We start from the raw sequence: 57671 nt of genomic DNA, 5'->3' as shown, positions 1-57671 counted from the left end.
AGCATTCTGGAAGGTGTCACCCGCAATTCAGTCATCCAGCTGCTGAAACATTGGAACGTTCCGATTGAAGAGCGGAAAATATCCATGGATGAAGTCTATCAAGCGCATAAGGAAGGGACGCTGGAAGAAGCATTCGGTGCTGGAACAGCCGCCGTCATTTCCCCAATCGGTGAACTGGTGTCGCACCATGAGCATTTGGAAATCAACAGCGGTCAAACCGGTGCCACGGCCAAACGGCTTTACGATACTCTGACAGGTATCCAATACGGCAAGATCCAGGATCCGTTTGACTGGGTTGAAAAAGTGGAAGACATCAGACAGGGTACACTGCGGGCTTCCGGTTAAAAAGCACTGGCTTTACGTGTGAAAGCTCTAAAATCCCCCGACACACCTCACGTGCCGGGGGATTTTAGCATGCCTTATATCTATCTCGCAAATTTCACCAGTAAATAGACGACTGGTGTGTCAATCAGTGCAATCATCAGTTTGACCAGATATTGAGAGACAAGCATTCCCAGTAGCACACTGAATGGGACAGTCCCCCAAAAGGCGACCGTAATAAAAATGGCTGTATCCGCAAGCTGGCTGGTCATGGTGGACAGGTTGTTGCGGAGCCATAGTTTTTCTCCCCCGTGCCTTGCTTTCAAACGATGAAAGATGCTCACATCAAGGTTTTGACTGACCGCGTATGAAATCAGGCTGGCAACCATTACCCGGAAACTTCCACCCATAATCGCCGCAAACTCTGCCTGCAGGCCAAAATCCGGTGCTGCCGGCAATTTTATGACGATAAAAATAAAAACAAGGGCAATCACCTGTGTCAGAAAGCCTGCCTGGACCGTTTTCCGGGCAGCATCTTTCCCGTAGACTTCACCGATCACATCCGTAATCACATACGTGACAACATACACAACCAGCGTTGCAGGCAGCACGATTTCCCCGATGCTGAACAACTTGACACCCAAAACATTTGATAACAATAATAACCCGACAAATAACGCATTTAAATAAACAAACACCCAAATCCTCTCCCTATCATTTAAAAAGCCTGGTCACCAGTAAAACAATTCATTACCGGCGAATTGATAGATTAAGGAAAGGATTCATAGCCAGCCCTCTTTTAGCGGTTATCTATTTTTTCCGGATACAGATCATGATTCATTAGACGATGCGCCGCCATTTGCTCAAACCGGGTATCCGGCTTTCCATAGTTGCAGTATGGATCAATGGATATACCTCCGCGTGGCGTGAATTTACCCCACACTTCAATGTAGCGCGGATCAAGCAAATCGATCAAATCGTTCATGATAATATTGATACAATCCTCATGAAAATCGCCATGGTTTCGGAAACTGAACAAATACAGTTTCAACGATTTGCTTTCAACGATTTTTCGATCCGCTATATAGCTAATGTAGACCGTTGCGAAATCCGGCTGCCCGGTTTGCGGACAAAGCGTCGTAAATTCAGGACAATTGAATTTGATAAAATAATCCCTGTCAGGATGTAAGTTGTCAATTGCTTCAAGCACGTCAGGCGTGTAATCAAATTGATAATTTGTTCCCTGGTTCCCTAGCTGTGACAAGTCCTGTAAACCGTCACGACGTCCTGCCATATCAAATCCCTCCTATTTTTTCCAATAAAAAAACCACGGCCTAAGGCACATGGTTTTAACGTCATCATCATCTGTCCTTAGTTTTTTATAGAGGGTGATAGCTAAGAACCTCTCCCGCAATCAGAACGGATATACAATTATCCAATCGACATTATTATATAGCGGAAATGGCATTGTGTCAATGTGCCGGACCCGGACAATGATGACAAGACTGTTAAGCAATTTTTGGCCTATCGCGCGAAATCATTGGTGCCCACGCGCGATTTGCATGCGTTACCGTGCGAAAATGATGGGATGTTGCGCGAAATGACAGAACTGCCGCGCGAATCGCGATTTATGGTATCTGCAGCACGAAACGTCGTTCCAAATCCACGACAGCAAACCACGGGTGTTACACCTCACGCGTACTTGTAACGTCAACACCTTTTAAAGCTTGCGACGCCAGCCGGTCTGCTTCCTGATTATGTTTTCGTGAAATAGCCACATATTCCGGGTCAATGCCTGCCTGATCAAGTTCATCTTCAATCCGGTCAGCCCACTGATTCAATACCTGTTCATAACACGGCCATTCACCTTTTAACTGGTTAATCACCACCTGAGAATCACCGGAAAAGGTAACCGCTTGATGATGGACTTCAAGCAGCAGTAACTCCTGGATGGCCAGATGCAGTGCCGCATATTCCGCTTCATTATTGGTCTCCAGCTCCTCGACCAGCGCGTTTTTGCGCAGGCGCCACGACTTACCGTTCTGTTCATAATATATGACACAGCCCAGTCCGGACCTTTTCGTTTCCCGATCAAAGCCGCCATCAAAATAAACCGTCACCTCATGAGGTTCAGTTTGAATGACTTCCATTTGTTTCTTCAGTTCTTTCATTGTCCAGTTGCTATCATATTTATCAATAAATCTCAGTTGCTTCGCACGGCCGGTTTTCTCCAGATCTTCGGCCAACAAAAGCGCTTTAGCAGCTGGCATCTCGTCCGACCAAAAAACGGTTTCTGTTCCTTTAGGTGTTGTGTAGGTTAATACAACTCTAACATCCATGGCAGACTTCACCTTTGTGGATATGGTATGGTTTGGTTTGTCTTAGACAGTGTTCCCGCAAATGGCAGGGACTATTTAGTAATCTCTCTCATTTTCACATTTATAGCCGCCATTTTAATGGCCAAAAACACCCTTATGGCAGGAATTTTCCTCAAATCAAGAAAATTCCTGCCTCATTAACACGTATTGATGCTTCATCTGAAAGCGTCCTTTGTTTCTATCCATTAACCAAAATCAGCTATTTTCACCCAAACACCGGCCAGCCCTGTTGCACAGCGATTTTCTTCATCCCATCATCCGGGTTAACGACAATCGGATGCTTGACGAATTGAAACAATGGCACATCACTCTCACTGTCGGCATATGCCCACGTTTCACCCGCTTCTTCTTCGGTCAGGTTGCCGAGCCGCATCTGCTGGTTGATCCAAGCCTGAACATGGTTTACTTTTTCATCACCGTTAATAATCGAGCCGATGTTACCGGTACATACCCCATTTTCGTCAAACGCCAATTCGGTGCTGATAATATGGACATCCAGCGCCAACTCTTGTGTAAAGGCTTTTAAAAATGGCTGCAGTGCACCGGACAGAACAATGATGTGATCGCCCTGCCGTTCATGATCGCGGATTTTATGTATCAAATCGTGATGGGCGTCCTGCTTGCCAATATCAACCAATCGGTGGAAAAATGTATCAAGTTCTGCTTCAGCCATGCCTTTAAATGACCGCGCAAATGCACTGAAAAACGCAAGTCTGAACGCATTTTTACCTTTGACCACACCGGCCGCCGCTGCCTTAACAACTCCGCTAGCGACAACAGTCCACTGCTTTAAGCCAAACGATTGATTGGCCGTCTGGAACATAACTTTAAACGAATTACCTTGATAGAGGGTTCCATCAAAATCTACGGTTACAACGCCCATGCAAATCACCTCAATATCCATTTTAAGCCAGTCCATAGCAAATGTAAATATTCAAAAAGTTTTCATGAACCAGTTACTACCCTTAAAAATATTTGACAGAAATGAATATCCGCTGTAAATTAATAATTATTATCCAATTTCATAAAAAAACGATATTCTTATCCAGAGAGGTGGAGGGACTGGCCCCACGAAACCTCGGCAACAGACTTATCACAGTACTGTGCCAATTCCAGTAAGCGTCAGGCTTAGAAGATAAGGAGATGATGGTTTATATGATGATACCCTCTTCTTATCTAGGAGAGGGTATTAATTTTGAAAACAATAAATCTTCCAGAGGAGCGATACATATGTCTCATCATCCATTCGAACAAGACACCACGTTTGCCCAAATCGGCAACCATAAAACGGAACCATTAAAAGCTGTCAGCACACCGATCTATTTATCGACTTCCTACCGGCATGAAAAGATCGGTCACGGGAATGGCTATGACTATACACGGACCGGTAATCCAACCCGGGATGTCCTTGAAGATGCCATGGCACGAAGCGAACATGGTGACCGGGCATTTGCTACCAGCTCTGGGATGAGTGCCATTCAACTTGTCTTTTCCCTGCTTGCTGCTGGGGATCATATCGTGACTTGCCGGGATGTATATGGCGGATCCTACCGCTATTTTGCCATGCTTGAGGAAAAACAGGGATTCCAATTTTCGTATTGGAACGGTCAGGATGCAGATAAGCTGGCTGACTATATCCAGGACAACACAAAAGCGATCTTTATCGAAACACCGACGAACCCGCTCATGACGAACATCGATATGGCGGCTGTTTCGCGCATTGCCAAGGAGCATAACTTGCTTTTCATCGTGGATAATACGGTTTACACCCCTTTTCTCCAGCAGCCGATCAACGAAGGTGCGGATATCGTCATCCACAGTGCCACCAAGTATTTAGCGGGACACAATGATGTACTGGCCGGTGCGGTCGTGGCTAAAGGCAATAAATTGTGTGAAGAACTGGCTTATATCCACAATTCAACAGGGTCAACGCTTGCCCCATTTGACTGCTGGCTTCTGATGCGCGGCATGAAAACACTGCCGCTCCGCATGCGCCAGCACGAATATAATGCCAAATGCGTCAAGGCATTTCTTGAATCCCAACCACTTGTGAACCAGGTGCTGTATCCGGGGAAAGGCGGCATGCTGAGTTTTTACTTGAACGATGAAACGTATGTCGAGCCGTTTCTCAAGGCTTTGAACCTGTTCACTTTTGCGGAAAGTCTTGGCGGTGTGGAAAGTCTAATCACCTATCCGGCCACCCAGACACATGCTGATATTCCGGAGGCGGTACGTCATTCCTATGGCCTCACCAATGAATTGATCAGACTGTCCGTCGGAATTGAGCATGCAGATGATTTAATTCTGGATCTTGAGCATGGGTTGGCGGCCGTGGCGAAATAAGGTAGATCAAAAAAGCGTTCCCGGCAACGCTTGGGCATTGGGAACGCTTTTTTGTTTCGTTATAGGATGTTTGACCCTGCCATGTTTCGTTTTCAGTCATTCGTTTTCTTATTACGATTTACTTTAAGACGCCAGAAAGCGAGCGCGGAAATGACAGCTGCGCCACTGACAACCGGGCCTTTTTTCAACTTGTTATCTTCAGTATAAAACACGTCTTTCACGATTAAATTCATGTTCTGCGGACGTTCGGCAAGCCGGCGCATGAAGTAGCCGAACCAGTCATCGCCGAACGGAATATACGTGCAGAAATGATATCCTTCATTTGCAAGTTTTTGCTGAAGGTCATTGCGGAAACCATAAAGCATCTGGAATTCAAACTGGTCGTTATCAAGATGATTTTCCGCCACAAACGCTTTCAATTCATCGATAATATGGTGATCATGGGTGGCAATCGACGTGAACGCACTGCCCAACAGCCGCTGTTTCGCCAGCGTCACAAAGTTACGGTCGATAGCCTGCTTATCCGGATAGGCCACCTCGGCACTTTCCTTGTATGCGCCTTTCACAAGCCGGATCCGCACATCCTGCAAATCCTGCAGATCATCTTCTGCCCGGAAGAGATATGACTGGATAACCGTTCCAACATTGTCATAATCCCGACGGAGCACGCTCAGAATGTCTAACGTCTGCTCATAATGGGCATAATCTTCCATATCAATGTTGACGAAAATACCATATTTGTTCGCAGCGTCAAGAACCTCCCTTATATTCACCATGCAATAATTCTGGTCGATATCCATTCCCAGCTGGGTTAATTTGACCGATAAGTGGCAATCGACATTTTCCTGGTGAATCGCTTCTAAAAGCGTGATAATTTTATCTTTGGCCTGACTGGCTTCTGTTTTATCGGAAACAAACTCGCCCAAATTATCAAGCGTGCAACTGATCCCACGGGCATTCAATTCCTTAACCGCTTTCATAACACTTTGAATAGTCGTACCGGCAACAAATTTATCTGCCCCGAGGAAAAAGCCCCATTTTTTCGCCCGGGTATTCAAAAATTGATTATTTGATAGTCCAATGAAAAAATCCCGTGCCACATTTGCCATGTTAAAAACTCCTTCAAGCTTAATATAGGAAAATCTTTAAATGTAAGTGCATTCATTTTGGGTGATTCTATTATACTACAAAACGTTTCCAAAAAGAAAACTGAAATTTCGCGTCTTTATCAAGCCGTTACACGGAACTGTATCAATGTTTTGTTACAGACCTGAATCATAGTCTTTATCCAGACGGTCCGGCTATGGGCGTTAACGATTCCTGCAACAAGTTCTCGGTCACACAAATGGCGCCTTCAATCCATCTTTATTTTCCGGCATAGGCATCGCCCATAATATGAACGGCATCTGCCACCGGACGGCGTACGAACGGTATGACGTCGGCAACCATCCCATGACGGCCACCGGATTTTCTGATAGGATAAAGTGACACGTCAGTCAACATGAACCGGTGGGGAGCGGCTTTCAACCGGAGCGGCACAGCTATCGACCGGAGCGAGGCGGCTTTCAACCGGTAAACGCGGAATATCAACCGGAGCGAGGCGGCTTTCAACCGGAGAACGCGAAGCATCAACCGGTGCGGCACAGCTTTCAACCGGTGAACGCGGAACATCAACCGGTGGGGAGCGGCTTTCAACCGGAAACGCGGAACATCGACCGGAGCGGGACAACTATCGACCGTGAACGCGGAACATCAACCGGTGCGGCACAGCTATCGACCGGAGACGCGAAACATCGACCGGAGCGGCACAGCTATCGACCGGAGACGCGAAACATCAACCGGAGCGGCACGGCTTTCAACCGGAAACGCGGAACATCGACCGGAGCGGGACAACTATCGACCGTGAACGCGAAACATCAACCGGAGCGAGGCAACTTTCAACCGGAGACGCGGCATATCAACCGGGATCCCTACTTATCCTTCCAGGTTTCGCCTCGTCTCGCTAACGTGAAGTGTGGGCTTACGACGCACAGGACTGCCAGGTCGACAATGCGATAAGACGCCCGGGTTTTTGCCGGCCCGCCTGCCCGTTACATGCAAGATAATCATGACAAAAAAACCATGAGGAGACGACACAATATGACCACGACGATAAAACTGCGCGCTTTGGAAAAAGATGATTTAACATTTTTACACAAGCTATTCAACAACGCCGATGTAATGCATTATTGGTTCAGTGAATCGTATATGTCGATGGAAAAACTGAAAGAAAGCTTTGACAAATGTTATGACAACGAACGGAACCGGGAATTCATTTTGACTGACGGTCATGAACCGCTTGGCTATGTCGGGCTGTTTGACATTGATCCAAGACACCGTCACGCGGAATTTGCCATTATAATAGATCCCAGTCACCAAGGAAACGGTTACGCTGGTTCTGCCACCAAACTGGCCATGGACTATGCCTTTTCCGTGCTTAATTTGCATAAACTGTATTTGCTTGTCGCCAAAACGAATGAAAAGGCGGGTCATATATACGAAAAGTTGGGTTTCCGGGTTGAAGGGGAATTAGCGCAGCATTTTTTCATTAACGGAGCCTATGAGGATGCCATCATGATGGGTATCTTTCAGCGGGACTACTGGGAAAGATAATCATGCATGCTGCCGGTCATCAGGCCGGCAGCTTTTGCATTCAAAACAATCCGGAATACGTCACTTGTCCTTACGATGCCGTTTGTTCCGCTTATTGTCCAGGTTTAGAAACTCCCTGTCCTTGGCAAATTCCACGTCAGGATCAGGCTTTTGCTTGTTAAACCGGTTATGATTGTTCTGCGTGTTCTTATCCTTGTTACGATTTTTATTTTCCTCTGACATTCGACCTTCCTCCTTTTTTGTCATCCTTAGGGTTTTCCAATCGCAGACGCATTATGATCATCACTATAACCGGATAGTTAAATTTTGAGCGGCGCTTTTTTATAATCGCTCATCAAATGTGGACACGTCCGTTTGAGGTCGTACACAGGGGTCGTGCCTTAAACTTTCATCCCTTCTCCACAAAGGTTACAATAACCATTGAAAGGAGTACACCTATGACACAGTATAACCATCTACCTGAATCAATCAGGCATTTAATCGAACATAACCGTAACACAAACGATGACCATGATTTCAGCAATCTCATTCGTGAAGGTGGTTATGTCCCGCCCGAAGAGGATTTGCTGATCGATGCTGTCACAGCTTTAAGTATGGGGAAAAATGTGCTACTGAAAGGGCCGACCGGTTCAGGCAAAACACGCTTTGCCGAGACGCTTTCCAGCTTATTTAACCAGCCGATGTTCAATGTAAACTGTTCGGTTGACCTCGATGCCGAAAGTCTGATGGGGTTCAAAACACTCGCCTATGAAGGTGACAAACAAGTCATCGAATTTGTTCCCGGACCTGTCACGAACGCAATGAAGCATGGAACATTTCTTTACATTGATGAAATCAATATGGCAAAACCTGAAACATTGCCGCTCATTAACGGCGTGCTGGACTACCGCCGGACAATCACCAACCCGTTTACCGAGGAAATTATGATGGCCGAGGAGGGCTTCGGTGTCGTTGCCGCGATTAATGAAGGGTATGTCGGAACGGTACCGCTCAACGAAGCATTGAAAAACCGTTTCGTCGTCATTGATATCCCCTATTTGCAGGGGGACCAATTGAAACAGTTGATTCAGGACACAAGCCGGCTGGAGGACGCGCGCACGATTGATTTGTTCGTCCGTCTTTCCGGTGATCTCATTCAGGCGGTCGCCCAAGGCAAACTCGCAGAAGATGCAGCATCCATCCGTGCGTTGCTGGATGCCTGTGATTTAACGGCGCTCATTCCACCAAAACGGGCGATTCGCCGGGCGATTGCCGACAAGCTGGATGAAGATCGGGAAAAAGAATTTGTGCTTACCATGGCCGAGACGCTTTTTGACTAACCAATACAGCTCAACATCATTTGAATAGGAGAATCGCCATGTTCCGATTTCGCGAAACCAATGTCGATACCCGGCTGTTTCAGCAGCTGCAGGATTTGGCCACTGTGCTGTCAGGCATTCCTGATTTAATGTTCGACTATGCCTATGGATCAGCCATTGATAACGACAATTTTAAAATAACGGCAAGTGCCAATTGGGGAATCGGCAACGCAACAGCCCGTGAAGCCGGGCTCAAGACGGACATTCTGCTTAGGACAATTGGGACACTAAATCATTCCGATATTCCGGCCATGAAAGAATTTCACGAAGCCATTTCTGAGTCGGCTCTGCCAAAGTTCGCCAGCCAATTATTCACCTTATTTGAAAATATCCGGCTGGAAGAAATCGTGAAACGAGAACGTCCCGGTACGACCAATTTATTCACCATTCGACGGGATTATTTAAGGCAATTTTTCACCCAGCAGCTGGAAGCAAATATGACACGCAGTCTTTCGCTTGATGAGCTGTATTGCCTAATCTATCTGCTGATTGAATCCGATACGCCGGACCCTTCCTTTCCACAGGCAAATGGACGTCAGACCGATCAGCTGGAAGCACTGAAACCATTATTGTTCCAGCTGTTTGAAGCTAACCAGACAATCGATGTGACCCGGCTTACAGAACAAATCGTCTTCCGGCTGGAAAATGATTACCGTGACATGACACATGCATATTTTATTTTTCCAATAACCAATCTGGCCGAATATACGAAAGATACTGCCTTTGATGAACTAACACGCACCGACCCACTCGCCAATGATAGTTTGGCAGAAGACGTCAGTGAGGAGACAAGCGACACGTTTAACCAGGATTTTTCCACCTGGCATAGCGAAAACGAAAACGCAGACCGCAACCAAAATTTCATGCAGTTTGAACTGGAACAGGGAACGCGGTCAAGCCTGATGGGAGAAGGCGCCCGTGAAACAGAGGAAGGCGATCAGGCGATGGCTTCTATACAAGGATCTTCCGGCGAAAGTGAACAAAGCGATTATTCAAATATGGAAGCGATGGCGAAACGGCAGCATCAGCAACAGGTGGAATCATCCGGCAGCGCTTATGGCCGGGAAAATCAAAACGTTGTCAAAGTGATGAAACAAGCGGAAAAACCAACCGAAGCCGACATGAATCAGTATGAGACATACGCCGACGATATTGCGCCGATTAAGCGCAGGCTTTCCCGGACGATTGAAAAGATGCTCGAACATAAACGGCAGACACCTAGACGACAGCTGACGGCCGGCCGCTTGTCTAAAAATTTGCTTCCGGTCGTAATCGATGAATTTCCGCGGTTGTTTTACAAGAAAAATGAGGAATCAAACGACATGGATGCCGCCTTCACCCTTTTGGTCGATTGCTCGGCATCGATGATGAACAAAATGGAGGAAACAAAGAAAGGAATTGTCCTGTTTCATGAAGTGTTGAAAAAATTGAACATCCCACATGCGATCATCGGGTTCTGGGAAGAAGCAACCGGCGTCAAACAAGCCTATCAGCCAAATTATTTCCATAACGTCCGCTCATTCAACGATTCGCTTTATCACCCTGACAGTGCGACAATCATGCAGCTGGAAGCGCAGGAAGACAATCGCGACGGCTACAGTATCCGTGTTGCCGCTGAAGAACTGGCAGCCAGAAGTGAGAAGAACCGATTCCTACTCGTTTTCTCAGATGGTGAACCAGCAGCAGCTAATTACACGGAAAACGGCATTATCGACACGAACCTAGCCGTTTCCGAAACACGCAAAAAAGGCATTGACGTCATCGGCATGTTTCTGGCGGAAGGGGAAATCAGCGAACAGGAAGACGACCTGATGCAAGATATCTACGGCAAAGAACGCATCATGATCCCAACCGTCGCCGATCTGCCCGAACACTTCGCCCCGCTCTTGAAAAAATTGCTGCTAAAATCTATGTGATCATCCTGGCCCGGAAGGCAATCAACCCGTTTCCTTCCAGGCCTCACCATTCCAATGCACCGTCACATGCAAGAGGGTTCCTTTTGCATAATAACGATAAAATCCGGAAAAATAACGGGTAACACGCATGAGGAATGGAGGCCCAACCATGAAAGACAACAAAGACTACAGGAAACATGTCAAAAACGTCCAGACGGAAACGGACAATTCCATTATTTTAAATGATGTTGCGGGCAGTGAATTTGAACGCGAACAGGACCATAATGAAAGGGAAAGTCAGCTTACGCCGGTTGAAGAAGTTGCTCGAAATAATGTCGACGGGAAAACGTGGCCGCATACAAATGAATAAATGGTGGTTACATTTTCCACCAGTTTTTGCCTTTCGGATTAATGTCAATGGACGTCGTTGAAAAAATTTAAAACAACCCCGGTTGCTGCAGGCTGTGCTTGCTAATGCTGCAGGCGGAACAGACATTTTCCCGCCTACTGGACTGCTACGGCAATCACACCAGCAACCATTGCACCAGCTGCGGCAATTCGGCGCGGGCCGAACCCTTCTGAAAGCATGTGACTCCCCATGATAGTACCAATCAGTATGCTCATTTCACGTACCGGCGCAACATGGCTGACAGGAGTAAATGTCATCGCCGTCAGGACAAGTATATAGGCAAGCTGATTTAAGACCCCGACACCAATGACTTCCTTCTTATGGTACCGCCATTCATGACGGACATCTTTCCAGCGCCGGAAGACAAATGGCGACAAAACCACTGTCTGGGCAATAATACTACCATAAATCAGCATGAGCGGTTGCATCATCACAACACTGACCGCACCTTTGTCCAAAAGGGTATACGAAGCGATCATAACGCCAATCAGCAGACCATACAAAAGCGGCACAAGCGTTCCGTTTCGTTTAATTGCCTCCATACCACCCGTTATGATAAATATACTGAAAGTAATCAGCACAATTCCGATAACACCGGTTGTTGTCAGCTTTTCATCGTAAATAAAAAAGGCGGCAATCGCTACAATTAAAGGCCCTGTTCCGCGACAGATGGGATATATAAGGGAAAGATCACCAACCTTGTATCCCTTTTGCAACAATAATGAATAAGCTAAATGAATGATGGCACTTCCTGCCATGAATCCCATTTCCAGCCAGCCAATCTGACTATCACGCCAAAGAAAAAGACCGATGGCAAAGGGCGCATAAACAACAATGCTTACCACCATATAAAGCCACACAAACGTGTACCCACCCTCTGACCGTTTAGCCAGATAATTCCAGGTGGCATGCATGAACGCTGATATGACAATAAGAGTGAGGGCCAGGAAAGACATATAATCCCCCCTTTCTGCCAAACAGTTTTCGATTTATAACGGCATCAGGCCTTAAAAAATGAAGCTTCCAACGTGCAGGCTCAAACAATTCTGGATCGGCGATGTACAGGACATACGACTCAACTTCCAGGTTTCCTCTCCCGCCGCTTCAATAGCATATATTCAAGTGCACCGGTACCCATAAACACGCCGCATAATATAAGGCCGAATCCGACCGCATGATTCACCGTAACCGTTTCATTTAAAAAGATCGCCGAGCCGATAACAGCAAACAGCGTATTCAAATTGAGAAAAATAGCTGTTTCAGCCGGCCCCACTTTTTTAATCGCGAAATTATACGTCATGTGGCCAAACGCTGTCGCCAATATCGCACTGAATAAAAAGGCCGATCCCAGCTGCCAATCAATCACATGGACCATTTCCCGGACGGCCGAACCAAGTACCTGACTCGTCAAGAAAATGGCAATCGACCCAATCACGAGCATATAACCCGTTGCCAGTCTTGGATCAAGTGTCGGCTGTAGTTTGCTGATCAATACAAAACTGAAACCTTGAACCACAACACCCAGAAATACAACAAAGTCACCAAGCGAAACACCCGCCAATTCGCCTGTCCCGGTCAATGTCGTCACAACGACGCCAACAAACCCCAGTATAAACCCGGCGATCCGCAGCCACGTCATCCGCTGGCGCAAAATCAGAAACGCCATCATCGCTGTGATGAGTGGATTCATCCCCAGAATAAGCGACCCGTTAATACCCGTTGTCAAATCAAGGCCAACCGCGACTAATGAATGGTGCAGCATCACATTAAAAATCGCTATGTAAAAAATGGTAAGCCACTCGTGTCGTTTCGGTAGCCGGAACAGCCCCATCACAGCACAAATCATTAAAACAGCAATCCCCGCTGTCATTACACGAAACCCCGTTAACAGCATTGGATCGATTGCATCCACCAGCACTTTAATCGCCGAGACGTTGAGCCCCCACATTAACATAACCAATAACAACAACGCATAAATCCTGAACATTTTGATTCACCCAGTTTCTAAAAACAATATATCTACCAATGATATCAGGAAAATCACAACTTTTCTTCCTCTCTGCTTAAAAACATACTGCTTAACATTAGCCATTATGATATAGTAAAAAAGTACAGTTTTTGAGGAGGTAACACATGGCAAAACGTCTATTTTTATTTTTACTGACAAACATTTTAGTCTTAACGACCATTGTCATCGTCTGGTCTGTCATTGTGAATTTCACAGGCATAAGCGGCTCATTTGAAAACGGTGCTGACGGGGCGGCCGGCATCAATTATGGCTCCTTATTGATCTTTAGTTTGCTTGTCGGTTTTATCGGCTCGTTCATGTCTTTGGCGCTGTCACGCATCATTGCCAAAAAAATGATGCGGGTCAAAGTGCTTGACCCGAATGGGCAGCTGTCCGGAAAGGAACGTGCTGTCGTGGAAAAGGTCCACCGCCTTTCCCGTACGGCTGGCCTGATGCATATGCCGGAAGTTGGCATTTATCAATCCCGGGAAGTTAACGCGTTTGCAACAGGGCCAACCAAAAAACGATCGCTCGTTGCTGTTTCCAGCGGCTTGCTGGATCAAATGGATGAAGACGCGGTTGAAGGCGTCATTGCTCACGAAATCGCCCACGTGGCCAACGGTGATATGGTAACCATGACACTGCTCCAGGGAATTGTTAATACATTTGTCGTCTTTTTATCAAGGATTGCGGCCATTCTCGTCTCACGGCTGGTACGGTCCGAGCTGCAAACCGTTGTCCGTTTTGCGGCAATTATCATTTTTCAGATACTTTTCTCAATACTCGGAAGCCTGGTCGTCAGTGCTTACTCCCGCCATCGTGAATACCGTGCCGATCACGGCGGAGCAGACTTGGCCGGACGCGACAAAATGGCCCATGCGCTCCGTTCACTGAAAAACCGTGTTGGACTGGCCCATGTGGACGACCGGACAGATGATTCAGCTGTCCAAACGATGAAAATCAATGGAAAAGGCAGGATGATATCACTTTTTTCATCCCACCCAGACATCGACGACCGAATTGCACGCTTGGAGCGACGTTAGCCACATGTTTTATATAAAGTGAAACTTCATTCAGCGGGGCGTTTTTTCCCGCTGAATGTTAGTTAGAATCGGGCATTTATGGTCAGTTAGCCGCCGTTTTTGGGCGGATTACTGACCATTATATGCGGGATAAAAATAACGCCACGCAGCCCTTTTGGCCACGTGGTGTTTTCTTTAGCAGCTTTTGGGGGGCAAAATAGGTACGAGATGGGGCTGCTCAACACACGCGAATTGAGCCTGTTCCCGCTCGAGTTGGTGTTGCTCTTGCTCGAGTTGAGCGCATTCCCGCTCGACTTGGGGCGGCTCTCGCTCGAGTTGGCGACGCGCTCGCCCGAGTTGACCGCATTCCCGCTCGACTGGGTGCGGCTCTCGATCGAGTTGAGCGCATTCCCGCTCGAATTGGCGACGCGCTCGCTCGAGTTGGCCGCAATCCCACTCGAGTTGGCGACGATCCCGCTCGAGTTGGCGGCACTCTCACTCGAGTTGAGCGCAATCCCGCTCGAGTTGGCGACGCACTCGCTCGAGTTGACCGCATTCCCGCTCGACTGGGTGTGGCTCCCGCTCGAGTTGACTGCGATCTCGCACGAGCTAAGACTCTCCCCCTTTATTTATTCTCTTCGGATTGCCGATTTTTCCGTTTGACTGCTTCAACATCTGTATCACTATAAATATTCGTGCCGTGTCCGCCAGTTGTCCGGGCGATGAATTCCTTTGCTTCGTTATAAGTCAGCCCGGAGCGACGGCTTTGTTCTTTGACGGATTCAATATCTGTTCCTGCAGAAGTCAAATTGTGATGATCATGATTTTCCTGCATGAAAAAACCTCCCTTACGTGTTTAGGCTTAGTTTGCGCAACGGAGGTTTTTTCATGAATTTATACAATACCTTAAGACACTGGCTCAGGCTCATTTAAAACACTGACAGGGTTGAACACTTCATAATGCCTATTTTCACCTGGGACACCCCAGTCTTTAAGTGACCGGTCAACAGCTTTCATGAACGGTGCTGGACCACAGCAATAAAAGTCCGCCCGATTGCCACATGACAGAATGGATTGAAGCCATGGCAGATCGACATAGCCTTCTTTGTCAAAATTTTGTTTAGCCCGATCTGCTTCATTCGGGCTGTCATAACAGACAAATGATGTCATGTTCGGGTGTTCGGCGGCAAGTTGTGCCACATGGTCCTTCATCGCATGGGTTGAACTGTTTTGCGTTGCGTGAATGAATGTGACCGGGCGATGGGGATCTTTTTCCGCAAGCGTATCAAGCATCCCGACGACAGGTGTCAGCCCGATGCCACCGCTCAACAGAACAATCGGCTCCTCGTCACTCGTGATGGTAAAATCGCCTGCAGGAGCGGAAAATGATAAGACATCGCCTTCTGTCACCTGATCATGCAAATAGTTGGAAACAACGCCATCAGGCACATCGCCATTACCTTTTTCCCGTTTAACACCTATTTTATAATAATCCTTGCCGGATGAACCGCAGAGGCTGTACTGCCGCATATGGGTATACGTTTCGCCTTCGATGTCTACTTTAAGGGTCAAATATTGCCCCGCCCTATACGACGCAAGCGACAGACCGTCCGTTGGCTTCACGACAAACGAAACGACATCATCGGTTTCCTGAATTTTTTCCTCAATAATAAACGACCGAAAGCCTTGCCAGCCGCCTTCCTGCTGTTCTGTTTCCAGGTATTTTTTCGTTTCTAATTCTATAAACAAATTGGCAATATAATCATAAGCGTCACACCAGGCATCGATGACCTCATCGGTTGCTTGATTACCGAGAACATCCTTGATTGCCTGAAGCAATGCTTCCCCAACAACAGGATATTGCTCAGGCTGTACACCCAGAGAAACATGTTTTTCAGCAATTCGGTCAACAAGTTGGTGAATTTGATCGAGACTGTCAATATTTTCACCTGCAGCGTAAACCGAATACACGAGCGCTTCCTGCTGCAACCCCCTCTTCTGATTTGTCTGATTGAATACGTGGCGAAGTTCGGGTACTTTTGCAAACAATAATTCATAAAAATGTTTACCGATGTCAATGCTGTGCTCTTTCAGAATTGGGGCACTCGCTTTCACAATGGCCAGTTTTTCAGCATCAAGATTCAATTCAATTCCCTCCAGCAAATGTGATGTTTCACTTGTGTTAACAGGGGTTAACCCTATATACATCATGTTAATCTTGTGATCTGCATCACACTGTGATCCAGATCACACTTAGCTGTGACAGTTATGTGAAAGTTGACACAAGAAATTGAGGACCCACCCGCTAACGCCATAGCGTCTTGAGATGGTGAAACCCGATCCTATACCACTCAAACATTGTCTGTCACAAATAAAACGTGCTACACTTAGATAACCTATCTTGATGTCGGGTGGTGCGCCATGAAAAAGCTATTTGCTGTCTTTACATTGCTGACTTTTATTGTTGCTTGTATCGTTAAAATTTATCGGGATACCCATTCTTTTAAACTGGAAACCATCACATATGACAGCCCCAAACTCCCAAAAAGGACAAGTCTTTCCATCCTGCAGATCAGTGACCTGCATAATCGCGTTTTTGGAACAGACAACGAACAGCTGGTCAACGCCGTAAAAAAGGCGAATGCCGACATGATTGTATTGACTGGCGACCTCATCGACCGGAAAACCACAACATTTGACCATGTGTTCTCCCTGATCGAACAATTGACCGCGATCAACAAGCGTGTCTTTTTTGTACCTGGAAATCATGAGTGGGGAAATGCCCGGACAAGCGAATTCTTGCATGGCCTGCACGAGCGGCATGTTACCATCCTGTCGAATCAAAACGTGCAAATGACGAAAGGAGATGTAACGGTTAATATCGCCGGTGTTGACGATCCTGCAACCGAACATGACAATTTAAGTGATGCATTTAGCCAGATAAACGATGATGATTATACCATTTTGCTGGCACATGCACCGGATATCGTCCATCTTTATGACACGATACCGGCTGACCTTATTTTGAGCGGCCATACGCACGGCGGCCAGATAAGGTTCCCTTTTATTGGTGCACTGGTGGCACCCGGACAGGGATTTTTCCCAAGGCTTGATAAGGGAACCTATCAACTTGGCCCGGATCAGTATCTGTATATTGACAGCGGCCTTGGGACAACCAGGATGCCTGTACGTTTTTTAAATCAAAGCCAGCTAAGTTTAATGACGATTGCAGCAAGACATGAGAAAGAATAGAACCCCATATCGAACTTACGATCTGACCTGCCAGGCAAACAAATGGGCACCCCACCCCAATAGACGTTATACTAAACGTAAGTCTCGTTTGAAAAGGAGGATAACATGAGCAACGGAATGGATGGTGCCGTAAATGGATGGCTGCAGCATCGAATGGTGCTGGATGATTTACTGGCGCTGGTGGATGATACGTATGTGGATTACAAACCGTGGGATGGTGCCATGTCGCTTGGAGAACTGGCCGTACATATCGTTACCTCAACACATATGTTTGTTAAAGGGATTAAGAAAGGCGAATTCGACGCTCCTCCTACGGAAAATCATTATAAAACGATTAACGATGTACGCAAAATTGTGCAGCAGTACACTGAAGAAACTAGGGAAGAGATCGCCACCATTTTCACCTATCAGATGAAGGGTTATATTCTATTCAACAACGTGCGTGCACCTGGTACATATTGGTTCTCCAACGCCATCGACCATGAAATTCACCACAAAGGTCAACTTTTTACATACGTGCGTATGATCGGTGTACAAGACGTACCACAGTTCACCCGTCAGCCGGATGAAATTTAAAGGGGCAAAGGTTAGACCTTGCCCCTTTCATTGTAAGATCAGAAAGTATAACATTTTCGGTGACGTCTTCGATCGTGAAATCAGTTGGTTCGCCGATTTCCTCAAGTCTGACTTCCGGCCTCAGACCTCTAGAAAGACGAGGCGGGAGCCGAGTTTTTCTTAATTGACATAAGCGAAACAACCGTTATGCCGCCTGTTTCTTCCAAAGACCAAGCACCATCGATGCGATGACCGATCCGATAACAAGTGCCACCAAGAAGAAAAGGGCGTTTTCGGCTAACGGGATGACAAATATGCCGCCATGGGGAGCCGGAATCGCGCTATGCCAAAGCTGTGTCAGCCCGCCGCCGATCACCGCACCGATCACCGATGAACCAATCACACGGACTGGGTCGGCTGCGGCAAATGGGATGGCGCCTTCCGTAATGAACGACAGCCCCATGACATAATTGGTCAGACCTGATTTGCGCTCTTCTTCCGTAAATTTCGTTTTAAAGAACGTCGTAGCCAGGGCAATCGCAATCGGCGGAATCATACCACCCACCAAGACAGCAGCCATCAGACTTCCATCACCTGTATCCGTAAAAATACCAATTGAAAACGTGTAGGCGGCTTTATTGAACGGCCCACCCATATCAATCGCCATCATACCGCCAAGCAATGCACCAAGAATAACCGCGTTGCCTGTTCCGAGATTCTCCAGAAAGCTGAGCATACCGGTATTAATCGTGGAAAAGATTGGGCCGATAAGAAAATACATGAACAGCCCGACCAACAGCAGTCCGGTTACTGGATAAAGCAGGACCGACTTCAAGCCATCTAGTGATTTCGGCAAACCCCGGAACCATCTTTTGACGAGCAGCACAAGATAACCGGCTAAGAAACCGGCCACCAGTCCGCCGAGAAAACCAGCATTGCTTTCAACGGCCATAAAACCACCGACAAGCCCAGGCATCAGACCCGGCCGATCGGCAATGCTCATAGCAATATAACCGGCAAGGATCGGAATTAAAAAATTGAACGCGTTACTGCCGACGGTATTGAAAAACGCAAACAATTCATGATCGTCGCCGGCAAAGCCTTCAATCAGAAATGAGATGGCGATCAAAATACCACCACCGACAACGAATGGCAACATGTGCGAAACCCCGTTCATCAAGTCTTTGTATATTTTACGCCAGACTGATGGGGACGTCTCTTCGGCATCTGCTTCAGCCGCCTGATCCGCATGAAAAATCGGCGCATCCTGACTGATGGCTTTTTCAATTAATTCTTCGGCGTTATTGATGCCGTCACTGGCCGGCCGTTCGAGTACAGGCTTCTGGTCAAACCGGTTCATCGCCACATTTTTATCGGCGGCAATGATGACACCGGCTGCTCGGTCAATTTCCGCCTGGGTCAGGGCATTGGACGCACCATCCGATCCGTTAGTTTCCACACGGATATTAACACCCATTTCAGCAGCTTGTTTTTTTAGCGCATCTTCCGCCATATACGTATGCGCGATACCAGTTGGACAGGCTGTCACCGCGACAACGAAGGGTCGTTCTGCTGCCTTCTCATCAACTGCTTCTGACTCAGCGGTTTCTTCCTCTTCTTCCATCGTGAAAAGTGCCTGTACCTCGTCCGGTGTGGCAGCCTGCTTTAACTGAGCCACAAAATCTTGGTCAATCAGCATCCGCGATAATGACGCTAGTGCCTGCAAATGCGTATCGTTCGCCCCATCCGGCACCGCAATCATGAAAAATAAATACGTCGGCTGGCCGTCGAGCGCTTCATAATCCAGGCCGTTCTCACTTTTGGCGAATAAAACGGTCGGCTCATTGACCGCATCCGTTTTGGCATGCGGCATCGCAATCCCGTCACCGAGCCCAGTCGATGTTTGCGCTTCCCGGTCTAAAATGGTTTTTCTGAATGTTTCGGCGTCATTGATAACGCCTTTATCGGCCAGTGACCGGATCATTTCATCAATCGCAGCCGTCTTGCTGTCAGCCTGCATATTCATGATCATAATATCCTTGCGCAGCAATTCATTAATGTTCATGTCTAGTCTCCCTCCCCAAGTTAAGCTAAACGCTTAATCGTGACTTTTTCCGTTAAGGTGTCAATATTCCCGGCTGTTGCCAAGTCATCCGAAAATGCTGTCGCACTCCCAGCCGCGAGACTGAGCAAAAAGGCATCTAGGACATCTCTTGTTTCGATAACCTTTCCGGTAAAACCAGCAATCATCGAATCACCGGCGCCAACTGAATTTTTAACCTGTCCTGCCGGGGTCGATCCATGATAAATACCATCTTGCGTAAACAACAGGGCCCCCTCACCAGCCATGGAGACGATCGCATGCCGGGCACCCAAATCGAGTAATTTCTGCCCGTAATGGATGACATCTTGCTGGTTGTTAAGCGTAACGTCAAACAATTCGGCTAACTCTTCTTGATTCGGCTTAACTAACATCGGCAGGTGCGATAAGGCCGCTGTAAGCCCTTCTCCAGTCGTATCACTGACAAATTGGGCGCCGGTTGCGGCAATGCGCTCAATTAATTGTTGCTGAAAATCATTTTGCAGTGACGGTGGTGTACTGCCCGATAAAATCACCGTATCCTGACGCGTAATGCTATCAAGTTGACGCAACAGAGCATCCACTTCTCCCGGGTGTATGTCCGGTCCCTGCCCATTAATTTCCGTTTCAGTTTCCGACTTCAATTTAATGTTAATTCGGGTGTCGTCTTGAATCGGTGTGAAAGCGGCCGGGATCCCCTGGTTGGTCAACGTGTCGACAATAAAATCACCGGTAAAACCGCCGAGAAATCCGAGCGCCGTCGTATCATAGCCTAGCTCATGCAGCACACGGGACACATTAATACCTTTACCGCCTGCAAACTTCATGTCATTGTCCATTTTGTTAAGGGCGCCGAGATTCAGCTGATTTACCTGCACGACATAATCAATGGATGGATTGAGGGTAACCGTATAAATCATTTCGCTGCCTCCATGATGGTTGTTTTGTCATAATAGTGTTTTAAATGATTATCTAATGTATCCGTAATGATGGTGAAGTCCTCCAGGTCACACACTTTGGCAAAATTCACTTTATCCCATTTGCTCTGGTCAGCTAAAAGGAGTGTGACCGCTGCCTGCTTGTGTGCCATTTGTTTGAGCGCTGCTTCTTCTGGGTCCGGTGTCGTGCAGCCGAATGCCAAATCAATCCCATTCATCCCCAAAAACGCTTTATCAAACCGATAGTTGCTAAGGTCGTGCAAACTTTGCGAGCCGATCATTGCCTTCGTAGCCTGTTTAATCTTACCGCCTGTCAGGAACGTCTCGATGCCCTGATCAGCAAGCAGCGAGGCATGCTGGATGCCATTGGTGACAACGGTGATTGATTGGTGCGTCAGATACGGCAGCATCGCATACGTTGTCGTCCCTGCATCGATATAAATCACATCGTCCTGATCGATGCATCCAGCAGCCTTTTGGCCGATCATGTCTTTGGCTTGAACGTTTTTGAATGATTTTTCTGAAGCCGTCTGTTCTGCATCAAGTTGGTAGGCCCGTTTGGCACCACCATGGATTCTGATCAGCTCCCCCGCCTCTTCCAGCTGGTCCAAATCCCTTCTTATCGTTGACTCGGAGCAGCCGATAACGTCAATCAAATGCTGTGATTTTACAATATGATCCTGCTTGAGCAAATCTAAAATAAGCTGATGCCGCTCCTCTGTTAACATCCCATCAAACCTCCTCTATCATTATAATACCACCACAAACACTCAAAAACAATCACAAATCATGCAAGAATCCTCCCCCCTGTACACCTATCCTCTTTACAAATCTTCAAATCAAAGCTATCATTGTTACAATTCACACGATTGGGAGGATTATATATGACACGGTCGTTTGACCAGTCAGACCTCTTAAAGCGATTACCTGAGCAATTTTTTGCCAAGCTTGTCGCAACCGCCCGTGACAAGAAGAAGCAAGGCCATGATGTGATCAATCTCGGGCAGGGGAATCCGGATTTGCCGACGCCCGGCTATATCGTCCGGGAGCTGCAGAACGCCGCGGAGGACCCCATCAACCATAGATATTCGCCATTTCAGGGCTTTTCCTATCTCAAACAGGCAGCAGCCGATTTTTATCGGCGGGAATATGGTGTCACACTCGATCCGGCTAAGGAAGTCGCCATTTTATTTGGTGCTAAAGCTGGTTTGATCGAATTAAGCCAATGCCTGCTGAACCCTGGTGACACAGCGTTGTTGCCGGACCCTGGCTATCCTGATTATATGTCGGGTATCGCAATGGCTGATGCAACCCCGCACTTCATGCCACTGCTCCAGGACAATCATTTTTTGCCGAACTACAGCACCATTCCTGAGACCGTACGCAATCGGGCGAAACTGATGTTTTTAAACTATCCGAACAACCCGACGGCCGCAACCGCTACAAAAGCGTTCTATGATGACACGGTGAAACTGGCCGAAAAGCATCACATCTGTGTCGTCCAAGATTTTGCGTATGGCGCGATTGGATTTGACGGCCATAAACCGCAAAGTTTTCTGCAGTCTGATGGCGCCAAAGATGTCGGGATTGAGGTCTACACATTGTCCAAAACATACAACATGGCCGGCTGGCGGGTCGCGTTCGTCGCGGGCAACCCATCCGTGATCGAAAGCATCAATTTAATCCAAGATCATCTTTATGTCAGCTTGTTCGGCGCTGTCCAAAGTGCTGCAGCAGAAGCATTAACCGGTAACCAGACAGCGGTCCGAGAACTTCGCGATACATATTCCGAACGGCGCAATCGATTCATTCAGGCCCTAAAAAAGATCGGCTGGAATGTTGAAGCACCGGCCGGGTCATTTTTTGCCTGGCTCCCTGTCCCGAATGACTATACGTCTGAGGAATTTGCAAATTTATTGTTGGACGAAGCGCATGTCGTCGTTGCACCCGGCAACGGATTTGGACGCTTTGGTGAGGGCTACGTGCGGGTCGGTCTGCTTGATTCAGCTGAACGCCTTGAAGAAGCAGCAGATAGAATTGGTAAGCTCGGCATCTTTTAAGAAAAACTCGGCTGTCGCCTCGTCTTTCTAGAGGTCAGAGGCCGGAAGTCAGACTTGAGGAAATCGGCGAGTTTGCCGATTTCGGTATTGAAAACATCGGCTAACATTTTATGCTATCTTATTTTCAAAAAATATTGATCAGGTGTACAAAGAACTTTGAAGGAGGCGGTAATGTGACCAACGTGATTGATCTGCAGGATGTTTCCTGGCGAAGAGCACAGGAAACCATTTTATCGGAAATCAATTGGCATGTTGAAAAAGGTGAACATTGGGCTATCCTGGGCTTAAACGGGTCGGGGAAAACATCACTGCTTAATATCGTGACCGGTTATGCCTGGCCAACATCGGGACATGTGCAAATATTGAATCAGCCATTCGGCCGGACAGATATCCGCGAGCTCCGCAAGTCGATCGGCTGGGTCAGCTCCTCACTTCAGGAGCGCATCAAAGGATCTGAGCTGGCTGAAAATATCGTCGTCAGCGGTCAATACGCATCCATCGGGCTGGCGTATGAATCACCAACGCAAGAAGACTTTGACAAAGCCTTCCAAATTATGGAGAAAATGCGGTGCCACCATTTAGCCGGCCGAACCTATCAGACATGCTCACAGGGTGAACGGCAAAAACTGCTGATTGCCAGAGGATTGATGGCGTCTCCTGACTTATTGCTGCTGGATGAATCGACAAGCGGGCTTGACTTCATCGCCCGGGAGGAACTTTTGTCCACGATCCAACAGCTGATGCGACAGGATGATGCCCCGACCATCATCTTTGTAACGCATCATATCGAAGAAGTACTACCGGAATTTTCCCGAACCCTGCTTTTAATTGATGGTACTGTTTTTGCCAGTGGTACGAGCCAGGACGTGCTCACAGCCGAAAGTTTATCCCGCTTTTTTGCTATACCAGTCCAGATTGACTGGCACCATGGGCGCCCCTGGCTGTCACGACAAGACTGAACAAGCATGAGGGATCGCGCCCCATGACGATTAGTGGCGGCGAAATTCACGATGCGGAACAAGGGGCCCTATTCCTTTATCCCCGCATGGTGATCTGTTACCAACATCCTTTCCCCTGAACCGTCAATCCCTTAAAATACGCATTAAGTCATAATTGCGATACTTTTTATTTCACCTTGTCTCTGAATCGGTGAACAGTAATTTTTTAGCTGCCAGTGATTTCAAAGCTTTACGTGCCGTATTTGGGGAAATCCCCATGCGCAACATTTTTAGCTGTTGTAAACGGATCCGAAAAGCTGTATAGCCAGACATTTCGTTCGGATTCAAGATGGCATTGTTTAAGCCCATGTTCGGCTAATTGATCCGCATTTTCTAATTTTTTATGAATGCGATCAGCCATTCGATCACATACATTTAAAAAGAACAGGAGCCAATCATTCCAATTAGGGTTATCTCCCCTGACACCATTCAACATGTCATAATAGCGTACACGCTCTTTTTCAAGCTCCTCACTAAACAAAAAAAATTGGCTGTGAGACATGTGACTGGATTAATGACAAAACCGGTATTAGCGCAAAATAAAATAAAAATTGAGTTTATAACATTAATCTATGCACGCCTTAATCAGTCAGCCGACAACAAGTGCAAAAAGAGTGTACCCCTACCGTTTAATAACCTCAGCGGCCACATTCCCGATTCAAAACAAAAAACAGCCTGCCACCTAATGTGACACGCTGCTTTCAAGGGCTGTCCTAAATTTAACCTTTGTTGATCATATCATGCACTTTTTGCACTTCTTCGTCTGGCACCATCAAATAATAGGTGCCATCAATTTTTGTTCCGCTTCCTTGCATCTGGTAGCTGGCGATATCTTTCCGCGTATTGCGATAACCATTAAACAAATCCTTCATGTCATCAAAATCCATATTGGTTGTCATATTGGTGCCAAGCACGTCGATATAGTCGTTAATTTTTGTGACTGAACCTACCGAAGCGCCTTGTTCGATGATACCCTGGATCACTTTGCGCTGGCGCTCGGTACGCCCAAAGTCACCCTCAGGATCCTGTTTTCGCATGCGGACATAAGCCATTGTTTTGTCCCCGTCCATCTCGACAGGACCAACGCCAAAGTCGTACTTCCCATCATCCCAGGCGATCTCGTTATCAACGGTGATTGTACCAAGTTTATCGACCAATTCTTCAAGACCTTCCATATTCAGACGTACAAAATAATCCAGCTCAACATCCAAAAAACTCTCCACCGTCTCAACAGCCATATCACTGCCGCCGAAAGCATAAGCATGGTTAATTTTGTCCTCAGTGCCCCTGCCGGCAATCATCGTGCGTGTATCACGCGGAATGCTGACAAGCTGCATCGAGTCGTCTTTTGGATCCAACGACATCACCATCAGGGCATCCGACCGCCCGCTGTCATCCTCGCGCTGATCGACACCGAGCAACAATACATTTAGCGGCTCGGTCGCTTCCACTTTTTCCTTCGTTTTATCGCGATCGATCGAATCAACCTGTTCATGCATCTGTTCATTGACCGTGTCCCGGGCGTTGCCATAAATCGACCAGACATAAAGCCCGATACCCAGCACCAGGACACCGATAACGGCCAGCGTTATTTTCAGCCAGCGCTTTTTTGACCGTTTCCGGCCTGTACGTTTTTCTTCCATCTTCGTTTCCCCCAATAATCGTCCGTTTGCCTGTTAGGTACATCAATCCGTCATTGTACCTATTATACTTCCTATTATTATCTCATAACAGCACGAAATTTGTAAGGGCTATTTTATAATCTTGGTAACGTTTGTTTTCCGACTGTTATCTTGCTTCTCTATGTTTCGTCACATTTCATCCGGGATATACACAAACCAGAACCATTCAACGGGGTGATCATATGGCAATTCATGAACAGAACGCACAAACAACAGGGAAAATAGAGATACCGGGAAAGTGAGTTCAACCAAGAGCAAACAACTGATGGACGATGTACCACTGGAAGAATTGAAAATAGATATGAAAGCGGAAAGGAAAAAGGGTACATCACAAAATGCCTCACAAAGCGAACGAAGTATCGGAGCGACCGGAATGAACAGGAATAGCACGTTTTCTTAGCGTACCCGACGGTTATACTACTACGACATCAAAAATAAACGAAGGAGGCTGTTTAACAAATGGATCCACGAAACATGCAAAACGGAAGCACCCCAAGACAAGTGCAGCTGAAGCAGCCGGGTATTGAATCCGAGATGAACCCGCGGCCAGCCCAGCCGACAGATTATCAGGGCACCGGAAAACTGCAGGGAAAAAGCGCGCTGATAACCGGCGGCGACAGTGGCATAGGCCGTGCTGTTTCAATTTTATATGCCAAGGAAGGCGCCGACGTAGCGATCGCTTATTGGGATGAGCATGACGATGCCGCTGAAACGAAACAATTGGTTGAAGCAGAAGGACGACAATGCTTGCTGCTGCCTGGCGATTTGCGAGATGAAACACATTGTGTCGATATCGTCGAAAAAACAGTAGAAGTATTTGGCAAACTGAATATATTGGTGAATAATGCCGCCATTCAATATGTCCGGGAAAATTTGGAAGATATTTCTTCTGAGCAATTTGAAGACGTGTTCCAGGTCAACTTCTTTTCCCATTTTTACACGACAAAAGCAGCGGTTCGCCACATGCAGGCCGGTGATGCCATCATTAGCACATCGTCCATCAATGCCTACCGCGGCAATCCCATCTTCATGGATTATTCCGCTACAAAAGGCGCTGTCACCGCGTTCATCCGCAGCATCGCCCAAAGCCTTGCCGGTAGAGGCATCCGGGCCAATACGGTCGCACCCGGACCGGTCTGGACACCGCTCATTCCATCTTCCTTTGATGAGGATGGCGTTGAAACGTTCGGTCAGGACAGCCTGATGAACCGGCCCGGCCAACCGTCCGAGCACGCCTGGCCGTATGTCATGCTGGCCTCGGACGAGTCTTCTTATATGACCGGACAGGCCATTCATATTAACGGCGGCTCATGGACATCGTCGTGATCGAAAACGCACTAAGTCAAGGGTCTCTTCCCTTTTGTGTTAGTTGGTACTATGGATTTAACCAGAGATTCAAGTCGACGGCCCCGTTCACACATTATTCAGGTCGGTTTTTTGCCAAATCCGGCCTGGTCGTCAAATTCCCCGGCCAATTCGAAAATTTGACCTTCTAGGACCATCCGGCTTCTTTCTCCACTAATTTGACCAATAACACCTCACACCACCGAGCAAAGTGACTGCCCACCGTTCAGCACTTTCATTACTTCCTTGGCAATCAACATGGCTGTCCGGGATTGCGACTCATCCGTCAAGCCGGCGATATGTGGGGACAGGCGAATCGCATCGACCTGTGCGAGTGGTGAATCTTTCGCGACCGGCTCCTTTTCAAGCACATCAAGGTAGGCACCGGCGATTTGTTTTGCTTGAACCGCTTCAACTAGGTCCTGCTCATGGATAATGCCCCCTCGTGCTGAGTTGATGACATAGGCATGCGGCTTCATCAATGGTAAGTTATCTTGGTTGATCATATGTTTGGTTGCTTTGGTTAGCGGTACATGGACCGAGACAAAATCCGATTTCGTCAGCAGGTCATCAAGCATTTCAACTGGACGGACACCTGTTTCGGCCAGCACATGGTCATAAGGCGTGACAAACGGATCATAGCCGATGACGTGTAACCCAAAAGCGTTCGCTCGTTTGGCAACTCGGTGTGCAATTTCACCGAGTCCTACAAGCCCAAGTGTCTTCCGGTTCAACTCATATCCAGTGAAAAATTTGCGGTCCCAATTCCCCTGCCGCACGTTAGCATCCGCTTCTCCCAGTGGACGATAAGCATCCAGCATCGCAGCCATTACATATTCCGCAACAGAGGTCGCATTCGCATGTTTGGCAGCAATGACCGGCATGTTGCGTGCTTTGGCCGCTTCCAGATCAATGTTATCCAGCCCAACGCCAAGGCGGCCGATGACTTTGACATTTTTCGCTGCATCAAGCAATGCCGGATCGACCCGTGTTTCATTTCGCACAATGAGCGCATCATAAGACGGCACCAATTCAAGCAGCTCACTTCTTTTTCGCGACAATTCCATATCATAATCCACCGAACACCCTTGCCGCCTGAGTTCTTCAATCCCATCTTCCCACATCAGCTCGGTTACAAGTACCTTCATGAACGTTCACTCCCTCTATTAGTGGTCAACACACCTACTTATCAATACCTTAATTCCCCGCTGAATAAACCGCACCACAATGGCATTAAGTCCTTTAGTGACTATATGCATGTTAACAGATCGTCATGTGGTTGGGACAGTGGGATAGGTGTCTGTTCCTGTATCTACAATCGAATCCACCACCCCATTTGGGGGCATGAAGTCCATAAAATTTTTTAAAATATTTTCCGATAAGGTGCCCCATTTCCCCGGTTTTTTTCGATTATAGGGGTGAATAGAGCAAATCAGCCACACCTTTCGTGACTGATTGATGCCAAAATAATCGTAATCTAAGTTGTTTATACCGTCGCCCAATGCCCAACGGTGGAAAGCACGGATTGCTGCGGGAAATATGTTTTGAAAATGGTATAGTACAGCAATTCTTGTTTAGATCGAACCCATTCATTTTCTGCATTGGCATGGGCAAGTTCAGCGTCATTGAATTGATTTTCGGCGTAGGTTTCCAGAATATCCAGCGCACCGCTGCCTTCAGAAAACTCTGCCTTATCACGCCAAATGATGTTATCAGAAAGTCGACCGTCAAAAGCTTTTCTTAGAATCCACTTTTCAATCTGATCGTCATTTAATTTTAGGCCAGCCGGAATTTTCAGCGCATACTCGATGAATTCCAAATCCAAAAATGGTACACGCAACTCGACAGAATGGGCCATGCTCATCCGGTCACCACGCTGAAGATTAATGTTATGCATGGTGTTGAGGATGCGAACTAATTCCTGATTCAATTTTTCCGTATCGTTAATACCCTTGAGGTACTGATACCCTGAGAACAGTTCATCAGCACCTTCACCGGAAAGAATGACTTTAACCCCATGTTCGGCTGCTAGCCTGGAAACAAAATAGCTAGGGATAGCGCTCCGAACAAGTGACGAATCATAGGATTCCAAATAATAAATGACTTCTGGAAGGTGTTCAACCAGTTCATGTTCATCAAAAATATATTCATAATGAATGCTGCCAATTTCCCCGGCGACTTGACGCGCACGCTTTACATCTTCACTGTCCGCACTACCGACACAAAATGATTTCAACGGTTGCTTCCGTTTCCGATTTTCCTGAGCAAGCAAAGCAATCAGGCTACTGTCCAGTCCGCCGCTGAGCAAGACCCCCACTTCGACATCCGCCATCAATTGTTTTCGCACAGCACCTTCAAGATAACGGCGGATACCTTCCATCATGTTCGGTAACGCATTTTCGGAAAAGATGTGCTGGCTGACAGGCTGACGGATACGTCGATACATGACAAATCCCTCTTCTGGCGTATAGTAATGCCCCGATGGAAATTCATGGACATCATTTGTCACCATATATAACGTCTTGAGTTCAGATGCAAACATCATATTCCCCGCATTATCTTTTCCATAGTAAAGTGGCTTCGCTCCAAGCGTATCCCTGGCTGCCATAAATGTATTGCTTTCCGTATCGACAATGACAAAAGCGAACATGCCATCCAATTGCTTAACAGCTGATGGCCCCTCCTGTTCATATAACTTCAATGGTACTTCGATGTCCGATTCGGTCTGACATGTTATGGAATCTGGAAGCTGTCTTTTTAACTCCCGATGGTTGTAAACCACCCCATCAGCCACAATCCACTTTGTCTGATTTTCATTAACTATCGGCTGTTTGCCTCTTCTCACACCAACGATTGACAGCCGCCGATGAGCCAAGTGAAAGGTTTCCAGCAATCTAGCGTCCCCTTCATCAGGCCCCCGATGCTGCATTGACTCCAGTACGTCCTGCATTTTGACATCGTCAATCGAGCCTGTCATCGCAAATATGCCACTCATGACAATTGGTCACCCCTAAGTTTTTTAATTTCTCTCATCCGATAATCGATTAGATGAGTATATCCAATTAGTTTAGATGAAGCTTACCAGCTAAGCAATGAATACGCACTTTTCAGATTAAAAACGTTATATTAGTTGTTTTTCTTACATTATGTCGAAAATAAGGATAAAGTGTTAAGTTATCTCTTAACATCGCAAAATAATCACGTTTTACGCCTTTTTTGACACACTATTGGATTTTGTAATAATTATGTAAAATTGATAGAATAAAAGAGTTGACAAGCACTACAATCCCCGTCTACTCAAGACTCAACATCATCAGATATAGGAGGTGTTAACGATTACGGCGTTTTTGAACTACTTTACAGATAATTCCGAGCAAATAATGGACTATACGATTGAACATGTTCAATTGGTGGGTCTTGCTATCATTCTTTCCATTCTTATTGGTATTCCACTCGGTATCTATTTAACAACCAATGAGGACCTAGCGTCTACTGTCCTGCAAACCACATCGATTATCATGACCATTCCAAGTATTGCTTTGTTTGGTATCATGATTCCAATCTTATCCACTATCGGACAGGGTATCGGATTCCTTCCCGCCTTGATAGCACTCATTCTCTATTCCCAATTGCCGATCATCCGAAATACGTATACCGGGATTAAAGACGTCGACCCGAACATCCGTGATGCAGCTAAGGGAATAGGCATGACGACAGTGCAAAGGCTGTGGAAAGTAGAAATACCCAATGCGATGCCTCTAATCATGGCCGGCGTTCGCACAGCAACCATATTAAATATTGGAATTGGCGCCATTGCGGCTTATATTGGAGCAGGCGGTCTTGGGTCACTGATCAACCAGGGCATTTCCAGATCCAATAACACGATGGTGCTCGTTGGTGCGGTCGTGGTATCAATTTTGGCCATTATCGCTGATCTGCTTCTCAAATTTATTCAGAAACGATTTACACCCAAAGGGATTTAGAAAGCTGGTGAAACGATGATACAGTTTAATAATGTTTCAAAAACCTATAATAGCGACGTGAAGGCTGTCGAAAATGTCAGCTTGGACGTCGATGATGGTGAATTTGTCATTCTGATTGGCCCATCAGGCTGCGGAAAAACGACACTGCTCCGAATGGTTAACCAGTTAGAGGACATCACTGAGGGAGAAATTATCCTCAACCGTAATAGTGTACAAGAACTGAATAAAATTGAAATGCGCCGGAAAATCGGCTATGTGATCCAAAGCAACGGACTATTTCCGAACATGACCATCGAAAAGAATGTCATGATTGTACCTGACCTATTAGGCTGGGACCGAAAAAAACAACGGAAGCGATTCAACTATTTGATGGAACTGATCGGTCTCCATCCGGATGAATTCCGCAAACGCTATCCGCATGAACTATCAGGCGGGCAGCAGCAGCGGATTGGTGTGGCTCGCGCGCTTGCGGCCGATCCGCCGGTCATGCTGATGGACGAACCATTCGGCGCGCTTGATCCGATTATCCGCAACCGGCTGCAGGAGGAGTTTCTGCAAATACAAAAGGAAGTTAAAAAAACCATTTTATTTGTCAGTCACGATATCGATGAAGCCGTGAAAATGGGCGATAAAATTGCACTGCTACGTGATGGACAGATCATGCAATACGACCGCCCGGCTGAAATTTTGAACCATCCAGAGAATGCCTTTGTATCTGAATTCGTTGGGTACGATCGTGTGCTGAAAAGTACCAGCCTCTACTCCGTAAAAGATCTTTATAATGTTGTGGGGCTGGACTCGTCCGATGAATCATCCAACATAAAGACGGTGAAAGCTGAGACGTCTCTCAGAATTATCCTGTCGATGCTGCTGAACCAGGAAGCCGATCAACTGGTTGTCGAGGATGAACAAGGAAACAGAATAGGAAGTCTTACACTTAATCATGTGGAAAAATTCCTCCAAGCCGAAGTTAGGGAAAGTAGCGGTGGAGTGACATTGCAGCATGAGTAGGAATAAACGAATCAGCGTCATTGTAAAAATACTATTCTGGGTTGTTCTCATCGTCTTTTTCGGCTGGTCATATACGAATGATATGTTTCTGCCAATCTATGAAGAAACCGGCGCCTTTTTTAAATTATTAGGAGAGCACCTTCTGCTTGTACTGATATCGGGATCGCTGGCCATATTAACATCTGTTCCATTGGGGATATTCCTGACAAGACCGAGATTCCGTAAAGCAGAATTTTTTGCAGTCAACGTCGCCAACCTGGGCCAAACCATTCCGAGTCTGGCCATTCTCGCATTAGCCATGGGTTTTATGGGGATTGGGATACAAGCCGCACTTGTTGCTCTATTTGCCTATTCAGTCCTTCCCATTCTGCAAAACACAATTGCCGGAATTAACTCGGTTGATGATGATACAAAAGACGCTGCCTGCGGTATGGGGCTTACGAACACACAGATCCTCTGGCGGATTGAGCTCCCAAATGCAGCCTACTCCATTATCGCTGGTATACGGACAGCGATTGTTATGAATATCGGAACAGCTGCACTTGCCTATCTGATTGGAGGCGGCGGTTTTGGCGTATGGATTTTCACAGGTATCCAACTATTTGATAATGCCTATTTAATCTCTGGTGCAGTGCCGGTATCCCTGCTTGCGATAGCAGTGGACTATCTATTTAGAGGCCTGCAATATGTCCTTGTACCAAAAGGCCTCCGATTGGCCAGACAAGCAGTGAGTTAACGATCACCCCCAGATCTATAGAAACAGATGTCACAACAAACAGCATATTTTACAGGGAGGAAAACGCTATGAGAAAAATCATTTTAGTGGTCATATCAGTTGTATTTTCACTCGTTTTAAGCGCTTGTGGCGGAAATGGTGATGGAGACAAAGAAATTACAATCGGCTCCAAAACGTTCACAGAGCAATATTTATTTGCTAAAATATCCACCTTGCTATTGGAAGAAGAAGGATTTGACGTCGAGGAAACAACCGACCTCGGAAGTACAGCACTTAGACAGGCACTGGAAAATAAGCAGGTAGACCTGACATGGGATTATGTCGGTACCGGATTGGTCACGTATCTTGGAGAAGATCCAATGACCGATCCTCAAGCAGCATTTGAAACATTGAATGATATTGACCAGTCAGACAACGAGATCGTCTGGACCAACCTGAATGACGTCGATAACACGTACACACTCATGATGCGTGAAGACCATGCAGAGGAACTTGGCATCCGTACAATCAGCGACCTCGCAGAACATGTGAATGAAAATCCTGAGGACCTGTCGATTGCGACAAACGCAGAATTTTACAATCGTGACGATGGTCTCCCGGGTGTCGAAGTAGCCTACGATTTTGAATTTCCGGATGCAAATGTAAATGAAATGGATACCGGATTAACCTATAAAGCCCTCCGCGATGAAGAAGTGGATGTCGCTGTCGGATTTGCGACAGACGGTCGTATTGAGGCATTCGGATTCGTTAATTTGGAAGATGATCAGTCATTCTTCCCATCCTATAACGCAGCAGCCGCCATGACGACTGAAACGTATGAAGCGTATCCGGAAATCGAGGAAATCTTCGCACCGCTTGATGACCTGTTGACGAGCGAAACAATGCGTGAGCTCAACTATGAAGTCGACATTGAAGAAAGAAGTGTCGATGAAGTCGCACGCGAATTCTTAGTGGGGAATGATTTGATTGAGGAATAATGATGATTGAGGGAACGCCTTTCCTTTTTGGAAAGGCGTTTTTTTAATTCATGATTCATCATTGATAGACCTTTTATCGCCTCTTACCTATTAGCCATTAAACCCACCGCGTCGTTNCATCCCCGCATCGATGGTTTCACGAAATTGGCGTACACTCCCGCCATCGCGTGTGAATAAGCAAGATCCATTGGCAAACGGTGATTCATTCGTCACATCGATCGCTTCATCCAAATCCTTAACACGAACGATGGACAAAACTGGGGCGAAAATCTCATCCTGCCAGATTGTCATGTTGGTTGTCACGTTGTCAAAAATTGTCGGCCCTACAAAGTAGCCTTTTTTCTGAGCTTTTCCGTCTTCACGGCCATCACGAATCAGTTTAGCTCCCTCATTCTCACCTTTTTCAATATAGCCAAGGGTCCGTTCTTTATGCTGTTCACGAATGACAGGTCCCAGGAATACACCATCATCCAAACCGTTTCCGATTTTTATATCGTCCGTTTTTTTCACAAGCTGATCAATAAATTCATCAGCAACCGATTCTTCCACAGCCACTACGGATGCAGCCATACAGCGTTCACCAGCCGAACCGAATGCAGCATTCAGAATTTGAGTTGAAGCGTTATCAAGATTGGCATCGTTTAATACGATTGAATGGTTTTTGGCACCGGATAACGCCTGAACACGCTTCAAATTGTCTGTCCCTCGTTTATAAACATGTTCAGCTACAGGTTGCGAGCCAACAAATGAAATCGCCGCTACATTCTCATGGTCCAGCAACCCATTCACGACATCATGAGCACCATGCACAATATTGAAGACCCCTTCAGGAAGACCTGCCTCTCCCAAAAGTTCTGCCAGACGATTGGCCAAAAGCGGGGTACGCTCAGATGGTTTCATGACAAACGTATTGCCCATCGCGATCGCCATTGGAAACATCCAGCAAGGCACCATCATCGGAAAATTAAATGGGGTAATCCCACCGACGACACCAATCGGATAGCGATACACGCCGGACTCAAGTCCCGATGCGATCGAAGACAGTTGATCACCCATCATTAGATTCGGTGCACCAGCAGCGAATTCCACATTTTCAATCCCGCGTTGCACTTCACCTTTAGCTTCCTGCAAGTTTTTGCCATTTTCAATGGTAATCAGTTCTGCCAATTCATCCCAATGGTCAACCAGCAGCTGTTGATATTTGAATAAGATTCGTGCACGTTTTGGTACGGCAAGTTCTTTCCAGTCTTGAAAGGCATTTCGGGCAACTTCGACTGCATAATCAACGTCTTCTTGTGACGAAATAGGAACTTCTGCAATAATCTCACCTGTTGCCGGGTTATAAACCGATTCTGTTTGATCACTTTTGGCTTCAACCCATTTACCGCCGACGTAGTTTTTGAGTGTTTTAACTTCTGTGTTTAGCATGTAAATGACCTCCTGTTATAATTAACTTTGCTATAAACTAATCGATTTAAAAGATTGAATACATTAAAACGGCTAAGAGCATTACAATAGTTGGAACAATAACACTGACAAACAAAATTGGTTTATAAGCCCGTTTATGCGACTCACCACAAATAACTCTAACTGTCGTTACAACATAGCCATTATGTGGTAATGAATCAATACCACCTGAACCCAAAGCTGATACCCGGTGCATTGAACCAGGATCGACACCCTGACTCAGATAAATTGGTGCCAGGATTGGTAGCGCAATTCCTAATCCACCTGAAGCAGAGCCAGTAATACCGCAAACAAGGGTTACCCCTATAGCCAAGCCCAATAGTGGCGGACCAGGCATGCTAACCAGACTATCTACCATACTCTCAAATGCTGACACTTGTGCGGCTACACTCCCGAAACCAACCACAGCACATGTATTGGCTAAAGCAACCAAAGCATTTTGTGTCCCTGTTGCCATCGGTTCCCAAAACTTTTTTAGAAATCCGCTCATTGTAGTACATGCCAGAAAGATTCCGATTGTTAACGCTAATAATAATGCTGCTGTTGGATTAATAAATTGTGATAAAATATTTAGCAAGACAATGACCATGACCAGCGGTATAAATGAAACAATCACATTTGGTAATGTTTTGTTAGCTGTCACATCATCATTTGAACGCTCTTCAAGTGCCGCAGCCGTTTCTGTATCTGATGGCGTGTAAGGCAAAGAGAATTCCTCACCATTCTGCGAGGCTTTCTTGACCATTCTACCGAGCCAGAGGCCGCCTGATACCATGATGATCAACGCGGAAATAACACCTATAAACCCGCCTGCTGTCGGTGTTGTCCCAAAGTGTTCTGTTGGAATAATATTCTGTATTTCAGGCGATCCTGGTGCTGTCATCGTAAAAGAAATAGATCCGAATACCAGGGCTGCAGGAATAAATCTATGCGGAAGATTTGCTGCCCTAAACAATGAAACAGCAATCGGATAAACCGCAAAACCTACGACAAACAGACTGACACCACCATATGTCATGATAGCCGCTGCCGCTACAACCGCAAAAACCGCACGTTTAGTTCCTAATGTATCCTTGATCCATTGCGCAATACTCTCAGCAGATTTCGTATCCTGCATAAACTTACCGAATATGGCACCTAACAAGAATACGAGAAACCACGAAGCAAAATAATCTGTAAAGCCGTTCATATAATCATCCATTAAGGCAGTTTGTAGATTAAGTCCGCCTGTAATCGCTACCAAAATAGAGCAAATGATGGCTGCTATGATAATGTTAATACCTTTCATGGTGAGATAAATCAGTAACCCCAGTGAAACAATCAGTCCAATTAAACCTACTATCTCCAAAAAGTTCTCCCCCTTTGCCTGGCCTACTTCAGCTTAATGCCTGAAGCAAAACTATAATCAAAACAATCATGATATAAATCTTCTATGTCCTTATGAGACGGGACTTTAGGGTTGTTCCCTGGACTTCCGCTATCCAAAGCATCTTTCGCCATTTTACTGACAGCGTTTTCGAATTCTTCCTTGTCGATGCCCCAATCCTGTAAATTAGGTATTTCCAATCTCAGGCATAATTCTTTAACAGAATTAACAGCGATATCCGCAGCATCCTCATCTGATTCATTTTTCATCTCCGGACTGAAGATCCGTCCCAATTCTGCCAAACGCTGAACAGCTGAGTCTTTACTGTATTCCAGTACAGCCGGCAACAGCATCGCATTCGAAAAGCCGTGTGGTACATGAAACAATGCTCCTATCGGCCTGGACATGCCATGAACCAAACACACTGATGCATTCGAAAATGCTAAACCTGCCTGAAGTGAGCCAAGAATCATTTTTTCTTTAGCATCAATGTTATCCGTAGAATCATATGACTTTGTGATATTGTTAACAATCAGATTCATAGCTGAAAGCGCCATCATATCTGTCATAGGATGTGATCGCTTGGAGATATAAGCTTCAATTGCATGGCTTAAAGCATCAACCCCTGTAGCCGCAATGACTTTTTTTGGAGCTGACATTGTCAATTGCGGATCCACAATCGCTACTTCAGGCAAGAATGCCGGTTGTTTAATCATCATTTTTACGTCATTCGTTGTATTTGTAATGACTGTAGCATCCGTAGCCTCAGACCCGGTACCGGCCGTGGTTGGGATGGCAATATGTGGGATAGCTTTCTTTTTTGCAATTTTACGCCCCCCCATATAATCACCAATATAACCGTCATTTGTAGCTAATACCGATACAGATTTAGCGGTATCAATGCAACTACCACCTCCAAGTGAAATGATGACATCACACTTTTCCTGTTGTAAAATTTCCAGTGCCTCACTAACATACACATCGGTTGGCTCTGACTCAATTCCTAGATAAACAGCACTTTCCACACCTTCTTTTGACAAGGAATTTTTACACTGACTGACATAATCAAGTTTATCCATTACCCTGTCACTGATAATTAGTGCTTTTTTACCCTTTTTGGAAGTTTCTTTACCAATCGTTTCAAATGATCCCCTGCCATAATTAATAATATGCGGTGATTGAAAGACTGAAAAATTTTCCATTCTATTGCTCCTTTCTAGTTCTGTCTATCTAAATGCAAATTTCATGCCAACACTTAACGCCTTTTATATCAATACTTTTTTAGGTTTAACTGTAGGCGTTTATCTACAGTCCAGTATAATTCGTATCAACACATCTACAAATTAAAGCCCAAGCTTTGTCATTCTTTGATATAACGTTGTTCGATGGATTCCCAATTTTCGAGCTGTTTCTGTCTTATTACCATTGGACTCATTCAGCAGTGATTGAATCAGTTCTCTTTCGTTATTATCACTATACGCCTGTCTTTGTTTTAAAATACCATTTTTTGATTCAACTATATCTTGCATATATTCCGGCAAATGTTTTAAAGTTATCGTATCATTATCTGTAAGGACAACAAGCCGCTCTATCACATTTATTAATTCCCTTACATTCCCTCTCCAAGGATAATGGACAAATACTGACATGGCCTCAGAGGAGAATTCCTTTAATGGGATATGATATTTGTGACACATTGATTCTAAAAAATTTGAGACTAATGAAGGCACATCAGCCATTCGTTCACGTAGAGAAGGAATCTGAATCTCGACAACATTAAGTCGGTAGAAAAGATCTTCACGAAATTTTCTTTCTTCTACCATCTTCCATAAATTACGGTTCGTTGCAGCAATGATTCTTGTCTGGACTTTATATTTTTGTGTCCCCCCTACACGCTCAAATTCCTTATCCTCTAACAAACGTAACAGCTTTGTTTGCATAGTAAGTGACATTTCACCAATCTCATCTAGAAAAAGTGTTCCATTTTGAGCTAATTCGAATTTCCCTTGTTTGCCACCTTTCTTAGCACCTGTAAAGGCACCTTCTTCATAACCAAAGAGTTCGGATTCAATCAAATTTTCTGGAATCGCACCACAATCCACATTAATAAAAGGTCCTGACGAAAAGGAACTTAGCTGATGAATCCCCCGAGCATACAATCCTTTACCGGTTCCGCTTTCACCTGTAATCAAAATTGTCACATCAGTTTTTGCAGCTTTTCGGGCAATACGTTTAACCTCGACTGTACGATCACTAACACCTATAATTTGATCTAACGTTGTCAACAAAGCACTATCTTTACTGCTACCTGTACTTAATAAATCGTCATTCTTTCCGATTTTTAATTTATCACTATTAATCTTGTCCAATATTTGGTACAGTTCTGAAACACCTTCAAAAACGATCATACCAATCGCACCTACGACCTTGTCTTTCTTCCAAAGTGGAATTCGGTGAACAATCATAGGTTGTCCCTGTATATACTGAATGGCACCTCTTTCCGGTAATCCAGTCTTAACCGTATTATGCAAATTCGTATTCTCAATAACCTCTTGCACATAGCAACCCAATGCATCTTCTTTATCAATACCAATAAACCGGCTATAAGATTCATTAAACTGTACGATGATACCTTCCTTATCAACAACAGCTACACCCTCGTATGCACTATTCATGACCTCTGCTAATATTGACGCTGTATGTTCCAGTTGATCAATTTCCTGAATAAAATCGGAAAGTTTATTTAATAAATCATTTCGAATTACTGTTCCGATCAACTTGTAGTGATCATCGACGACAAAAAAGTAATTAAAGGAAAATTTGTGAATATCCAATACCGAATCTTCGTGATTAACAGCTGCGAAACCTTCGTTATTCATACAATTTTTAATGAGCTCATCTTTCTTTTCGTATAAAATACTTTCTAGTAACAATTTAGCTGTAATAATTCCTATAGGGTTCATATCATCATTGACTACTGGCGCCCAGTCGGCATCCGTCTCGTTCAATATAAATGCTGCCTGTTTCACGGAATGATTTGCACGTAAATAATATGGATTGCTTAACATCCAATCTTTGAATATTGGGTTGTCTCCCTTTTGAACAATCTCATCTTGTCTGCTAATAATATCCTGCAACAATACCTAAACCCTCCCTTGGATTTCGGAATTTGGGCAGTCCTATATGTCTAAAAAGCACATTTAATAGATTCTCTCCTTAACTTATACTATATTCTTCTGCCAGTTTAAATAAGCGCGAATAATGGTACTCTCAAAACAACAACTTAACCGCTCCAACCGCTGCAAACAATAGAATAAGAACCCGAAAAACCTTCTGTGGTAATAAATGCAGAACTTTCACGCCAATAAAAGCACCTAATAAAATCACTGGGAGCATCCACAGATTAAATGTAAGTGAATTACCATTAATCAGTCCTAAGTGCAAATAAAATGGGAATTTAATAAGATTTACACTTAGAAAAAACCAGGCCCCTGTACCAATGAATTCTTGCTTTGGCATTCCTTTCACAAGTAAATAAATGGCCATCACACCACCAGCGGCGTTACCGACCATCGTTGTTAAACCTCCCAAAATCCCCATAAAAGATGTGAACCATAATGACTGTGGCAACATTTGATTAAAATGGCCACCGAGCTTTTCCTGTAAAATATGTAATAGGATGATACCCAGTACAATGAAGCCAACCAACGGCTGTAATTGTTCGCTTGTCACAACTTCCAATACAAAATAACCCGTAATGATCCCGAGAAGAACCCAGGGAAGTAGACTAACCAGGTATTTCCAGACTACATTCCGACGATAGAATGTAACAGCAAATAAATCGCCTATCAAAAGCATTGGCAGTAATATACCAACAGACTCCCTTGCTGGAAAAACCGTCATAAGAATGGTGACAACCAATATGCCCAAACTCGGTAAACCTGTTTTGGTAAATCCGATAAAAATGGCGCAAATAATAACGAGCAGCCATTGGAGAAGGGAAAGATCAAACACCCTAACCCCCTCCTTATCTGTTGAAATTAGACGTTCTTCATTATGTCATACACTAACTAAGAAATGGACTATGCTTTATCACTTGAACCAAACAATTGCATCTTTTCTTTCACGACATTTGTAATGGCTGCCATTCCGGGTTCAAGAATCGCCTTTGGATTGAAAAGCTTCGGATCATTTGCCAGGATTTCACGAACAACCTGGGTCCACGCCTGATTGCTTTCGGTATTTACATTTATTTTAGCATGTCCTAATCTAATCGATTTTTGAATTTGGTCCTCAGGGATACCGGAGCCCCCGTGTAAAACAAGCGGTACGTCAGTTAACTCGGAAATGGTCTTCATTTCGTCAAAACCCAACTTAGGCTCACCCTGGTAGGGGCCATGAACAGACCCCAATGCGGCAGCAAGTGCATCGATGCCGGCTTCCCGAACAAGTTGAAGGCATTCATCCGGATCGGCATATTTGACGTTACCAATAACGCCATCCTCATTGCCTCCTACAGATCCAACTTCTGCTTCAACCGTAACACCATGAGCATGAGCATAGTCCACGACCTCTTTCGTCAGTTCAATATTTTTTTCAATCGGATATTTTGAACCATCAAACATAACAGAGCTATAGCCGGCATCTATTGCTTTCTTGCAGTCTTCAATGCTCAGCCCATGATCCAGATGCATGGCTACAGGCACCGTGATATCCATGACTTCCACCATTTTACCAACGGTTGGCGCAATCAATTCAAATCCGCCTAGATAGTCAACTAGTTTGTCAGTAGAAGCAATGATGACAGGTGACTTCTCTTCTTCTGCGGCCCTTAATGCTGCTTCGACCCATTGAAAATTATTCATATTAAATTGCCCTATCGCATACTTCCCCTTTTTAGCATCTTCCAGCATATCTTTCATCGAAACAAACACGAGCATCATCCCTTTTTATTTATGTCTGTGCTAATAGCCTTGTGATTGTCATTTAAACCGCGCATCACTTGTAACGTCTTAAGCTATTGTGCCGCCAATCCTATAGGCGAAAAGACAACATAGGTGGCCAGCATGACAATAACGACAATAGCACTTACCCAGAACCTGTGTTTCCACGGTGTTAAATTAACTTTGTTCAATTCTTTCTCGAACATAAATGGTTTATCTAAAGGCTTGAATTTACTTACTAAGTAGATCAGTAATACTTCCAATGGGAATAGGACACTAAAGAAGTACAAGTAATGAACATCCGGGAGAAAGAGCTGTGCACTTCCGTAGCCTATAAGATGGAAAATAAATGCCAGTTTTGCTCCGAGTGCCGTTGCATATTTTGAATAGAAACCTAGTATAACAACTGCAAGCAATGGCATACTAAACAGACCATTGAATTCTTGTACAACATGATACAATCCGGCCGGTGCAAACGAAATTAAAGGAGCAATAATGATTGCAATCAATCCGATAGCAACTGTCGTTAATTTACCCGCTCTAGCAACCTGGCGATCAGTTGCGCCTTTTTTAAAGAGTGGTTTATAGAAATCCAATGTAAATAATGTTACGGTCGCATTTAACGCGCCGACAAACGAGCTTAGAATCGCACCAAAAATAACAGCACCAATAATACCAAAAGACCATTCCGGTAAAATCGCCGTAATTAACGTTGGATAAGCATTATCGGCATTTTCGATTGAATCTCCAAACATATTAAACGCAATAATACCTGGAAATACAAGGAATAAGGATCCGAAAATTTTGAAAAAGGCAACGTACAAAGCACCTTTTTGACCTGCTTTAAGATCCCTTCCGGCTAGTGTTTTTTGGACAATCATCTGGTTTGTACACCAAAAGTATAAGTTATTGAAAAGCATTCCTAAGAAAAGGGTCGGCCAAGGGACGAATTCTGAATCAACCGCCCCGATTGAATTTAACAATTCGGGAGTATATTCCCTGACAGATTCAAGCCCGCCAAGGAAATTGCCATCCCCGAGCACTGTCAATGCTATAACCGGTATTGATAATCCACCGACAATCAGCCCGATACCATAAATCGTGTCACTGTAGGCAGCCAGTGATAAACCCCCGACTAATAAATAGAGAAGGCCAAATACCCCAATTGCACTGGAAATAAGGGCAACCGCTGTCAGCGAATCTACTCCCAGTATCGCATCAACATTCAGGATTTGATTAAACACAAGTGATCCCGAATACAATACAACTGGTAAAAACGAAATCATATACGTCACAATAAATAGAAATGAAGCGATTCTTTTTGTTGTCGTGTCGAAACGAATCTCGATAAAATCAGATATCGTATCGACACCATATTTCATGTACTTCGGTAAAAACACCAATGCTAAAAATACTAAAGCGATGGCAGCCGTTACTTCCCAGGCCATAACCTCCATTCCGGCTGCATAACTTTGACCGTTCTGACCAACCAGTTGTTCTGTCGATAAGTTGGTCATAACAACAGTTCCTGCAATTGTAAAACCAGCTAAGCTACGACCCCCGAGAAAGTAGCCCTCTGCCGTGTTGGTATTAACCTTTCGACTCCTGATAAATGCATAAACCATGACGCTCCCAATGATTAGTAAGAAACTGAATGTAGCAAAGGGACCCATTGTTGATACCTCCTGTTGTCATCTTTCAAATAATAATAGATAGTTTTCTTTATCAAGGGTTCACGAAACCTTTTGTTAAAAGATAAGAAAATATAAAATTTTGGACGATGTTTTCAATACCGAAATCGGCTAACTCACCAATTTCTTCCAATCTGACTTCTGACCTCTGGCATCCAAAAAGACGCGTCAGCGTTTTTTCTTAAACCGGATTTCCTGATGGTATGATGTCATCCATATATTTTTTCGCCTTGACAGCATACTCAAATGGATTTGCCTTTGCCGGGTCCTGCTCCGCTTCAACGACAATCCACCCGCGGTAATCGCTTTCAAATATCGCCTTCATAATCGGTTTGAAATCAATAGCACCATCACCTGGTACAGTGAAGACGCCTTTCTTAACACCTGTCAGGAAACTGTCCTTATTTTCTTTAACATCTTTTGCAATGTTTCCGCGTATATCTTTAAAGTGGATGTGCTTAATGCGTTCCTGATACTTAAAATAGATGTCTTCCAAATTTTCACCAGAAAGAAAAAGATGACCAGTATCATATAATAAAAATACTTTTTGCGGGTCTGTGTTCTGCATCAATCGGTCAATTTCTTCGGTCGTTTGTACGCCAGTTCCCATATGATGGTGAAAAACAACGTTCATACCTTTTTCGTTTGCCAAATCACCTAGGGTATTGAGTCCATGTGTTAATTTATCCCACTCATCGTCTGTGAAAATTGGTTTTTCCTCAAACAGTGGCGTATCCACTTTTTGAATACTGTGGCCCTGTTCTGATACCACGATGACCTTTGCGCCCATTTGGTGAAGAAAATCACGATGTTCGATAAATGATTCGATCGTTTCATCAATTGGTTTAGTTGTCAGATAGGAACTGAACCACGCACTTGCAACCTGAAGATTTCTTGGCTCCAAATATCTTTTTAAGACGTCCGGTTCCTTTGGATACTTATTTCCGATTTCTGTTCCGGTATATTGAGCAAGCGCCATCTCACTAATACATTGTTCGAAGCTGTTTTTCTCACCCAACTCCGGCATGTCGTCATTTGTCCACGCTATGGGAGCGCATCCAAAGTGGATTCTATCCTGATTCACTATGATCAACCTCCATTCGTATCAATTAACGTCCACAATCTGATTCTTATCCACTGATTCCTGCAAGGCGGCAGCAATTTTTGTCCCCTGCAGACCGTCATAAGCCGAAACGTCTGGCTGTCGCTTTTCTTTGATACAGGTAATAAATTCCTTCATTTCATTCAAGAAAGCACCTTTAAACCTTTCAGGGAAATTCTGTGATGTGGGCCTGACAACACCATGCTCATTAAATACGGATACTAAATTTTTCTCCGGTACCGCAGCTACACGAAGCATGCCTTTTGTCCCAATAAGTTCTGTTTCAACGTGATACCCATGCTGAGCGTTACGCCCGGCAACTATGATGGCGGTTGTTTTATCCTCCAGCTGCATCATCGCTGCACCGGTTTCCAATTCATTCGCGTCATCCAACTCCGGATATGCAGCATTTTTGCCCATAGCCCACACACGGTTAACCTCTTTATTAGAAAACCATCTAACCAGGTCGATGTCATGGATGGCCATATCAGCAAATAAGCCCCCGCTGTTATTTGACTTGGCAAATTTCACAAAGCTTTCAAGCCCAGCACTCGGATCGATTCCATAGCAGCGAATGACTGTCAGCTCACCCAGCTCTCCTTTGTCTACCATTTCTTTGGCATATTGATAGGATTCATCATATCGTCTCATAAAGCCGAGTTGGAAAACCTGATCGGGGTGTGCTTGAATGGTTTCCACTGTTCGTTCGATATCTTCAATTTCCAATCCAAGTGGTTTCTCACTGAATACATGCAATCCTTTTTCCATTGCTAAGCATATTTGTTCTGTATGGAAACCTGATGGTGTTACAATACAGACCGCATCTATATTGGGACTGTTAACCATCTCTTCGTATGTTGAATATGTTTCGTTAACCCCTAGTTCATTATTAGCAAATGCCAACTCTTCCTCTACGACACTGCACGCAGCTACCAATTGGGCACCGGAAATAGTGTTTGCTATATTCATAGCATGCGTCTTTCCCAACCTGCCAAGTCCAGCTATTCCAAATCTAATATCGCCCATTTCCTATTTCCTCCATAACTGTTCATCTTGATGGTTTAAAAAAGAGCGGCAGCATAAGTTCGGTTGAAACATAGGCCGCTCTTTCTATCCAGTTAACAATCAGTATTGTTTGGCTTGTTCTCTCATGTCCGCTTTTTCCTGGTAAGCTTTTTGAATGTCCTCTTTTTCTGAAATCTCTGCCACCCCGACATTCCACCAGCTTTCATAACCTTCCGACATGGTTTTGGGCAGCACTTTCATCTCAATCAATGTGGAAGTAGTTTGCTTTTCCGCATCTTTTAAAGCTGCTTTCAATTCATCCACCGTATTGGCCCGATATACTTTCGCGCCATATCCTTCAGCTACTTTTGCATAATCAATATTTAACACGTTGTTATCATTTGTTCGAAATTCCGTATAGTAACTTTCACTTCCATGTTCCATTTGTAAATTATTGATACAGCCGAATCCGGAATTATCGAATAATAGGACATTAATTTTTTGGTTATTTTGCAATGCTGTTATGAATTCTGAATGCAGCATCAGAAAGCTTCCATCTCCGACAAATGAATAAACTTCACGATCGGGATCCGCCAGTTTAACACCTAGTGCACCTGAGATTTCGTATCCCATGCAGGAATAGCCATATTCAACATGATAAGTGTTTGGTGTCGTTGGATTCCAAAGCCGCTGCATATCTCCCGGGAGTGACCCGGCTGATGTAATCACATTACTTTCCGGTTTGATCAAATCGTTGATGGCGAGCAGAGCTGTCGTTTGTACAAATTCGGTTTGAAGTGTGTCTGCGTATTCATTCATAACGTCTTTCGTAAAATGATCCTGAACTTCAGGCGTGAAATTCTTCCGGTCATATGTGAGATTGGCCAATCGATTACGTTCAGTGGTCCATTCGTCTTTTAGCTCAGAGATATGGTTTCCAAATGAACTTTCATAGCCTTCCAACGCTGGCTTTAGCTGCTCCAAAGCTTTTTTAGCGTCGGCCACAACCTGAAATGCATCTAATTTATAGGCCTGCATACGGTTCACATTGATATTAAGAAATTTCGCCGTATCAAAATCAAATGCTGTCTTTGATGATGTCGCAAAGTCTGTATAACGCGTTCCAATTCCAATAATTAAATCGGATTCCTTTGCTGCTTTATTGGCGGCCAGTGTACCGGTGACACCAACACCTCCCAGGTTGTTGCTGAATGTCGATTCAACCGTTGATTTTCCGGCTTGTGTTTCAACAAGTGGTATATTGTGACTTTCGGATAACGCTATCAATATATCTCGCGCTCCCGAATACTTGGCGCCACCACCGACAAGCATAACAGGTTTCTTACTTGCTTTAATTAAATCGGCTGCACCATCGAGTTCTCGTTGAACCGGTGCTTTTCGATCCAGGTAATGGACACGCTTCTTAAAGAAAGCCTCGTCAAAGTCATAGGCTTCTCCTTCCACATCCTGAGAAATGGCTATCGTTACCGGCCCGGCTTTCCCTGGATCTGTCATAACTTCAAAAGCCCGGAGTAGACTGGACATTAATTGTTCCGGACGGGTAATCCGATCCCAATAGCGTGACACAGGCTGCAGCGCATCATTTGTTGTTACCGCTGCACTGTGTTCATGTTCCACCTGTTGCAGTACCGGATCCGGCTGTCTGGTAGCAAATGTATCACCTGGTAAAAATAGCACAGGAATATTGTTAGCTAGAGCTGTCCCGGCGGCGGCTGTCAGATTGGCAGAGCCAGGTCCGACCGAACTGGTGACGGCATATATCTTTCTGCGCAGCTTTTGCTTACTGTAGGCAATAGCCGCATGCGCCATACCTTGCTCATTTTTGCCCTGATACACTTTTAGGTGGCCGGGATCTTGTTCGAGCGCCTGGCCAATGCCGAGGACATTACCATGACCGAATATATTAAACACACCTTCAACGAAAGGGTATTCTTCGCCGTCAACATGCAGATACTGCTGATTTAAAAATTTAATTAAAGCTTGGGAGGTCGTAAGTCTTACTTTATTGCCCATATCATATACCAACCTTTCCCGCTATTGGTTTTCTTTTTCCGAAATAAGCTGTTCAATTTCTTCTACTGTCGGCATAGCCTCCGATGAGCTATGTTTACTGACAACAATAGCTGCTGAAGCACTGCCGAATTTCAATGCCGTATCGATATCTTTTCCGTTAATCAACGCGTATAAGAAGGCCGAAGCATATGAATCGCCGGCGCCAAATGTTTTCAGCACTTTTGTTTTATATGCATGACCCCTGTACGCCTCACCGTCTTTTGTAAAGGCATAAGAGCCACTTACACCATGCTTGATCACAATCAGATTCGGCTGGTGTTTAAACAGATGATTAATCGTGTCCTCGTTTTCCCCTTCACCCGCTTCAAGATTTTCCATCATGTCGTATTCGTCACGTGTCCCAATCACAACATCGGATTGCTCGGCAATCAGCCCGTAATAGACAGCTGTTTCTTCTTTTGAACCCCATGTATATGGCCGATAATCCAATTCGAATATGACTTTTACGTCGTGTTTTCTAGCCAGTTCCACCGCTTTAATGACAGCTTCCCTTGAAGGGCTTTGGGCTAATGCTGTACCGGAAACAAGTAATATTTTGGCCTGTTTGACATAGTCTTCATCAACTTCGTCAGGACTTAAATATAGGTCGGCAACTTTTTCCCGATACATCAGGATGCTGCATTCTTCAGGGCTCTTAATTTCTGTAAATGTCAGACCGGTTTTATGCCCTTCTTTGTCAGTAACCATATTAGAAGTATCAATTCCGGCATCAGCCATATATTGTCTAATAAAATTCCCATGCTGGTCGTCTGAGAGCTTTCCAATAAATCCGGCCTTTAAGCCAAGTTTTGAACTTCCAATTGCTATATTCGCAGGAGAACCGCCAACATATTTTGAAAATGTCATGGTTTCTTCCATTGGACGGTTATATTCTACAGCATTCAGATCAACGCAGGCACGCCCAATTGCAATAATGTCGTATGTTTTATCAGAGCTGAATTCAAACTGCATACGTCTACTAACCCCTCTCGTTATACATTAGTCACGATCCAGGACCCATGCATGATCTGGATCATTATGGAATTTCCAGATTCTTTCAGGGCCTGCCATGACATTCAAATAGTAAGAACTGTAGCCATCAGGTACACCTACAGGATGATAACCGGCCGGCACAAGGACGACGTTACCATTTTCAACGGTCATGGTTTCATCCAATGAACGATCATCGGTATAAACACGTTGGAATACGAAGCCTTGAGGCGGATCCATCTCGTGGTAGTACGTTTCTTCCAAAAATGACTCGTCAGGCAGGTTTTCCTGGTCGTGTTTATGCGGTGGATAACTGGACCAGTTTCCTGTTTCTGTATAGACTTCAACGACCAGTAAACTGTTGGCGCTCGGATCTGAATCAGGCAGAATATTATGAACCATTCGTTTGTTGCTGTATTTTCCCCGGTGCTCTACACCATTATCTTCAGCCTTAATGAATTTAGTAGGCAGCTGTTTTTCGGAAGGTGAATAACATAGAACGACTCTTGCATCCGTTACCGCTTCCACTTCAAATGTGCGGTCATTGGAAACATAGACACTGTCTGTTGGCTTTTTCTCAAAAACGTTGTCACGTCTGCCCAGGTCGCTGAAATGATGATCGCCCTCTGTTACATTAATTTTTCCAGTCAATGCGACAATACAGCATTCCTCTTTTTCCAAGGTCTGCTCATATTTGGCACCTTTTTTTACATCTACTACCTTAAACCCGACATATTTCAAATCAGAATTCTGTCCGGATACTTCATGGACAAGTGTTACACCGTCGTCGATTGTTTCTTGTAATGGCTTTCGGAGCAGTTTACTCATTGTAGAATCCTCCTTCAACACAAGCTAATCCTGAATAGAGGAGGGGATCCTCCTCTAGTTATTGTCCTGATGACGTTATTTTGTCGATTATTCGAAATCTGGTGTTTTGTAGCGTGCTGTCACAACTTTTTTACGTGTGTAGAAATCAACGCTGTCTTTGCCGTTAGCATGCAATGTGCCATAGAATGATGATTTCCATCCGGAGAATGGGAAGAAAGCCATTGGTGCCGGAACACCCAAATTGATTCCCATCATACCGGCGTCGATATTTTCACGGAAGTAACGGATGGACGATGCATTTGACGTGAATAAGCAAGCGCCATTGGCAAATTCGGACTGATTGGCCACTTCCACGGCTTCTTTCAGATGACTTACACGGATAACTGACAATACCGGTGCAAATATCTCATCCTGCCAAATCTTCATATCTGTTGAAACACCTTCGAAAATGGTAGGACCAACAAAATAGCCGTCTTCATTTTCATCCTTACGTCCGTCTCTTACGAGTTTAGCACCCTCTTTTTCACCTGTTTCAATGTAATCCAGCGTACGTTGTTTATTTTCTTCGCGGATAACAGGTCCTAGGAAGACACCATCATCCATGCCATTACCCATTTTCACATTATCGGCTGCTTCTTTTAGTTTAGCGATGAAGTCATCAGCTACACCATCTTCAACGGTTACAACGGAACAGGCCATGCAGCGTTCGCCAGCGGATCCGAATGCAGAGGCAATCGTATCTTTGACAGCTTGATCAAGGTCAGCATCATTCAATACGGTTGTATGATTTTTGGCACCTGTTAGCGCTTGTACACGCTTCAGGTTCTCACTTCCTCTTTTATACACATATTCACCGACTGGCTTGGAACCAACAAATGAAATGGCTTTAATTTCAGGATGATCAAGGATGCCGTTCACGACATCATGTGCACCATAAACAATGTTGAAGACACCTTTTGGCAAACCAGCTTCATTCAGAAGATCAGCCAACTTTTCTGTCAGAAGCGGTGTTTTTTCAGATGGTTTCAATACAAAAGCGTTACCCATCGCAATGGCCATCGGGAACATCCAGCAAGGGACCATCATCGGAAAGTTAAATGGCGTAATGCCGCCAACAACGCCGATAGGATAACGATAGTTTGTTGCTTCCATGTCTGTCGCAATGTTAGGTAGCGAATCGCCCATCATCAAGGTTGGAGCGCCTGCTGCAAATTCAACGTTTTCAATTCCGCGTCCAACTTCACCTAATGCTTCGTTTGTATTTTTACCGTTTTCAATTGTGATTAAGCGGGCCAGCTCATCCTGGTTTTGTTGGAGCAGCTGTTGATAGTTAAATAGAATCCTAGCACGTTTTTGTACTGGGACGTTTTTCCATTCTTCAAATGCCTTCTGTGCTATTTCTGTTGCCTGATCAACTTCTTCTTTGGTTGATAAAGGAACTTGCGCGACAACTTCTTTTGTTGCTGGGTTGTAAACATCTTCATAAGTTGCTGTTTTACTTTCAACCCACTCCCCATTAACAAAGTTTTTGAGCTTTCTTACTTGTGTATCAACTTCTGCCATATCGAATCTTCCTCCTTATATTATGATCGCCTTATCAGCGATATTGATGAAAAAGCGCTTAATCAATTGACAATAGTCGTCAATTCTTGTCACCAAAAACAACTCATGATTATATAATAATACTGTTATCGTTTTCAGTCAACAAGTTAACCGGAAATATTATTAATTTATTATTAACTTATTGTGAACTTTTGGATACGAGACTGATATTTGGCGTATTATTAACGCCTTTCATCATTCTAAATTCGTCTGTTTTTGCTCAAACCTATGACCAATTGTGTTGCTTATGCGTACCTTAAACATGTGACATCAGCGGGCGGGGGTTTTCATTCCAATCCCGTCAAGATATTGTTTGGTACGCCTAGCGATTGGAAGTGGTTTGTCGAATGGGACCGGATACATATCTTGCTCAACAATTGCCCACCCCGAAAAATCATTTTTGGCCAAAACATCCATCAATTCAACCATATCAATGGATCCATACTCAGGTTCACAAAATATGTTATTCTTGACTGCTTCAGCAAGGGACCAATCGGACAATTCTTTCTGTCTTCTCACATTTTCATTACAATTTTTAATATGAAGATAAGCAATCCGACTGCGGTGCCTTTCAATAAACGTTACCGGATCACCACCCGCATACGCATGATGGCCGGTATCCAGGCATAGTTGGATATCAGAATCTTTCAGCAGTCGTTCGATTTGTTCTTCTGTTTCGACATGGGTTTCCCCGTGTGGATGATAAATGACCTCAAGTCCGTATTTTTCTTTGGCATAATGTTTAACTTTATTTATGTTTTGCACAAAACTTGCCCATTCTTGATCATTTAACACCTTTGAGTGGACAGGTTCTCCCGTGAAAAGGTCAGTATATGTTGCATCCATCAACACGACATACTTGGCATTGGGGAATTTGGTCTGTAATTGAGCCATCTCGTCAAGATCAGCAATCATTCTTTGAACCTGAGTATCAGAAGTTAGGTCATCCATAAGCGTCGTCGCAACCAAATCAATATTGCGTTTATCCAATTCGTTTTTCAAATCTTCATATTGATTGGGCAAGTAGCCCCATGGCCCTAGTTCTATGGCGCGGTAACCAGCTTGTTCTACTTGGTCCAAACATTGCGTCCAATGAGGCTGATAGTCATCTTCAGGGAACCATACCCCCCATGAACAAGGCGCTATACCCAATTTGACACTCATGCTTTCACTCCTTTTTTCGCAATTTCAACCCATTTTTGTTCGCTGGCAGATTCTAAAATGGCTGCTATCGTTTGATCGATTTTGGCACCAAAGGCAAAATCACAGATATAAGAAGTCCCTTTTACAAATGCCGATAACAATTCATGGACTTCCAATATTTTAATATCGTTAAAACTGATAGCTACGCCTTTAGCCGGGCTTAGTGCATCAAATCCTTTATGTTCTGGGCCCAGAAAAACAGTCCTGAATCCGCCGTCTGTTTCCTCGTCCGAAGTGAAGTACACATTCACTTCATTTAACCTTTCCAAAGAATAGTGAACCGCACCTTTTGTCCCCTGGATTTCATAAGAAAGATAGTTTTTACGCCCTGTTGCCAAGCGACTGGATGCCAGTGTTCCGATCGCACCATTCTGGTAATTTGCCATAACCGTAATCACATCATCATTTTCCACTTCTGCCATCTCATTAGAACCAGCTGAAGCAGGTCTTTCTTTGATAAATGTACGTGCTACGGCATTAACACTGTCAATATCGCCCAGCAAATATTGGGATATGCTCAATAAATGTGAAGCTAAGTCGCCCAGAGCACCACTGCCTGAATACTTGTTTAAAAACCGCCACGTAATCGGTAGATTGGCATCCAAGAGCATATCCTGATCGTAAGTGCCCGTAAACCTCATGATGTCGCCAAGCTTTCCGGTCGAAATCAGTTCTTTAATATATTGGGTGGCCGGATTCATTACATTGTTAAACCCTACATAGTTAATGACACCTTTTTGCTTAGCGAGCTCAGCTAATTCGTTTGACGCTTCATAGGAAAGCGTCAATGGTTTTTCACAGTACACATGCTTTCCGTTTTGCAGTGCTGCCTTTGCTATCTCATAGTGCAAAAAGTTGGGTGTGGCAATATCAACAATGTCTACCTCCGGATCAGTCACCACCTCTTCCCAATTGGTTGTATAACGGGCGAAACCAAGCTTTTTGGTGGCATTGATAGCATTTTCTTCATTAACATCCGACACCACCTCAAAAACTGGCTTTCCGTCTTCAGGTCCATACGCCAATAATGCGTTTACAAATGCATTCGTGTGTGACTGGCCCATCCATCCGGCACCAATCAATCCAATTTTTACGTCCATACTTTTCGCTCCTTCTCTACATCGCAACATCACTGAAATATCATATGACTGATAGAATGCGTCAACTACACTTCACCCGTCGATTCCCGTTCAATTAATGCTGGTGTGAATAATTTTCGCTGTTTGACACTTTCCGGCGTTCTCATTTCATGTATGACGGCATCCACAATCTCTTTACCCATTTCATTAATGGGCTGTTGAATGGTTGTCAATTCCGGAACACCTGTTGACGAAAGGATTGTATTATCAAATCCAATGATAGACACGTCTTTGGGAATGTTAAGCTTAAATTCTCTCGCAGCTTTCATAGCACCGATTGCAAGCGCATCATTACAGGCAAAGACGGCTGTTGGCGGGTTCTCCTGTTGCAACAATTCTTTCATCATTTTTTCACCATTGGTTATATTGGCTATTGTTTTCTTAATATTTTTTTCCTGAACAGGTAAACCGTACATATCGCATAAATCCCGATACGCATGTAACCGTATTTTACTGCTGTTAACATACTCCGCAATAACACCAATATTTCTGTGACCGAGAGACAGCAGATGATTTATGGCTAAATAACCACCTTTGTAATCATCGACCGAAATAACATTAAAATTATTCGTCGGGCTGTCCTGAGCAAACAAGGCGATTGGGAAGGTGTCGTCTATTAATCCTTTCATTAAATCCATACTCTTAAATCCTGATGCTATAATATAACCATCCACTTGTTTCCTGTGTAATAACTCAATATATTTTCTTTCCTTTTCGATATTATAATCGGTACTGCATATGAACAGCGTCAATCCCTTTTCAAATGCCGCGTCTTCAATCACTCGGGAGACCTCTGAATAAAATGGATTGGATATATCAGGAATTATGAGTCCCAGAGAATCTGTTTGCTTTTTGGTTAAAGCGGAAGCAACCGAGCTTGGGGCATAATTTAAATCCTTCATGGTGCTGATAACGCGTTTTTTTGTATGCTCACCAATCCTCCCCGTGTTATTGAGGACTTTGGAGACCGTTGCAATGGAAACGTTTGCTTCTTTGGCGACATCATAAATGGTTGGCTTCACTATCTTTTCCTACTTTCCGGATAGATTCTTAATCCTATAAAATACCAATCAATTGACAGCCATTAAATCGTGACATTCAGTTCCGAAATTGACACAGGTCTATTTTGATCGCGTGATAGTTTGGCAGCCTTTGCCAGCTGTTCAGCTTTAGCCCCGTCTTCACCCGTTAAAAGAAGTGGCTCATCGTCCAAAATGGCTTTAGCGAATTCCTCCATTTCGTCTACATATGCATCATGGTATCTCTCCAAAAAGAAGTATTTTGGATGGTCAACTGTTACTGATTCTTTCGTGCTTATTTCGACATTCGTTGGTTGTTCATTATTGGCCGAAACGACCCCTTTGGACCCGAATACTTCAATACGCTGGTCGTAACCATAGGCGGCTTCCCTGCTGTTATCGATAACACCTAATGAGCCATCTTCAAACGTTAACGTAATAATGGCCGTATCCACGTCATCATTCCTGCCAAATTTCGGATCGATTAAGTTCGCTGCTTTCACGCTGACTTCTACAACTTCTTTACCGGATAGATAGCGAATCATATCAAAGTCATGGATGGTCATGTCCATGAACATACCACCGGAGCGTTTGATATATGCTTCAGGTGGCGTCTCAGGGTCGCGTGAAGTGATTTTGATAATATGGGGGTCACCAATATCACCTTTTCTGACCGTTTCCTGGACTTTCCTAAAATGTTTATCAAAACGGCGGTTAAACCCTACCTGAAATTTAACACCCGATTGATTAACCGCTTCCAAGGCTTTCTTTGTTTCTTCCAAGTTAAAACTGATCGGCTTCTCACAAAAAACATGTTTACCAGCCGATGCACAAGCTGTAATTAAGTCAACATGTGAATCGGTATTCGCACAAATGAATACAGCATCTATTTCATCATGGTTAATAATCTCATAGGGATCATCTGTTACGAGATTCACCGCTTGTTCGTACTTGGTTCCTTTTATCTGATCAATAAATAGATCAGAAACGCCCTTCAATACCACTTTGTCAGATACTAAAGCGTTGTCCGCGTGCAAGCGTCCGATCCGGCCAAAACCAATGATACCAATCCCTATTTTCCTCTCCATTTTTCATCACCTCTTAAGTATTTTTGTCGATATAACGTTATTTTCAAAACGGAAGACCCATTATTGAAAGCACCTTCAAAGAGCTGTTTAGACGGTAACAGCATTTGTTACGTTAACCTCTTTGCCTGATTTTGCTGACGTGATACAGGCTTCGAGGACATTCATATTACGAATCGTATTATTGCCATCGTAGAAAGGTTTTGTTTCATTAAGGACACAATCGGAAAAATGTTCGATGTTAATTTTGAATTCATCGCCCTGAATCATTTCTGATCTTGTGTTGCCATCATTGTCCAACACATACAGAATACCTTCCCCGCCAAACATGTCTGGCTGGTAAGCTCTTGGGACTTGAATGACGCCTTTGGTTCCGACCACTTCATACACCATATGTTTGGCCATATCCATCCCGCACTCCAAGGTTCCTTTTTTACCATCTCCGAATTCTAAATGGCAGGTGGCCGACATATCCACTTGGTTGTCATCGTATACAGCTTTCGCCCATACATGGGTTGGCTCCTGTTCCAACACGTTCCTTATCGTGTGGATACTATAACACCCAACATCGTATAAACTACCACCACCCGTGTCTGGGGTTAGACGGAAATTCTCTTTTTTATCTAGGTAGAAAGAACAGTGGGACCGAACTAGTTTCACATCGCCAATTTCACCTGTGGCAATGATATTTTTAACACGCTTATTCTGCGGGTGATACTGGTACGTAAATGTTTCCATAAAAACGACACCATGCTGTTCACAAACCGTGACCATTTCGTTAGCCTCCGCTGCAGTGAGAGCAGCCGGCTTTTCACAAAGGACATGTTTACCCATTTCAGCCGCTTTCTTAACCCACTCGGCGTGCAAGTGATTAGGAAGCGGGATATAAACAGCGTCTATATCCGGGTCACTTAATAATTGGCCATAACTGTGATACGTTTTGGGAATGTTGTGTTTGGATGCTAAATCTTTCGTGTTGCCGCTTAAACTGGCAATAGCGTTTAATTCCGCATTGTTAGCCCTGAGAATAGCTGGTATGGTTAGTTTCCTTGCTATCTCTGCCGTGCTTAAAATACCCCAGTTTATCTTTTCCAATAGCTGCTGCCTCCTTTAGTTAAGCGCTTTCCCATATCGTATCACAAAAACAATTATACTCCAATAATTATTCTAAACTTTATACATTTTTTCTATATTTGTACCCCAAATCCTCACTAAAAAAGCCTGGGCACAGCCCCGGCAACATTTACGTTACATGGTCCTAATAGATTTCTATAATTCACCAGTTAAAAATTGCGCTTCACCAAAGCCAAAGCTCCAATCAGCAGCCCCATTCGTCGTGATGGACACCATGATATCATTTGGTTCTATTCCGCATTGCGCTTGCAGTTCATCAGCCAAAATCCGATAAAACGCTCTTTTTTGCTTGTCACTTCTTTGTGACGTTCGGACAGAAATGACCACAACATTTTGACTTCTTTCAAAGTTCAACCCAGTATCCTGTATAATCATTTCATCTTCTTTATGCTGATGGACAATTTGGTAACGATCTCTATCCGGCACCTCAAAAGCTTTTACAACAGCATCATGAGCTGCATCCAATAGTTTCTTTAATTCGTCGTCCGTCCTTCCTTCTATCACATCAAACTTTAACAATGGCATGTAACATTCCTCCCGGGTTTAAATTATGTGTGCTATGGACCATTTTTAAAAAATTCCGTATCTGAGGATGCTGTCAATAGACGTCCCATCCCGATTCTTTAGTTTTCCGGATAAACAACATTGATACCATTTTCTTGCGTATAGGTATAAAAGGCTTCCGGCATATTATCGGTTACCAAAAAATCAATTTCATTCAGTTCACTATACGTTGTTAACGAAGATTTGCCAAACTTACTGTAATCAGCGAGTAAAAATGTTTCTGTGCTGCGTTCTACAACTGATTTTTTTAAGCTACTTTCCAATGGTAGTGAGTTTGTTACCCCATTTTTAATGGTTAGCCCTGTGGTCGCTAAAAAGGCTTTTTTAATATTATAAGTCGTGATAATTTCGTCATTATCGGCGCTCGTGAATGAATTCGTCCTTCTTTCCATCATGCCGCCGGTAGAAAAAATACTTAGATTGTTGTATGGGAACGCTCTGAAAATGAAAGCAATATT

At 44.6% G+C, this 57671-nt stretch carries 56 protein-coding genes, 1 pseudogene and 2 riboswitches (2 of these 59 cut by a window edge); of the genes and pseudogenes, 19 read left to right on the top strand and 38 right to left on the bottom strand.

Annotated elements, in window-relative coordinates:
• On the top strand, positions 1–345 hold the 3' end of the coding sequence (locus ACFQ4A_RS12460; RefSeq protein WP_382401093.1) for a branched-chain amino acid aminotransferase. The gene continues 762 nt to the left of window position 1, outside the view; the window shows 345 of its 1107 coding nt (coding positions 763–1107); its start codon lies off the left edge, out of view; its stop codon occupies positions 343–345.
• 80 nt (positions 346–425) lie between these two features.
• Here ACFQ4A_RS12460 and ACFQ4A_RS12455 read toward each other — a convergent pair whose 3' ends face one another.
• The 4 genes from ACFQ4A_RS12455 to ACFQ4A_RS12440 form a co-directional block, all read right to left on the bottom strand.
• Positions 426–1019 (bottom strand): queuosine precursor transporter, encoded by a 594-nt coding sequence (locus ACFQ4A_RS12455; RefSeq protein WP_382401091.1) that lies wholly within the window; start codon positions 1017–1019, stop codon positions 426–428.
• Positions 1020–1120: 101 nt separating this feature from the next.
• Positions 1121–1615, bottom strand: a complete 495-nt coding sequence (gene queF, locus ACFQ4A_RS12450) for a preQ(1) synthase (RefSeq protein ID WP_382401089.1) — start codon at positions 1613–1615, stop codon at positions 1121–1123.
• Positions 1616–1686: 71 nt separating this feature from the next.
• Positions 1687–1733: riboswitch (PreQ1 riboswitch) on the bottom strand.
• Positions 1734–2006: 273 nt separating this feature from the next.
• The gene (locus ACFQ4A_RS12445) at positions 2007–2660 is read right to left on the bottom strand and encodes a ribonuclease H family protein (protein WP_382401087.1); all 654 of its coding nucleotides are present in this window, start codon (positions 2658–2660) and stop codon (positions 2007–2009) included.
• A 244-nt stretch (positions 2661–2904) separates the two neighbouring features.
• Positions 2905–3582: an HAD family hydrolase gene (locus ACFQ4A_RS12440; protein WP_382401085.1), complete on the bottom strand. Its 678-nt coding sequence runs from the start codon at positions 3580–3582 to the stop codon at positions 2905–2907.
• Positions 3583–3737: 155 nt separating this feature from the next.
• A riboswitch (SAM riboswitch) is annotated at positions 3738–3841 on the top strand.
• Positions 3842–3929: 88 nt separating this feature from the next.
• Here ACFQ4A_RS12440 and ACFQ4A_RS12435 point away from each other — a divergent pair.
• Complete coding sequence (locus ACFQ4A_RS12435; protein WP_382401083.1) at positions 3930–5042, top strand: aminotransferase class I/II-fold pyridoxal phosphate-dependent enzyme; 1113 nt, start codon at positions 3930–3932, stop codon at positions 5040–5042.
• Positions 5043–5134: 92 nt separating this feature from the next.
• Here ACFQ4A_RS12435 and ACFQ4A_RS12430 read toward each other — a convergent pair whose 3' ends face one another.
• Positions 5135–6151 carry a proline dehydrogenase family protein gene (locus ACFQ4A_RS12430; protein ID WP_382401081.1) on the bottom strand — a complete coding sequence of 339 codons (1017 nt, stop codon included), beginning with the start codon at positions 6149–6151 and terminating at the stop codon, positions 5135–5137.
• Between the two features lie 256 nt (positions 6152–6407).
• Positions 6408–6716: a hypothetical protein gene (locus ACFQ4A_RS12425; protein WP_382401079.1), complete on the bottom strand. Its 309-nt coding sequence runs from the start codon at positions 6714–6716 to the stop codon at positions 6408–6410.
• A 64-nt stretch (positions 6717–6780) separates the two neighbouring features.
• On the opposite strand from ACFQ4A_RS12425, the gene ACFQ4A_RS12420 reads away from it, so the two are divergent.
• Both ACFQ4A_RS12420 and ACFQ4A_RS12415 read left to right on the top strand, forming a co-directional pair.
• The gene (locus ACFQ4A_RS12420) at positions 6781–6948 is read left to right on the top strand and encodes a hypothetical protein (protein WP_382401077.1); all 168 of its coding nucleotides are present in this window, start codon (positions 6781–6783) and stop codon (positions 6946–6948) included.
• 233 nt (positions 6949–7181) lie between these two features.
• Positions 7182–7694, top strand: coding sequence for a GNAT family N-acetyltransferase (locus ACFQ4A_RS12415; protein WP_382401075.1), 513 nt, complete (start codon positions 7182–7184; stop codon positions 7692–7694).
• A gap of 60 nt (positions 7695–7754) precedes the next feature.
• Here ACFQ4A_RS12415 and ACFQ4A_RS12410 read toward each other — a convergent pair whose 3' ends face one another.
• Positions 7755–7916 (bottom strand): hypothetical protein, encoded by a 162-nt coding sequence (locus ACFQ4A_RS12410; protein ID WP_382401073.1) that lies wholly within the window; start codon positions 7914–7916, stop codon positions 7755–7757.
• Positions 7917–8131: 215 nt separating this feature from the next.
• Here ACFQ4A_RS12410 and ACFQ4A_RS12405 point away from each other — a divergent pair, with 215 nt between their 5' ends.
• The 3 genes from ACFQ4A_RS12405 (at position 8132) to ACFQ4A_RS12395 (ending at position 11317) form a co-directional block, all read left to right on the top strand.
• Positions 8132–9013, top strand: coding sequence for an ATP-binding protein (locus ACFQ4A_RS12405; RefSeq protein ID WP_382401071.1), 882 nt, complete (start codon positions 8132–8134; stop codon positions 9011–9013).
• 38 nt (positions 9014–9051) lie between these two features.
• The gene (locus tag ACFQ4A_RS12400) at positions 9052–10968 is read left to right on the top strand and encodes a vWA domain-containing protein (protein WP_382401069.1); all 1917 of its coding nucleotides are present in this window, start codon (positions 9052–9054) and stop codon (positions 10966–10968) included.
• Positions 10969–11116: 148 nt separating this feature from the next.
• The gene (locus ACFQ4A_RS12395) at positions 11117–11317 is read left to right on the top strand and encodes a hypothetical protein (protein ID WP_382401067.1); all 201 of its coding nucleotides are present in this window, start codon (positions 11117–11119) and stop codon (positions 11315–11317) included.
• Between the two features lie 134 nt (positions 11318–11451).
• Here ACFQ4A_RS12395 and ACFQ4A_RS12390 read toward each other — a convergent pair whose 3' ends face one another.
• Together ACFQ4A_RS12390 and ACFQ4A_RS12385 are read right to left on the bottom strand one after the other, a co-directional pair.
• Positions 11452–12312, bottom strand: a complete 861-nt coding sequence (locus ACFQ4A_RS12390; RefSeq protein ID WP_382401065.1) for an EamA family transporter — start codon at positions 12310–12312, stop codon at positions 11452–11454.
• A 119-nt stretch (positions 12313–12431) separates the two neighbouring features.
• Positions 12432–13343 carry a DMT family transporter gene (locus ACFQ4A_RS12385; protein ID WP_382401063.1) on the bottom strand — a complete coding sequence of 304 codons (912 nt, stop codon included), beginning with the start codon at positions 13341–13343 and terminating at the stop codon, positions 12432–12434.
• A gap of 146 nt (positions 13344–13489) precedes the next feature.
• On the opposite strand from ACFQ4A_RS12385, the gene htpX reads away from it, so the two are divergent.
• Both htpX and ACFQ4A_RS12375 read left to right on the top strand, forming a co-directional pair.
• On the top strand, positions 13490–14407 hold the full coding sequence (gene htpX / locus ACFQ4A_RS12380; RefSeq protein WP_382401061.1) for a protease HtpX: 918 nt from the start codon (positions 13490–13492) through the stop codon (positions 14405–14407).
• Between the two features lie 378 nt (positions 14408–14785).
• Positions 14786–15049, top strand: a complete 264-nt coding sequence (locus tag ACFQ4A_RS12375) for a hypothetical protein (protein WP_382401059.1) — start codon at positions 14786–14788, stop codon at positions 15047–15049.
• Here the strand turns inward: ACFQ4A_RS12375 and ACFQ4A_RS12370 are convergent.
• Positions 15012–15221, bottom strand: coding sequence for a hypothetical protein (locus tag ACFQ4A_RS12370; RefSeq protein WP_382401057.1), 210 nt, complete (start codon positions 15219–15221; stop codon positions 15012–15014). The two genes, ACFQ4A_RS12375 and ACFQ4A_RS12370, sit on opposite strands and share 38 nt — an antisense overlap.
• 71 nt (positions 15222–15292) lie before the next feature.
• Positions 15293–16594 carry an NO-inducible flavohemoprotein gene (gene hmpA, locus ACFQ4A_RS12365; protein WP_382401055.1) on the bottom strand — a complete coding sequence of 434 codons (1302 nt, stop codon included), beginning with the start codon at positions 16592–16594 and terminating at the stop codon, positions 15293–15295.
• A 213-nt stretch (positions 16595–16807) separates the two neighbouring features.
• Between hmpA and ACFQ4A_RS12360 the strand changes: the two genes are divergently transcribed.
• Positions 16808–17638, top strand: a complete 831-nt coding sequence (locus ACFQ4A_RS12360; protein WP_382401053.1) for a metallophosphoesterase — start codon at positions 16808–16810, stop codon at positions 17636–17638.
• Between the two features lie 105 nt (positions 17639–17743).
• Positions 17744–18214, top strand: a complete 471-nt coding sequence (locus ACFQ4A_RS12355; protein WP_382401051.1) for a DinB family protein — start codon at positions 17744–17746, stop codon at positions 18212–18214.
• Positions 18215–18398: 184 nt separating this feature from the next.
• Here the strand turns inward: ACFQ4A_RS12355 and ACFQ4A_RS12350 are convergent, their stop codons facing one another.
• Genes ACFQ4A_RS12350 through ACFQ4A_RS12340 form a run of 3 tightly spaced genes read right to left on the bottom strand, consistent with a single transcriptional unit; the run spans position 18399 to position 21939 of the window.
• Positions 18399–20258 (bottom strand): PTS fructose transporter subunit IIABC, encoded by a 1860-nt coding sequence (locus ACFQ4A_RS12350; RefSeq protein WP_382401049.1) that lies wholly within the window; start codon positions 20256–20258, stop codon positions 18399–18401.
• Between the two features lie 20 nt (positions 20259–20278).
• Positions 20279–21193, bottom strand: coding sequence for a 1-phosphofructokinase (pfkB, locus tag ACFQ4A_RS12345; protein ID WP_382401047.1), 915 nt, complete (start codon positions 21191–21193; stop codon positions 20279–20281).
• On the bottom strand, positions 21190–21939 hold the full coding sequence (locus ACFQ4A_RS12340) for a DeoR/GlpR family DNA-binding transcription regulator (RefSeq protein ID WP_382401045.1): 750 nt from the start codon (positions 21937–21939) through the stop codon (positions 21190–21192). The genes pfkB and ACFQ4A_RS12340 overlap by 4 nt, the downstream gene beginning before the upstream one ends.
• Before the next feature lie 156 nt (positions 21940–22095).
• Here ACFQ4A_RS12340 and ACFQ4A_RS12335 point away from each other — a divergent pair, with 156 nt between their 5' ends.
• The gene (locus ACFQ4A_RS12335) at positions 22096–23271 is read left to right on the top strand and encodes a pyridoxal phosphate-dependent aminotransferase (protein WP_382401043.1); all 1176 of its coding nucleotides are present in this window, start codon (positions 22096–22098) and stop codon (positions 23269–23271) included.
• Positions 23272–23444: 173 nt separating this feature from the next.
• Positions 23445–24230: an ABC transporter ATP-binding protein gene (locus ACFQ4A_RS12330; RefSeq protein ID WP_382401041.1), complete on the top strand. Its 786-nt coding sequence runs from the start codon at positions 23445–23447 to the stop codon at positions 24228–24230.
• A gap of 229 nt (positions 24231–24459) precedes the next feature.
• On the opposite strand, the gene ACFQ4A_RS12325 is transcribed toward ACFQ4A_RS12330, so the two are convergent.
• Together ACFQ4A_RS12325 and ACFQ4A_RS12320 are read right to left on the bottom strand one after the other, a co-directional pair.
• Positions 24460–24630 (bottom strand): hypothetical protein, encoded by a 171-nt coding sequence (locus tag ACFQ4A_RS12325; RefSeq protein WP_382401039.1) that lies wholly within the window; start codon positions 24628–24630, stop codon positions 24460–24462.
• Positions 24631–24988: 358 nt separating this feature from the next.
• A complete protein-coding gene (locus tag ACFQ4A_RS12320) occupies positions 24989–25912 on the bottom strand; it encodes an LCP family glycopolymer transferase (protein ID WP_382401037.1) in 924 nt (307 codons plus the stop codon).
• A 304-nt stretch (positions 25913–26216) separates the two neighbouring features.
• Between ACFQ4A_RS12320 and ACFQ4A_RS12315 the strand changes: the two genes are divergently transcribed.
• Together ACFQ4A_RS12315 and ACFQ4A_RS12310 are read left to right on the top strand one after the other, a co-directional pair.
• A complete protein-coding gene (locus ACFQ4A_RS12315) occupies positions 26217–26351 on the top strand; it encodes a hypothetical protein (protein WP_382401035.1) in 135 nt (44 codons plus the stop codon).
• A 59-nt stretch (positions 26352–26410) separates the two neighbouring features.
• The gene (locus ACFQ4A_RS12310; RefSeq protein ID WP_382401033.1) at positions 26411–27277 is read left to right on the top strand and encodes an SDR family oxidoreductase; all 867 of its coding nucleotides are present in this window, start codon (positions 26411–26413) and stop codon (positions 27275–27277) included.
• Positions 27278–27489: 212 nt separating this feature from the next.
• Here ACFQ4A_RS12310 and ACFQ4A_RS12305 read toward each other — a convergent pair whose 3' ends face one another.
• Positions 27490–28443, bottom strand: a complete 954-nt coding sequence (locus tag ACFQ4A_RS12305) for a hydroxyacid dehydrogenase (protein ID WP_382401031.1) — start codon at positions 28441–28443, stop codon at positions 27490–27492.
• A 338-nt stretch (positions 28444–28781) separates the two neighbouring features.
• Positions 28782–30290, bottom strand: a complete 1509-nt coding sequence (asnB, locus tag ACFQ4A_RS12300) for an asparagine synthase B (RefSeq protein ID WP_382401029.1) — start codon at positions 30288–30290, stop codon at positions 28782–28784.
• A 331-nt stretch (positions 30291–30621) separates the two neighbouring features.
• Here asnB and ACFQ4A_RS12295 point away from each other — a divergent pair, with 331 nt between their 5' ends.
• The 4 genes from ACFQ4A_RS12295 (at position 30622) to ACFQ4A_RS12280 (ending at position 34002) form a co-directional block, all read left to right on the top strand.
• The gene (locus ACFQ4A_RS12295) at positions 30622–31278 is read left to right on the top strand and encodes an ABC transporter permease (RefSeq protein WP_449280306.1); all 657 of its coding nucleotides are present in this window, start codon (positions 30622–30624) and stop codon (positions 31276–31278) included.
• Between the two features lie 15 nt (positions 31279–31293).
• Positions 31294–32289, top strand: coding sequence for an ABC transporter ATP-binding protein (locus ACFQ4A_RS12290; protein WP_382401027.1), 996 nt, complete (start codon positions 31294–31296; stop codon positions 32287–32289).
• Positions 32282–33025 (top strand): ABC transporter permease, encoded by a 744-nt coding sequence (locus tag ACFQ4A_RS12285; protein WP_382401025.1) that lies wholly within the window; start codon positions 32282–32284, stop codon positions 33023–33025. Before ACFQ4A_RS12290 ends, ACFQ4A_RS12285 begins: the two co-directional genes overlap by 8 nt.
• Before the next feature lie 68 nt (positions 33026–33093).
• Positions 33094–34002: an ABC transporter substrate-binding protein gene (locus ACFQ4A_RS12280; RefSeq protein ID WP_382401023.1), complete on the top strand. Its 909-nt coding sequence runs from the start codon at positions 33094–33096 to the stop codon at positions 34000–34002.
• Between the two features lie 117 nt (positions 34003–34119).
• On the opposite strand, the pseudogene ACFQ4A_RS12275 reads toward ACFQ4A_RS12280, so the two are convergent.
• From ACFQ4A_RS12275 to ACFQ4A_RS12180, 20 genes and pseudogenes are all read right to left on the bottom strand, one after another.
• Positions 34120–35430: pseudogene (locus ACFQ4A_RS12275) on the bottom strand (CoA-acylating methylmalonate-semialdehyde dehydrogenase); the annotation flags it as partial.
• Between the two features lie 46 nt (positions 35431–35476).
• Complete coding sequence (locus tag ACFQ4A_RS12270) at positions 35477–36811, bottom strand: GntP family permease (protein WP_382401125.1); 1335 nt, start codon at positions 36809–36811, stop codon at positions 35477–35479.
• A 29-nt stretch (positions 36812–36840) separates the two neighbouring features.
• Positions 36841–38037 carry an iron-containing alcohol dehydrogenase gene (locus ACFQ4A_RS12265; RefSeq protein ID WP_382401021.1) on the bottom strand — a complete coding sequence of 399 codons (1197 nt, stop codon included), beginning with the start codon at positions 38035–38037 and terminating at the stop codon, positions 36841–36843.
• 141 nt (positions 38038–38178) lie between these two features.
• Positions 38179–39975 carry a sigma 54-interacting transcriptional regulator gene (locus ACFQ4A_RS12260; RefSeq protein ID WP_382401019.1) on the bottom strand — a complete coding sequence of 599 codons (1797 nt, stop codon included), beginning with the start codon at positions 39973–39975 and terminating at the stop codon, positions 38179–38181.
• Positions 39976–40105: 130 nt separating this feature from the next.
• Positions 40106–40849: a sulfite exporter TauE/SafE family protein gene (locus ACFQ4A_RS12255; RefSeq protein ID WP_382401017.1), complete on the bottom strand. Its 744-nt coding sequence runs from the start codon at positions 40847–40849 to the stop codon at positions 40106–40108.
• A gap of 68 nt (positions 40850–40917) precedes the next feature.
• Complete coding sequence (gene fba, locus ACFQ4A_RS12250; RefSeq protein ID WP_382401015.1) at positions 40918–41775, bottom strand: class II fructose-1,6-bisphosphate aldolase; 858 nt, start codon at positions 41773–41775, stop codon at positions 40918–40920.
• Positions 41776–41852: 77 nt separating this feature from the next.
• Positions 41853–43451, bottom strand: coding sequence for a solute:sodium symporter family transporter (locus tag ACFQ4A_RS12245; RefSeq protein WP_382401013.1), 1599 nt, complete (start codon positions 43449–43451; stop codon positions 41853–41855).
• A gap of 199 nt (positions 43452–43650) precedes the next feature.
• Entirely contained in the window at positions 43651–44556 is a 906-nt protein-coding gene (iolE, locus tag ACFQ4A_RS12240; protein WP_382401123.1) for a myo-inosose-2 dehydratase, read from the bottom strand.
• 18 nt (positions 44557–44574) lie between these two features.
• On the bottom strand, positions 44575–45597 hold the full coding sequence (gene iolG / locus ACFQ4A_RS12235) for an inositol 2-dehydrogenase (protein WP_382401011.1): 1023 nt from the start codon (positions 45595–45597) through the stop codon (positions 44575–44577).
• Positions 45598–45696: 99 nt separating this feature from the next.
• Positions 45697–47610: a 3D-(3,5/4)-trihydroxycyclohexane-1,2-dione acylhydrolase (decyclizing) gene (iolD, locus tag ACFQ4A_RS12230; RefSeq protein WP_382401009.1), complete on the bottom strand. Its 1914-nt coding sequence runs from the start codon at positions 47608–47610 to the stop codon at positions 45697–45699.
• A 21-nt stretch (positions 47611–47631) separates the two neighbouring features.
• On the bottom strand, positions 47632–48621 hold the full coding sequence (gene iolC / locus ACFQ4A_RS12225) for a 5-dehydro-2-deoxygluconokinase (protein ID WP_382401007.1): 990 nt from the start codon (positions 48619–48621) through the stop codon (positions 47632–47634).
• Between the two features lie 27 nt (positions 48622–48648).
• Positions 48649–49467 (bottom strand): 5-deoxy-glucuronate isomerase, encoded by an 819-nt coding sequence (gene iolB, locus ACFQ4A_RS12220; protein ID WP_382401005.1) that lies wholly within the window; start codon positions 49465–49467, stop codon positions 48649–48651.
• An 87-nt stretch (positions 49468–49554) separates the two neighbouring features.
• A complete protein-coding gene (locus ACFQ4A_RS12215) occupies positions 49555–51030 on the bottom strand; it encodes a CoA-acylating methylmalonate-semialdehyde dehydrogenase (RefSeq protein ID WP_382401003.1) in 1476 nt (491 codons plus the stop codon).
• A 309-nt stretch (positions 51031–51339) separates the two neighbouring features.
• A complete protein-coding gene (locus ACFQ4A_RS12210) occupies positions 51340–52233 on the bottom strand; it encodes a sugar phosphate isomerase/epimerase family protein (RefSeq protein ID WP_382401001.1) in 894 nt (297 codons plus the stop codon).
• Positions 52230–53372 (bottom strand): Gfo/Idh/MocA family protein, encoded by a 1143-nt coding sequence (locus ACFQ4A_RS12205; protein WP_382400999.1) that lies wholly within the window; start codon positions 53370–53372, stop codon positions 52230–52232. Before ACFQ4A_RS12205 ends, ACFQ4A_RS12210 begins: the two co-directional genes overlap by 4 nt.
• Positions 53373–53437: 65 nt before the next feature.
• On the bottom strand, positions 53438–54433 hold the full coding sequence (locus ACFQ4A_RS12200) for a LacI family DNA-binding transcriptional regulator (RefSeq protein ID WP_382400997.1): 996 nt from the start codon (positions 54431–54433) through the stop codon (positions 53438–53440).
• 62 nt (positions 54434–54495) lie between these two features.
• Positions 54496–55518 (bottom strand): inositol 2-dehydrogenase, encoded by a 1023-nt coding sequence (gene iolG / locus ACFQ4A_RS12195; protein ID WP_382400995.1) that lies wholly within the window; start codon positions 55516–55518, stop codon positions 54496–54498.
• A gap of 87 nt (positions 55519–55605) precedes the next feature.
• Positions 55606–56610: a Gfo/Idh/MocA family protein gene (locus ACFQ4A_RS12190; protein ID WP_382400993.1), complete on the bottom strand. Its 1005-nt coding sequence runs from the start codon at positions 56608–56610 to the stop codon at positions 55606–55608.
• Between the two features lie 174 nt (positions 56611–56784).
• A complete protein-coding gene (locus ACFQ4A_RS12185) occupies positions 56785–57174 on the bottom strand; it encodes a tautomerase family protein (protein WP_382400991.1) in 390 nt (129 codons plus the stop codon).
• 98 nt (positions 57175–57272) lie between these two features.
• Positions 57273–57671 carry the 3' portion of a DeoR/GlpR family DNA-binding transcription regulator gene (locus tag ACFQ4A_RS12180; protein ID WP_382400989.1) on the bottom strand. The gene runs 360 nt beyond the window's last position, so 399 of the gene's 759 nt are visible here — the last part of the coding sequence; its start codon lies off the right edge, out of view; the stop codon is at positions 57273–57275.

It is taken from the genome of Lentibacillus salinarum, assembly GCF_042679865.1.
In the GTDB taxonomy this organism is placed as follows: Bacteria; Bacillota; Bacilli; order Bacillales; family Amphibacillaceae; genus Lentibacillus; species Lentibacillus salinarum.
The sequence above is the reverse complement of the archived record's forward strand: the minus strand, read 5'-3'. Positions and strand labels throughout refer to the sequence as shown.

Excerpts from the sequence above, each read along its gene's own strand:
- ACFQ4A_RS12385 (WP_382401063.1), bottom strand. The coding sequence starts at position 13,343 with ATGTTCAGGATTTATGCGTTGTTGTTATTGGTTATGTTAATGTGGGGG.
- ACFQ4A_RS12335 (WP_382401043.1), top strand. The coding sequence starts at position 22,096 with ATGACACGGTCGTTTGACCAGTCAGACCTCTTAAAGCGATTACCTGAG.
- ACFQ4A_RS12445 (WP_382401087.1), bottom strand. The coding sequence starts at position 2,660 with ATGGATGTTAGAGTTGTATTAACCTACACAACACCTAAAGGAACAGAA.
- ACFQ4A_RS12355 (WP_382401051.1), top strand. The coding sequence starts at position 17,744 with ATGAGCAACGGAATGGATGGTGCCGTAAATGGATGGCTGCAGCATCGA.
- iolG (WP_382401011.1), bottom strand. The coding sequence starts at position 45,597 with ATGGGCGATATTAGATTTGGAATAGCTGGACTTGGCAGGTTGGGAAAG.
- ACFQ4A_RS12350 (WP_382401049.1), bottom strand. The coding sequence starts at position 20,258 with ATGAACATTAATGAATTGCTGCGCAAGGATATTATGATCATGAATATG.
- iolG (WP_382400995.1), bottom strand. The coding sequence starts at position 55,518 with ATGGAGAGGAAAATAGGGATTGGTATCATTGGTTTTGGCCGGATCGGA.
- ACFQ4A_RS12310 (WP_382401033.1), top strand. The coding sequence starts at position 26,411 with ATGGATCCACGAAACATGCAAAACGGAAGCACCCCAAGACAAGTGCAG.
- ACFQ4A_RS12185 (WP_382400991.1), bottom strand. The coding sequence starts at position 57,174 with ATGCCATTGTTAAAGTTTGATGTGATAGAAGGAAGGACGGACGACGAA.
- ACFQ4A_RS12400 (WP_382401069.1), top strand. The coding sequence starts at position 9,052 with ATGTTCCGATTTCGCGAAACCAATGTCGATACCCGGCTGTTTCAGCAG.
- ACFQ4A_RS12430 (WP_382401081.1), bottom strand. The coding sequence starts at position 6,151 with ATGGCAAATGTGGCACGGGATTTTTTCATTGGACTATCAAATAATCAA.
- iolC (WP_382401007.1), bottom strand. The coding sequence starts at position 48,621 with ATGCAGTTTGAATTCAGCTCTGATAAAACATACGACATTATTGCAATT.
- ACFQ4A_RS12210 (WP_382401001.1), bottom strand. The coding sequence starts at position 52,233 with ATGAGTGTCAAATTGGGTATAGCGCCTTGTTCATGGGGGGTATGGTTC.
- ACFQ4A_RS12315 (WP_382401035.1), top strand. The coding sequence starts at position 26,217 with ATGGACGATGTACCACTGGAAGAATTGAAAATAGATATGAAAGCGGAA.
- queF (WP_382401089.1), bottom strand. The coding sequence starts at position 1,615 with ATGGCAGGACGTCGTGACGGTTTACAGGACTTGTCACAGCTAGGGAAC.
- ACFQ4A_RS12410 (WP_382401073.1), bottom strand. The coding sequence starts at position 7,916 with ATGTCAGAGGAAAATAAAAATCGTAACAAGGATAAGAACACGCAGAAC.
- ACFQ4A_RS12320 (WP_382401037.1), bottom strand. The coding sequence starts at position 25,912 with ATGGAAGAAAAACGTACAGGCCGGAAACGGTCAAAAAAGCGCTGGCTG.
- hmpA (WP_382401055.1), bottom strand. The coding sequence starts at position 16,594 with ATGTATATAGGGTTAACCCCTGTTAACACAAGTGAAACATCACATTTG.
- ACFQ4A_RS12245 (WP_382401013.1), bottom strand. The coding sequence starts at position 43,451 with ATGGGTCCCTTTGCTACATTCAGTTTCTTACTAATCATTGGGAGCGTC.
- ACFQ4A_RS12360 (WP_382401053.1), top strand. The coding sequence starts at position 16,808 with ATGAAAAAGCTATTTGCTGTCTTTACATTGCTGACTTTTATTGTTGCT.
- ACFQ4A_RS12440 (WP_382401085.1), bottom strand. The coding sequence starts at position 3,582 with ATGGGCGTTGTAACCGTAGATTTTGATGGAACCCTCTATCAAGGTAAT.
- ACFQ4A_RS12340 (WP_382401045.1), bottom strand. The coding sequence starts at position 21,939 with ATGTTAACAGAGGAGCGGCATCAGCTTATTTTAGATTTGCTCAAGCAG.
- ACFQ4A_RS12285 (WP_382401025.1), top strand. The coding sequence starts at position 32,282 with ATGAGTAGGAATAAACGAATCAGCGTCATTGTAAAAATACTATTCTGG.
- ACFQ4A_RS12215 (WP_382401003.1), bottom strand. The coding sequence starts at position 51,030 with ATGGCAGAAGTTGATACACAAGTAAGAAAGCTCAAAAACTTTGTTAAT.
- ACFQ4A_RS12415 (WP_382401075.1), top strand. The coding sequence starts at position 7,182 with ATGACCACGACGATAAAACTGCGCGCTTTGGAAAAAGATGATTTAACA.
- ACFQ4A_RS12305 (WP_382401031.1), bottom strand. The coding sequence starts at position 28,443 with ATGAAGGTACTTGTAACCGAGCTGATGTGGGAAGATGGGATTGAAGAA.
- asnB (WP_382401029.1), bottom strand. The coding sequence starts at position 30,290 with ATGAGTGGCATATTTGCGATGACAGGCTCGATTGACGATGTCAAAATG.
- iolD (WP_382401009.1), bottom strand. The coding sequence starts at position 47,610 with ATGGGCAATAAAGTAAGACTTACGACCTCCCAAGCTTTAATTAAATTT.
- ACFQ4A_RS12290 (WP_382401027.1), top strand. The coding sequence starts at position 31,294 with ATGATACAGTTTAATAATGTTTCAAAAACCTATAATAGCGACGTGAAG.
- fba (WP_382401015.1), bottom strand. The coding sequence starts at position 41,775 with ATGCTCGTGTTTGTTTCGATGAAAGATATGCTGGAAGATGCTAAAAAG.
- ACFQ4A_RS12405 (WP_382401071.1), top strand. The coding sequence starts at position 8,132 with ATGACACAGTATAACCATCTACCTGAATCAATCAGGCATTTAATCGAA.
- iolB (WP_382401005.1), bottom strand. The coding sequence starts at position 49,467 with ATGAGTAAACTGCTCCGAAAGCCATTACAAGAAACAATCGACGACGGT.
- ACFQ4A_RS12435 (WP_382401083.1), top strand. The coding sequence starts at position 3,930 with ATGTCTCATCATCCATTCGAACAAGACACCACGTTTGCCCAAATCGGC.
- ACFQ4A_RS12280 (WP_382401023.1), top strand. The coding sequence starts at position 33,094 with ATGAGAAAAATCATTTTAGTGGTCATATCAGTTGTATTTTCACTCGTT.
- ACFQ4A_RS12390 (WP_382401065.1), bottom strand. The coding sequence starts at position 12,312 with ATGTCTTTCCTGGCCCTCACTCTTATTGTCATATCAGCGTTCATGCAT.
- ACFQ4A_RS12395 (WP_382401067.1), top strand. The coding sequence starts at position 11,117 with ATGAAAGACAACAAAGACTACAGGAAACATGTCAAAAACGTCCAGACG.
- ACFQ4A_RS12205 (WP_382400999.1), bottom strand. The coding sequence starts at position 53,372 with ATGGACGTAAAAATTGGATTGATTGGTGCCGGATGGATGGGCCAGTCA.
- pfkB (WP_382401047.1), bottom strand. The coding sequence starts at position 21,193 with ATGATTTATACGGTTACCCTCAATCCATCCATTGATTATGTCGTGCAG.
- ACFQ4A_RS12325 (WP_382401039.1), bottom strand. The coding sequence starts at position 24,630 with ATGGCTGATCGCATTCATAAAAAATTAGAAAATGCGGATCAATTAGCC.
- ACFQ4A_RS12265 (WP_382401021.1), bottom strand. The coding sequence starts at position 38,037 with ATGGAAAATTTTTCAGTCTTTCAATCACCGCATATTATTAATTATGGC.
- htpX (WP_382401061.1), top strand. The coding sequence starts at position 13,490 with ATGGCAAAACGTCTATTTTTATTTTTACTGACAAACATTTTAGTCTTA.
- ACFQ4A_RS12370 (WP_382401057.1), bottom strand. The coding sequence starts at position 15,221 with ATGCAGGAAAATCATGATCATCACAATTTGACTTCTGCAGGAACAGAT.